Source organism: Pandoraea eparura (assembly GCF_902459725.1).
Taxonomy (GTDB): domain Bacteria; phylum Pseudomonadota; class Gammaproteobacteria; order Burkholderiales; family Burkholderiaceae; genus Pandoraea; species Pandoraea eparura.
In genome coordinates this window covers 113818-170385 of the sequence record NZ_CABPSH010000005.1, presented here as the reverse complement: position 1 = coordinate 170385, position 56568 = coordinate 113818, and the positions used below count along the sequence as shown (strand labels likewise).

The window sequence follows — 56568 nt, the reverse complement described above, 5'->3', positions numbered from 1 at the left end:
CGTGTCGGGTGGGGCGGCGGGGGCGGCGCCCGGGGCGTTGTCGTTCATGTGTCGTCTCGCGTTATTGCACGAACTGGTTGGTGAACAGGTCGGTCAGGTTCGACTTCTCGCGAATGATCTTTTCCTGCATATAGAAGTCCTGCAGCTTCGTCACGCGCGCCGGATCGAACGCACCGAGACGCTGCTGCCCCGGATACACGTTGCGGGCGTAATACGTCAGGATCTTCTCGATCTCGGCGTCCTTGCCCTTGTAGCCGGGCACGGTCGCGCAGTATTCCTTGGCTGCGGCCGCCGGGTCGCGCATGATCTCGGCCACCGACTTGATCGTGGCACGCACGAACTTGCGCACCATTTCCGGCTTCTCGGCAATGGTCTTGTCCGAGGCCAGAATCGCCTGCGCCATGCCCGGGAAGTACTTGTCGGTCGAGGTCATCGTCACCTTCACACCAGCATCTTCGATATTCTGCGCCCACTCCGGCGTGCCCACCATCGCGTCGGCCTTGCCCGTGGCGACCTGCTGCCACACGCCCGCCGGGCCGGCGCCCTGGATGCGCGCGTCGCTGCGCGTGAGACCCGCGGAAGCGAGCAGACCCAGCGTCGCGTAGAAACCGGTGTCCTGATAGGACAGCACGGTGATCGTCTTGCCCTTCAGGTCGGCGGGCGATTTGATGTTCGCATCGTCGCGCACGACCAACTGGTGCAACGTGCGCCCGCCCAGCAGCGCCACGCCCTTGATGGGAATGCCGTTCGGGCGCAGCACGATCGGCGTGTCGCCCAGACCGCCGCCCAGATCGCCGTTACCGGAGGCGAGCTGCTTGCCGACATCCGCACCGCCTTGCACGGTCAGCCAGCGCACCGACAACCCTTCTGCCGCGTAGTAGCCCTTCTTCTCGGCCAGCATCAGCGGCGCGAACGCCGGCAGGTTGGCCGGGGCCGGGAGCAGATAGGTAATCTGCTGGGTAGCCGGCTGCGCCATCACCGGCGCCGCCACGCTCGTCAGTCCCGCCACGGCGCACAGGCCAACAGCACGACGCGCGCGGCGCGCCAACGATCCACGGAAAATCGACAACATATCTCTGCCTCGCTCAAGTATCGGATGACCGCAATACCCTGTGCATTGCGGCGTGTTCTGCCACTTCCTGACGCTCAGACCTTGCCCGCCCAGGCGAGCGGACCGTCGTTGATGCCCCAATAGAGGCTCTTCTGGTTCGTATATTCCAGCAGACCCAGACGCCCCTTCTCACGCCCCATGCCGCTCTCTTTCCAGCCGCCGAATGGCGTCGAGATCGAAAACTGCTTGTAGGTGTTGATCCAGACGGTGCCGGTCTCGAGCGCACGCCCGATACGCCAGGCGCGCTTGTAGTCGCGCGTCCAGATCCCCGCCGCCAGGCCGTAGACGCTGTCGTTGGCCTCGGCCAGCAGGTCGTCTTCATTCTCGAACGGCAGCACGGCCAGCACCGGGCCGAAAATTTCTTCCTGCACCATGCGTGCCTGATTCGTCAGGCCCGCGATGATCGTCGGCGTATAGAAGTAGCCCTTCTCGCGACCGTCGCCCGCCGGACGCTCGCCCCCGCACAACAGGCGGCCGCCCTCGTCCAGCCCGATGGCGACATAGCGCTCGATCGACTCGCGATGTGACGACGTCACCAGCGGCCCCATCTGCGTGTCTTCGCGCAGCGGATCGCCCACGCGCAGTTGCTTCGCGCCGGCCACCAGCCGCTCGACGAACGTGTCGAAAATGGCCTTGTGCACGAACAGGCGCGAGCCCGCGATGCACGATTCGCCCGAGGAGCTGAAGATGCCGTAGAGCACACCGGCCACCGCATGATCGATGTCGGCGTCTTCGAACACGATGGTCGGCGACTTGCCGCCGAGTTCGAGCGAGACCGGCATGAGCTTTTCCGCCGCCAGGCGCGCAATGCCGCGACCGACTTCGGTACCGCCGGTGAAGGCGACTTTCTTGACCTTGGGATGGCGCACCAGGATGTCGCCGATGACCGAGCCCTTGCCCGGCAACACCGACAACACGCCGCGCGGCACACCGGCGGCTTCGCAGATGCGGCCCAGTTCGAGCGAGGCGAGCGGCGTGACTTCCGCCGGCTTGAGCACCACGGCATTGCCCGCGGCGAGCGCCGGGGCAAGCTTCTGCGCGTCCGAGGCGATCGGCGAATTCCACGGCGTAATGGCGGCCACGACGCCGAGCGGCTCGTGCACGCTCATCGTCAGGTAGTCGCCGCGCGACGGCGTGAGCGTTTCCTCCAGCGTCTCTAGACACGAGGCGAAGTAGCGGAACGTGCTCGATGCGCTGGCGACGAGCGCGCGCGTCTCGCTGATCGGCTTGCCGTTGTCGCGCCGTTGCAGATGTGCCAGCGCTTCGGCACGCTGCGTGATGCCGTCGGCCACGCGATGCAGCACGGCGGCGCGCTGATGCGGCTTCAAGCCCGCCCAGTCCGCGCGACGCCACGCCGCATCGGCGGCCTCGACGGCTTCGACCGCATCTTCGGCACCGGCCGCCGCGATCTCGGCATTCACGCTCTCGTCGGCCGGATACAGGCTCTGATAGCGCTTGCCGGTACCGGCGCGCCATTCGCCGCCGACCAGAATGTCGCTCGAAAACCCTTGCAGCAAATCTTGATGGCTCATGATGCTCTTCCTGCTAAATCACACAGTTCGCAACGCGATTGCGTAGCGCGCGAATGGCCGAGTACGCCGTGAGTGCCGACGTCTTGGGGTTGTCCGGCAGCGGCTTGCCGCACATCTCCAGCGACATCTCGCCGAACGCCCCGCGGGCGACGATGTGGTGCACGTTGCGCGTGCTGGTCGGGTCCGCGATCAAACGCACGCGCGTCGCGTCGAGCCCCAGACCGGCGATGGCCACCGTCGCCGCCACGTTCGCGTTCTTCGGATACAGACGCGCCGCGTCACGGGCGCTGCCCTCGAAGATCACAGTCGCGGTGGTGAGCGTTGCCAGATCGCAGACCTGCTCGGCAGGCGTGCCTTGCCAGCCCATCGGCGGCTTGCGCCCGGTGTAAAGCACTTCGTCCAGACCGCCTTCGCGCGCCGCCGCAATGGCATCGATGCCGCCGATGGCGCCCGAGAGCAGCGTGACGGTCGACGCGCCGTCCTTGGCGGCCTGTTCCAGCGCGGCGAGCAGATCGGTGTCGGACAGCGCACCGATCGACGCCACCGCGCAATCCACCCCCGACTTGAGCAGCGGCACGACGTGGCCCGACAGCGCGCTGTGACCCGCGCATTCGAGCACGAAGTCCGGACGGCTGGAGAGCGCCTGCGCCGACGACACCACTTCGGTGTCCGCACGCACGCTCTCGCGCACGCGGGCAGCAGCGTCTTCCGGCACGATCACGTGGCCCACGCGCAGATACGGATCGCTCGCGCACGCCTCGTAGACCTTCGAGCCGATCGCGCCGAAACCGATCAGCGCGACGTCAACGGGACGGTGGTTCAATTCATGCATTCGCAGGCTCCCGGACCGGCGGACCGGCAAAGTGCGACGCAAAGCTGCCGACCGACAGCATGTCCACTTCGAGCAGCACCGGACCGTCGTGCGCCACGGCGCGTGCGACCGCCGCTTCCGCCTGATCGATGGCCGTGATGCGCTCGTGCTTGAGCTGCAGGCTCGCGCAGAACGCGGCGAAATCCGGCTGGTGAAGCTGCACGTAATGACGGCGACCGCCGTACTGCGCGTCCTGGATGTTGCGGATCACGCCGTAGCATTGATCGTTCATCAGCAGGATGATGACCGGTGCCTTTTCCTGCACGGCGGTGGCGAGTTCGCCCACATTGACCATCAGACCACCGTCGCCGCACAGGGCCACGGTCTTCTTCGCGTTGCCCGCGAGCGCCGCGCCGATGCCCATCTGCATACCCTGACCGATCCCGCCGCCCAGTGCGTGCACACCGGCGCGCGGCGAGAAGATCTTCAGCAGACGGTTGCCCCACGTGCTGTTCGAGATCGTGACGTCGCGCACCCAGTTGAAGTCGCGGCCCAACGCGCCTTGCAGGGCGGCGACGAGCTGACGGTACGGGCCGAGCCCTTCCGCGACCTGCTTGACGGCCACCTCGCGAGCGGCCGCGAGATCGGCGTGGAACGCCGGATCGATCGACAGGCGCCCTTGCAGACGGTCAGCCAGTGCGTTCAGCACGCGTGCGGCGTCGCCCTGGACGAACAGATCGTTGCGGTAGCCACGGCCATCCGCCAGGCCATCGGCGTCGACGCGGTAGAGCGGGCGCGGCAGCGCGAGCTTGTACTTGAGCGTTTCGTTGCCACGCAGACGCGAACCGACCACGAGCACGGCGTCGCACGACTTGTAGAACGTCTCGACCGTCGGGTGGATGTTGAACGCGCCGAGCGTGGCGGCATGATCTTCCGGCACGATGCCGCGACCCTGCACACTGGTGACCACGCCGAAGCCCATATCGACCAGACGCTTGACGGCGGCTTCCGCCCCACGCGCCCCACCGCCCAGCCACAGCATCGGACGATGCGCGGCGGCCAGCTTGTCGGCCAGTTCGGCCACACGGGCGTCGTCGTGCGTCGGCACCGTGATGTGCGGCGCGGCCAGATCGGCGGGCCATTCGATTTCCGCCGCCTGGATGTCGATGGGAATCTCGACGCTCACCGGGCCGGCAGGCGCCGTGAGCGCGGCGCGCACGGCTTCACGCACGGTCGAGAGCGCAGTGTCGACGCAACGCACGCGGTACGCGGCCTTCGAGATCGCGTGCAGCATGCTGAGCTGATCGGGCGCTTCGTGGATATAGGCGAGATCGCGGTCGAGGAACTCGGTTTCGATCTGGCCGGTAATGTGCAGCACCGGCGTGCCGGCGGTCAGCGCTTCGACCATGGCGCCCGCCGCGTTGCCCGCCGCGGTCCCCGTGCTCGTGAAGGCCACGCCGAGGCCGCCCGAGACACGGGCGAGGCCATCGGCCATGTTCAGTGCGCCGGCTTCGCCGCGCGCGCCGACGTAACGGATCTTGTCGCGACGCGCGATCGCGTCCAGGATCGGCATGTTGTGAATCGAGATCACGCCGAATGCGGTCTTCACACCGCACTGCTCGAGAAACGCCGCGATGACTTCGCCGACGGTGGTTGTGTTAGACATGTCTTGCCAAGCCTCCGGAAACATCGATGTGGCTACCCGTCGTATAGGACGACTGCGGGCTCGCCAGGAAAAAGATCGCTGCGGCCGCCTCTTCAGGCCTGCCCAGACGTTGCAACTGGATTTGCTTCTTGCGCGCCAACTCGCCGGTCCATTCCTCCCAGGTCTTGCCTTCGCCTTGCGTGGCATGGCGCCGGCGCCACTGACCCGACTCCACCAGTCCGATCAGGATGCTGTTGACGCGCACGCCGTCCGGCGCGAATTCGCTTGCCATCGAACGCACCAGATTCTGGATGCCCGCGCGCGCCGACGACGTTGCCACCATGTGCGGCTCCGGCTGGAGCGCGAGCAACGAGTTGACGCAGACGATGGCCGCGTCCCCGGTCTCGCGTGCCGCGTCGCGCAGCATCGGCAGGCAGGCGCGCGTGGTGCGAATGACGCTGAAGTACTTCAGTTCCAGCTCTTCGCGCCAGGCGTCGTCGGTCGTGTCGGCAAACGTCGATACACGGCCTTGGCCCGCGTTGTTGACAAGCATGTCGAGACGACCGAACTCGCGACGGATCCGTTCGGCCAGCCCGGCGACATCGTTCGCATCGAGCACGTCGCACTGTGCGGCGATGAGGCGCGCCTCGGGATGGCGCTCGCGCAGGCGGGCTTCGGCTTGCGCCAGTCGCTCGGGGTTGCGCCCGCAGATGGCGACAGCGGCACCGGCGTCGAGCAGGCGCTCGGCCGTCGCGAGGCCGATGCCGGACGAGCCGCCCGTGACCAGCGCCGCGCGTGGAGTGAGGTCGATCTTGATCATTTCAATCCCAGTGACTTCATATAGGGGGTGGCACGGCCGTCGCTGCCCGGCCGGTAGTTCAGGCGGTGCGACAGGGCGTCGGCCGCCTCGCGCACCTGTCCGATCAAACCCGCGTCAAGCACCGACGCGTCGATGGTGGCGCGCGGAATGGTGACAGTGATCGCCGCGCAGATGCGTCCCGCATCGTTGCGCACCGGCGCGCTCACCACGCTGATGCCGCGCTCGAACGACGATGCCGACACGGCATAGCCACGCTCGGCGTCTTCGCGCACGCGCTCGAACAGTTCCGTGACCGTCTCCGGCGTTTGCGGCGTGTATTTGTCGAGCGTCTTTTCGGGGTACAGCGCGCGAAGCTCGGCCAGCGTCAGGTCGCCCATCAGCACATGGCCGTGCACGGTCGCGTGGGCCGGCAGACGCGTGCCGACGTTGACCTTGATCGAATTGAACACGCCCGCCACGCTCTGCGCCTTCGCTACGAACACGATGTCGCGACCGTCGCGGATCACGATGTGCGACGTGAGCTGGGTGGCGTCGCGCAACCGCTCGATGATCGGAATGCCCAGATCGGTCAGCTCCAGCGAGCTGAGATATTCAAAGCCCAGACGCAGCACGGCCACGCCCAGACGGAAATTCTTTTCGCTGCCCGCACGCTCCAGGAAGCCCATCGCTTCGAGCGTCTGCAACAAGCGGAAGACGGTCGTACGCGGAATGCCCAGTCGTTGCGACAGCTCCGGCGCGCTGAACACCGGCTCGCGCGGCGAAAATTGCGTGAGAATGCGCAGGCCGCGCTCAAGGCCCGGCACCAGGTAGCGCGTCTCGGTGGCCGCGCCGTCGACCGGATCGTCGCCGTCGCCTGGCATCGCCGGGTCGGGCAGCATGTCGTCGTCGGTGAGCGCTTCGGCCATTGCCGTGGTGCGCTTCAGAGTTGCCGGTGCCATCTCAACGCGCTCCTGCCGTGATACGTTCAAGCCACGCGGCGAGCGCGATGTTCAGAACGTCCGGCGTTTCGATATACGACGCGTGTCCCGCACCGTCGATGATTTGCAGCGGCACGCCGGCCACGTCGGCGATCGCCTGACAAGCTGCCGGGGGCGTCACGGCGTCTTGCGCACCGACCGCCACCGCGACCGGGCCCGCGTTTGCCGCAACATATTGCGCCAGCGCGCCGGCGACGTCGCCGTTCGAGAGCAGATGCGTTGCCTGACGATAGCCCGCGGGCAGCACGCGTGCCATGTTCCATTTCACCCATGCGCGCGGCAGAGCCGCAGCGTTCGGGGCAACGAGGTTGTCGCTGCGCTCGCGCGCCATGCCGGCCGGGCCGAGCTTGTCGAGCATCGCCAGACGACTGTCGCGCTTGCTCAGACGCACCTGCGCCTCGGCCTTGCCGTAACCGCCGGCCGGCGAGCAGAGAAAGAGCCCGCGCACGCGCTGCGGCGCACGACTCGCGAACTGGGTCGCCATGATCGCGCCCAGCGAATGACCGACGAGCGCGACGCTTGCCAGCCCCAGCGCATCGAGCCACGCCTCCAGCGCATCGGCGTAGGCGTCGGCGTGCGGCTCGGCGTCGGCGACATTCGTCGTCTTTCCATAGCCCGGCGCGTCCCACGCATACAGCGCGGCATGCAGGTTCGTGGCTTCGAATTGCGCAAGCCACGATGCCGCGCCCGATCCGATGCCATGCAGCATCACGACCGGCACGGCCTCCTCGGCTTGCGTTCCAGCGCTGCGATAGCCGACGGTGCCCGCGCGCGTGGCGACGGTGCAGTACGGGAAGGCGTCCAGACGCGCGCACAGCGGCGCGACGGCGGCATCTTCGGGTACTTCGGACTGAAAGGCTTCGACTTGCATGGCTTGGACTGAACGTCTCGCTTCGTGAATTTCTGCCGGTGTGGGGACTGCGACGCCCCCTCACCGGACTTTCCGGGACAACGGCCCCCGGCGGCTTACTTCAGATCGCGCTTGATCTGCGCGAGCGGCGAATCGGGCGGGTACGTCGGCGTGACCGGCTTTTGCGAGCCAAGCATCACGCACATGAGCGCGTCTTCGTCACCGATGTTGATTTCCGTGCGATACACGCCCGGCGGCACCGAGATCAGGTCGCGTTCACCGAGAATGGCTTCCCAGGTTTCGCCGTCGCGCTCGCAGATCACCTTCATCTTGCCGCGCATCACGAAGAAGATTTCTTCGACATCCATATGGATGTGGCTCGGGCCGATGTTGCCGGCCGGGATCACCATCGTCGAGAACGTGAAGTGACCGGCAGGTACCGTGTTGATGTCCTTGGCCACGCCCGTGCCGCCCGTGCCGACGTAGCGCATTTGCGCACGGCGGTACTTCGGGTCGTAGTCGGCCTGGAACTTCAGCGCGTCCCAGTCGTACTTGCGCGTCGAGAAACGGGCTACGCGCGTGTCCAGCCAGTCGCCGAATGCCTGGCCTTCGGCCTGCGTCCAGCTCTCGACAGCCTGCGGCGTCGCGGTGTTTTTAGCGTCGGCTTGCGCCATGGTCTAACTCCTTGAAGGCGTTGCGAATGAGGACGGCTCGTCAGGGCATCACGAAGCCGCCGTTGACCGGCAGTACCTGCCCGGTCACGAAACGGGAAGCATCGGAGAGCAGAAACAGCACCGGGCCGATCACGTCGTCGGGCACCTGGGCGCGCGGCAACGCACGTCCCTCCAGGTAATGACGATGGCGCTCAGCGGGCACGTAGGCCGTGGCTTCCACCTCCACGAGCCCCGGCGCGATGGCGTTGACGGTGATGCCGTCCGGGCCGAGTTCGCGGGCGAGCGAGCGCGTCATCGCCATCACGGCGCCCTTGCTGGCGGCGTAAGCGAGCAGCCGCGGCGCGCCCCACAGCGCAGTATCCGACGCGATGTTCACGACGCGCCCCTGTCCGCAAACGCGCAGGAACGGCAGCGCGGCCATCGTCATGAGCCAGGTGCCGCGCACGTTGACGTTCATGACCGCATCCCACGTCTCGATGCTCAACTCGGCGGCCAGCTTGCCGCCCGAGTTGGTGATCGCACCGTTGTTGACCAGCCCATCGATGCCGCCCATGCGCTCGGCAGCCACCTTGGCGGCCGCATCGACCGATGCCGGATCGGACAGATCGACGCGCACGAACGACACGGCATGTCCCGCACCGCTCAGCTCGGCCGCGAGGGCCTCGCCGGCCTGCGACGCGATATCGGCAATCGTGACTTGCGCACCGCGTGCCACGGCGGCACGGACGAACCCTTCGCCAAGGCCACGCGCGCCACCGGTGATCAACAGCTTCTTGCCGTCGAGCGGCGCCAGCGTGTTGGCGTCGAGCGGGAGGATGGGCAATTCGTTCACGTTGAATTTCCTCGTCGTTCAGGCGATGTTCATCGCGGCACGCGGCACGTAGTGCAACGCGCGGCGCTCCAGCCAGACCACGGCGGCGTAAGCCGCGATACCGATGACGGTCAACCCGGCGATGGAGACGAACACCATCGCGGTATTGCCCTGGCCTTCGCCATACACCAGCAGATAGCCCAGGCCGCGGTCGCCACCGACCAGCTCACCCACGGTCACGCCGATCACGGCCAGCGTCGATGCGATGCGCAAGCCCGCGAAGAGCGCCTGCATGGCCGACGGGAATTCAACGAAGCGGAAGATCTGCCAGCGGCGACCGCACAGGGCGCGCACCAGGTTGACCATGTCCGGGTCGACGGCGCGCACGGCGCCGAGCACATTGATCATCACGGGGAAGAAGACAATCAGCACGGCTACGAGGATCTTCGGGTAGATCGTGTACCCCATCCACATGACGAAGAGCGGCGCAAACGCGACCTTCGGTGCGATCTGCAGCGCGAGGATGTACGGCGAGAGCATGGCTTCGGTCGACGGCGACAGGCCAAGGATCACGCCGATCAGTACGCCCAGCGCCGAGCCGATCACGAAGCCCGCGATCACTTCGATAGCCGTCACGCCGATGTGCAGCCACAGGTTCTCGACCTGGAACATGCGGGCGCCTTCGATCACGGTCGACGACAGTTTGGGCAGCACGAACTCGGGCACGCCGAACGCCGTCGGGCCCCATTGCCAGATGGCCGCGAAGATCAGCAGCAACACGAAGCTGCCAACGGTCAGTTGCGTTTTGGAAAGGGATTTCATAGCGAGGATTCCAGTGTCTTGCAGTGTCGGGGACGAGGATCAACCGAGGTGGTCGTCGCGCCCCACCTTGAGCAGTTCCATCAGATGGGCCACGTATTCGTTCATGCCCGCCTGCTTGCGACGCTCGATCGGGTTATCACGGTGCGGCAGATCAACCGTGATCTCCTCGATGATCGTGCCCGGGCGCTCGCTCATGACGAACACGCGATCCGACAGCGCGATCGCTTCGGCGAGGTCGTGGGTGATCATCAGCGCGGTCTTGCCTTCGTCGGCGAGCATCTGCGCGAGATCCTGCTGGAGCACCATCTTGGTCTGCGCATCGAGCGCCGAGAACGGCTCGTCCATGAGCAGCACGTCCGGCTCGACGGCCAGCGTTCTCGCCAGGGCCGCGCGCTGACGCATGCCGCCCGAGAGCTGGTGCGGATAGTGATTCTCGAAACCCTTCAGGTGGCAGCGCGCAAGCAGCGCCTTGGCCACTTCCGCACGCTCGGCCTTGCTGCGCCCGCGAATCTGCATGCCCAGCTCGACGTTCTTCTGGATCGAGCGCCACGGCATGAGCAGGTCTTTCTGCAACATGAATGCGACTTGCTGCGACGGGCCGCGCACCGGCTTGCCCGCGAGCGTCACCTGCCCTTCGCTCGGCGCGTAGAGACCGGCGCCCATGTTGAGCAGCGTGCTCTTGCCGCAGCCGCTCGGGCCGATCAGCGAGACGAACTCACCGGCCTTGATGCCGATGGAGACGTCCGAGACGGCCGTCATCTCGCCCTTGCCCTGGCGATTTTTGAACCGACGCGTGACGCCGCGGTATTCGATGGCGAACGGCAGGGGGGCCGCCGCCGGCTGCGCCTGGCGTGCCTCGGCATTCGCCTCGGCTACGTTCGCGTCCTTCAATTGAATCGACCTGAGCATGGGAAACCACCGTGTTTCTGGATGTTCAACTTGCCTCGGGCAGCCTGCTGCGGCATTTTGCCTGCATGGCCTGCCAGCCTGTCTCCCCTTGCGGGGCGCGTTTCATATACGAAACGTTGATTTACTTATGGATCAATTATAGGGAGGGATTGGCGTAGTCAAAATTATTTTTTGACTAGGGGAAACCCGCACCCAAAGGCGTTGCGCGACAAACACAAGGGGCGAAACAAAAAAAGCGCCGGCGGGCAAATGCCGGCCGGCGCTCAAAGAGAGACCACTGGGTGCGTGTTGCAATGCATTGGCATTGCGCGGCGCGTCAGAACGAGTGATGCACGCCCGACAGGATGATGAACTGGTTGCCCGTCGACGAGGCGCCGATCGTATTGATGGCCGTGACCGCGCCATTGCCGCTCGCGTGTTGATACACGCCGCTCAGGTACACCTGCGTGCGCTTGGAGAAGGCATAGACATCGCCCAGGCTGACCTGCGTCCAGCGCTTGCCCGTCAGCGAGGTCGTGGCCGCGCCGAAGGTGATCGTGTTGGCGGCCCCCGTCGCGTAGTTGGCACCGCCGTCGAACGACTGGTAGGTGTCGCTGAAGCCCGGCGATTGCAGTTTTACGCGCGTGTAGAGCGCGTGCAGCAGCCACGGCCCGAAGCCATACGACACGCCTGCGCCCATGTTCTCGACGTTCGACGCTGCGTAGCTGCCGACCGCCTGGCCCTGGAAAGTCGCGCCGCCGAGCACGGCGACGTTCGGCGTGCGGTTGTTCTCGTTCGAGTAGACCGCCGACGCCTTGAAGCGGCCGTTCGTATAGTTCGCGGCCACGCTCCACTTGCGCCCGTTGGCGAAGTTCGTGTTGTTGCCGAACGAGATCATGCTGCCCGCCTTGAAGCCGGCGAAGTCGGGCGTGACGTAGCGCACGGAGTTGTCGACCTGGACGACGGACGTGTTCGCCAGCTCGTCGAGGTTACCCGGGTGGAACATGTACCAGTTCATGCCCAGATAGGCCGTGCTCATCGGCCCGAGCCAGTCGAAGTTGAACGTGGTCATGTGACCGATGGTGAGCGTACCCATCTTGTCCGACTGCAGACCGACCCACGACTGGCGGTTGAACATCGCGCCGGCCTTGACGGTGTTGCCCGAGAGCGTCGAGAAGCCGTTTTCCAGTTGGAAGATGGCGCGATTGCCACCGCCCAGATCCTCGACACCGCGAAAGCCCCAGCGATCCGGCTGCGTCGCGCCCTGTTGGGCGATCCAGTTCGCGTTGCCACCCTGGTTGTTCACATACGCCATGCCGGCATCCAGGCTGCCGTAGATCGTCACGTTGCTCTGCGCCTGCGCTGCGACCGGCACCCCCGCCGCCAGAAGCGTTGCCGCCGCCAGTGCCGTCATGCCAGGGATCCGCCCCATCGGAAACCGCTTCATCTGTGTACTCCTGTCGTTCGATGATTCGAAAACGGTGAAGACGCCGGATGCGATGCGCGGCGACTCAAGCCAATCGCCCTGTCACGCCCCATCGCCTAACGTTCCACCTATGAAACGTTGGATTACTTATGAAACCAACTGAGCGAAGCTTAGGCCAGGTGACGCGTGAGTCCCGCAGCGGAGATGCACGAATTGATTAGAACAATTTGGCGTGCTAGTGCGCGCACGTAGCGCCGCCAATTGCCGTCTCACCTGCGGTTCGGGCGGCGCCGTTCGTCCCGCGGGCGTTGCCGTGCGTCCCATCTTGCCACCGTTCGGGGTCGATCCGTTCCCTCAGGATTTACCCGAGGATGCCTTGCGTTCGATCGAATCAAAAACAATAATATTTGAACATTATGTTCATATTTGAACGTTTTATTTTTCTGGCCTGTCGTCACTTTCGTCAAAGGATGTTCCCATGCAAGCTCCTCTCATCGGCATCAACGGTGCCGGCATCGGCGGTCTGGCTGCCGCCATCGGTTTGCTGCGCGCCGGTTTCCGTGTTCGCGTGTATGAGCAGGCGGCGCAGTTTGCGCGTGTCGGCGCGGACATCAATCTGACGCCCAACGCGGTGCGCGCGCTCGATGGTCTCGGCGTCGGCGACGCCTTGCGCCAGTCGGCGGCACAGCCGAGCCATCGCATCAGCCGCATGTGGGATTCGGGCGAAGAGACGTCGCGTCTGGAAATGGCTCTTACGGCGCAAACGAAATACGGCGCGCCGCAGCTCACGATGCACCGCGCCGACCTGTTGCAGGCGCTGGAGCAGGCCGTGCCCGCCGAGTCGATTGCGCTCGGCAAAAAGCTCGTCTCGTTCGATGCGCCCGCCGACGGGCAGCCCGGCCCCATTCGACTCGCGTTCGCGGACGGCACGCACGATGATGTCGACGTGCTCATCGGTGCGGACGGTATCCACTCGGTCGTGCGCACTGGCTTGTTCGGGCCGGAGTCGCCGGAGTTCACCGGCGTGGTGGCATACCGCGCTGTCGTGCCGGCGGACAAGCTCGACGGCGTGCCGAATCTCGGCGCGTTCACCAAGTGGTGGGGACCGACCCCGTCGAGCCAGATCGTGACGTTCCCGCTCAATCTCGGGCGCGACATCTTCGTCTTCGCCACAACGCCGCAGGACACCTGGACGCTGGAGTCGTGGACAGCACCGGGCGACGTGCACGAGCTGCGCGCCATGTACGCCGACTATCATCCCGAGGCACGCGCCCTGCTCGACGCATGCGACAGCGTGCTGAAGTCGGCGCTGTATGTGCGCGATCCCTTGCCGCAATGGTCGCGCGACCGCGTGTCGCTGCTCGGCGACGCCAGCCATCCGATGATGCCGTTCATGGCGCAAGGCGCCGGCATGGCGATCGAAGATGCTGTGGTACTGTCTCGCCACTTGGCGGCCGTAGGTCCGAGCGCCGACGTCTCGACGCTCGCCGCCGCCCTCGCGCGCTACGAGGCGTCGCGACGTGAACGCACGGCACGTGTGCAGATCGGCTCGCGCGGCAACCAGTGGCTCAAGGAAGGTGGCAATGCCGATTGGGTCTACGAGTACGACGCGTGGCAAGTTCCGCTCGCGGTCTGAACGACCCTGAGGCGGTGCGAGCGCCGCACCGCCCTGCCCGGATGCCCCCGACGATTGGAATGGAACGCATGACCAAAGCTACGCAAGACGTTGCGCCCACGACCGGCGCCGCCCCCGCCGACGGGCACGACGCCGGACAAACAGGCCTCGTGACGCCGGTCATGCGTGCGCTCAAGTTGCTGCGGTACATTGCGGACGGCGGGTCCACGGCCAACGTCAGCGACGTCGGCCGCCGCATCGGGGTCAATCGCGTGACCGTCATGCGTCTGATCGAGACGCTGCAATTCGAGGGCGTGCTGGAGCCGCTGCCGCAAGGGGGCCATCGACTCGGACTCAATTTCCTGACGCTGGCGGCCACGGCACTCGCCGGCGAGGACCACCTCGCGACGGCACGACGCGTGCTCACGCGCGTGACGACCGAGACCGGACTATCGAGCTACCTCACCGTGCTCGATGGTGCTCAGGTGCGCTATCTATTGTGCGAAACGCCGGCGTTGCCGCTCGTGAGCAATATTCGCGCGGGCAGCCGCGTCACCGCCCATTTGACGGCACCAGGCCGGTCGCTGCTCGCGCATCTGAGCACCGAGCGACGCCGCGCGTTGCTCGGGCCGGAACCGCTCGCGGCCGCCACGGCACAAAGTGCGCGCACGTATGCCTCGCTCGATGCCCAGCTCACGCGCGATCGCGAGACCGGATGCGCCTGGAGCCAGGACGGCTTCGAAGCGGGCATCGACGCCTGCGCCGCTGCCGTGCTCGACGCGCACGGCAGACCGTTGGCAGCCCTGAGCGTTGCGGGTCCGCGCTCGCTGGTCGGCACCGACACTCTCACACGCGAGCGCACCGCCCGCGCCGTCAAGTCGGGCGCCGCCGATCTCGCCATCCTGCTGGCCGACGCGCCCGCATTTCTCGCGGCCGCCGAGCGGGGCTGAGCCGCCGTGATGTCACACTGATCGCCCGAAATCATACGGCGATGGTGCCGAGCGTGCGTTCCCCGAGCGGCGTGACGCGCAGCGCGCGCGGCTCACGGGTGGGTTCGAGCCACTTCGCATCGAGACAGGTACTGAGCAGCGCCGCCCCCAGCGCGCCGCCCAGATGTGGCTTGCGCTCACTCCAGTCGGGACACGTGCAGGCGAACCGGCGCCGATGGGCACGGGCGCGGGTGAGGTTGACGCCAAGGGCGGTGAGCCCTTCGACACCGGCATCGGTGAGCGCCACGTCGCTCCCGTCGATCCGAAGCCAGCGGTGGGCGTGCATCCGCGCGAAGAGATCGACGGCAATCTCCCCGGCAAGATGGTCGTAACAGGTTCGCGCGTGGCGCAGCGGCACAGGCGTGGCACGACTGACCGGGACCGGACGTGGGCGCAGGTCGCGCGTGGCGAGCACGGCGCTGGCGAGCGCTTCGATGGCAGCGGCAGTCTCAGGCGTGGCAATGCGAAAATAACGATGGCGCCCGCGCGCTTCCTGCGCGAGCACGCCGCCGTCGACCAGCCGGGCAAGGTGCCCGCTCGCGCTGGAAGGCGATAGCCCGGCTACCAGTGCCAGCTCTCCGGCGGGGCGGGCGGAACCGTCCATCAATGCCCACAGCATGGTCATGCGACCGGCATCGGCGAGCAACGCGGCGAGCGAACTGACGCCGGGGGCGTGATCTCTTGCGATGTCCACAGCAGGGCTCCCGTAAGAAATATGAAGCACGGTATCGGCTTCAGTACCGGCAGTATAGGACCGGCGATGCGCGCAACACTTCAGCACGCGATGAAACGTGCCGGACAGCCGGTGCGCCATGATGAGCACCGTCATCCCCTCATCTCCTCATCTCCGGACATCCGCCATGCTCGCCGCTACCGCCGTTCTCCCCACCGTGCCGCCGCCCGCCCATGCGCTGGCCGCCGTCGTGCACCCCAATCCTTACGCTTACTACCAATCGCTCGCCGCGCATCGTCCGTTCGACTTCGATGCCTCGCTCGGCCTGTGGGTCGCGGCGGGGCCGCAAGCACTGGCCGCCGTGCTGCGCCATCCGGCTTGCGGCGTGCGGCCGGCCGGCGCGACGGTCCCTGCCGCTCTGGCCAAGGGTGCCGCGGGCGACTGGTTCGGTGCGCTCGTGCGGATGAACGACGGCGCCACGCACGCAGCGATGAAGCCGTGGCTCAAGGCGCGACTCGCCTCGCTGCACGCCGACGGCGCCACTCTCGACCGACTGCGCGACGCCAGCCAGGCCGCTTGCGCGGATGCCTATCTCGCCCAAGGGGACACGCCCACCGCCCGCCTCGACGATTTCGTCTTCCGCCAGCCGATCTACGCCCTCGCGGCGTGGCTGGGCGTTCCGTCTTCGCAGTGGGTCGACGTGTACGACGACGTCCGCACGCTGGTCGCGGCGATGGCGGAATCCGCCAAGCCGTCGCCGCGCGCCGAGGCGATCGCACGCGGACACCGCGCAGCCACGGCACTGTGCCAGCGCGCCATGCGTTGGCTCGACAACGATGCCGCCCCGGGGACTTGGCTGCGTGACACGGCGCGAATCGCGGCACACGACGACGCCCTCGACCATGCCGCGCTTACGGCAAATGTCGCGGGCCTCTTCACGCAAACGCACGACGCCTGCGCCGGGCTTGTGGCCAACAGTCTGCGCCGGCTCGCGCGGCACGCGTCGCCCACTGTCATACCTGCCATCGATGGCCGTCAGATGCTTCGCGCCAACCTCGCCGTCGCCATCGCGACCGTCAGTGACGTGATTCGCCTCGATCCGCCCGTGCAAAACACCCGACGCTTCCTGCACGCGCCCGCCGTCATCGGCGAACGCACGCTCGCCCGCGGCGACGCCATCCTGGTGGTGCTGGCCGCTGCGCCCGCCAGTGCCGGGCCAGACGATATGGCCTGGACCTTCGGGCACGGCGCCCACACCTGCCCGGGGCGCTCGCCGGCGAGCACGATTGCCGCGCTCGGCGTTCAGACGATCCTCGACAGCGAGGTCGATCTCGCCGCCATCGCGACCGGCACGGCGTATCACCCGCTCGGCAACGTTCGCATCGCGCGTTTCCACGAGGAGGCACCGGCGGATTGAGGTCGTTTGCCGCCTCCGGCGCATTGTTTTATTTGACGGAACATTAGTTCCGTCAGTCGAAACGCGACGCACTCATCGAAAACCCTGTAAACACAAGGCTCTGCGCTAGGGCACCGCTTCATCCGGGGATTTCGGGCAGGATGACACTTTCCTCTCGCGTGTCCCCGCCATGGCTTCCCGGTACGCGTCCGTTTCGTCTTCCGCTGCTCACATGTCCGACACCTACACTGACGGCATGCCCATGCCCGCCCGGGCCTGGGCCGTTGCAACCGTCATGCTCGCCATCTCCCTCGCGGTGCTCGACGGGGCGATTGCCAACGTTGGGCTCCCCACCATCGCGCGCGACCTCAACGCCAGCCCGGCCACGTCGATCTGGATCGTCAACGCCTACCAGCTCGCCATCACCATCTCGTTGCTGCCGCTTGCCGCGCTCGGCGAGATCGTGAGCTACCGCCGCGTCTATACCGTCGGGCTCGCGCTCTTCACGGTCGCCTCGCTCGGCTGCGCCCTCTCGGATTCGCTCGTCACGCTCACGCTCGCGCGTGTGGCGCAGGGCTTCGGCGCGGCGGGCATCATGAGTGTGAACACCGCGCTGGTCAAAGCGATCTACCCGTCGCGCTGGCTCGGACGCGGCGTCTCGCTCAACGCGCTCATCGTTGCCATCTCGTCCGCCGCAGGCCCGACGATTGCCGCCGGTGTGCTGTCCATCGCGCACTGGCCGTGGCTCTTTGCCATCAATGTGCCGCTTGGCATCATCGCCTTTGTCATCGCCGTGCGCTCGCTGCCCGACACGGCCCGCGCCTCCCACCCGTTCGACTGGACCGGTGCGCTGTTGAGTGCGCTCACCTTCGGTTTGCTCATCTCCGGCATCGACGCCTTCGGGCACGGTCAAGCGCGCTGGCTCGTCGCGCTCGAAGTCGCCGCCGCCCTCGTCATCGGTACCGTTTTCGTGCGACGTCAACGCACCCAGCCAGTGCCGCTGCTGCCCCTCGACCTGTTGCGCATTCCCATTTTCGGGCTGTCGATCTGCACGTCGATGGCGTCGTTCTGCGCACAGATGCTCGCCTTCGTCGCACTACCGTTCTTCCTGCAGGATTCGCTCGGCTTCGATCGTGTCCAGACGGGCCTGCTGATGACTGCCTGGCCGCTCACCATCGTCGTCGTCGCGCCGCTGGCCGGCCGGCTGCTGGAGTATTACAAGCCGGGGCTGCTCGGCGCGATCGGGTTGGCGGCGTTCGCCCTCGGGTTGCTCGCGCTCGGCCTGCTGCCCGCGCATCCGCATCAGGCTGACATCGTCTGGCGCATGGCCCTGTGCGGTTTCGGCTTCGGCCTGTTTCAGTCGCCCAACAACTACGCGATGCTCACGGCCGCCCCCGCGCATCGCAGCGGCGGCGCGAGCGGCATGCTGGGCACCGCGCGCCTGACCGGGCAGACGACCGGCGCGGCGCTCGTGGCCCTCATCTTCAGCGTCTCCCCGTCCGGCCTCGGCACGCGCGCCTCACTTTTCGTGGCCGCCGCGTTCGCCGCGGTCGCGGCCGTGGTGAGCAGTCTGCGCACGCTGCCCGCCGCCCAGCCGGGCGCGAATTCGGCGCGCGGATGAGCGCGGTGCCCCGATGGCCCGAGTGCCTTCCTGCGGCCGGCCGCCCGGCCGTGCTACACTGCCGACCTTTTACGGCTCGCCCGTGCGGGCCGCAAATGCCATGAGTTTCTGCGCCATCGATTTCGGCACTTCGAATTCTGCCGTCGCCGTGCAAGACGGCGCCGCCATGCGTCTGGTCGAGCTGGAAGCCGGCTACGGCACGCTGCCGACCGCCGTCTTCTTCAATGCCGACGAAGGTGGCCGCGTCTCGTTCGGCCGCCAGGCCGTTGCCGATTACGTCGATGGCTACGACGGGCGCCTGATGCGCTCGCTCAAAAGCCTGCTCGGCTCCTCCCTGATCGAAAGCACCACCGACCTCGGCAACGGCTCGGCGATGCGCTACATCGACATCATCGCCACGTTCCTGCGCCATCTGCGCACGCATGCGCTGAAGTCCAGCAGCGGCGATTTGCGTCATGTGGTCATGGGACGCCCCGTGTTCTTCGTCGACGACGATCCGCGTGCCGACGCCGCCGCGCAGCGCTCGCTCGAACAAAGCGCGCGCGATGTGGGCTTCCAGGACGTGCAGTTCCAGTTCGAGCCGATCGCGGCCGCGTTCGATTACGAGTCGCGCCTGAGCCATGAGCAGCAGGTGCTCGTCATCGACATTGGCGGCGGCACCTCGGACTTCTCGCTGGTGCGTGTGGGACCGGAACGGGCACGCCATCTCGATCGCAAGGACGACGTGCTCGCCCACCACGGCGTGCACATCGCGGGCACGGACTTCGACCGCCGCATCGAGCTGGCCACGATCCTGCGCGAACTCGGTTACAAGGCGCTCGGCCCCGATGGCAAGGAAGTGCCGAACCGGATCTATTTTGATCTGGCGACGTGGCACCTGATCAACACGGTCTACACGCCGAAGCGCGTTGGCGAGTTGGCGCTCACGGCGCATCTGTACGCCGATCCGGCCCATCACCGACGCCTGATGCGCACGGTCGAGCAACGCCTCGGACACGCGCTCGTCGGCCATGCCGAAGACGCGAAGATCGACGTGGCCTCCGGCGGCGAAACACGCATCGACCTGTCGGTGATCGAGCGCGATCTGGCGGTCGCGTTCTCGGAAGCGGGATTGGTGGAAGCGGTCGGCGACGAGATCGCAAGCATCACGGCAGGCGCTGTGCATACGGCCGCGTTGGCCGGCTTGCGCGCCGAGGACGTCGATGCGCTCTACTTCACCGGCGGCTCCACGGGCCTGCGCTGCCTTTCCGATGCGATGTGTGCCGCGTTTCCGAAAGCGACGCCGGTATTCGGCGACCGTCTCGCCAGCGTGGCGCTGGGGCTCGGCATTCACGCCAGGCGCGTGTTTTCCTGAGCGGTCGCCGGCGTCCGTTACTGGAACGCGACTTCGTTGAAACTGCGCAGTTTGCGACTGTGCAGACGATCCAGACCGTTATCGCGCAGCAGCTCCATCGTCTTCACGCCGATCTTCAGATGCTGGTCGACGCGCTCGCGATAGAACCGGTCCGCCATGCCGGGCAACTTCAGCTCGCCATGCAACGGCTTGTCGCTCACGCATAGCAAGGTGCCGTACGGTACGCGGAAACGGAAGCCGTTCGCCGCAATCGTCGCACTCTCCATGTCGAGCGCAATCGCCCGGCTTTGACTCATGCGCTGCACCGGCTCGCGGTGATCACGCAACTCCCAGTTGCGATTGTCGACCGTGACGACCGTGCCCGTGCGCATCACCCGCTTGAGTTCGAAGTCGTCGAGCTGTGTGACGTCGGCCACGGCGCGCTCGAGCGCGACCTGCACCTCGGCCAGCGGCGGCACTGGCACCCACAGCGGCAGATCGTCGTCGAGCACGTGATCCTCGCGCACGTAGCCGTGTGCCAGGCAGTAATCGCCCAGACGCTGCGAGTTGCGCAGCCCGGCGCAGTGTCCCAGCATGACCCAGGCGTGCGGGCGCAGCACGGCGATGTGGTCGGTGATGGTCTTCGCGTTGGACGGACCCACGCCGATGTTGACCATCGTGATGCCGGTGTTGTCCGGGCGCACGAGGTGATACGCCGGCATCTGCGGCAGGCGCGGCGGCGGTGTGCCCCGCGCGGCGCGCGCGTCGATGTTCTGGTTCCAGTGCGTTACGTTGCCCGGCTCGACGAACGCGGTGTACTGGCTGCGGTACTCGCGCAACGCCGGATCGTCGGTCACACTCATCAACTCGCGCCCCAGTTCGACGAACTCGTCGATATAGAACTGGTAGTTCGTGAACAGCACGTAGTTCTGGAAATGCTCGGGCGACGTGGCGGTGTAGTGACGCAGGCGATGCAGCGAGTAGTCGACGCGCGGCGCCGTGAACAGGGCCAGCGGCAGGATCTCGCCGGGCAATGGATCGCGCGTGCCGTTCACGATGCTGTCGTCCATCGTCGCCAGGTCGGGCACGTCGAACACGGTGCGCATGGCGCGCAGGTGCGTTTGATCGAGATCGCCTTCGAGATAGACGCCATCCTGGTAGGCGAAATGCACGGGGATCGGCTCGTCCGAGACGCCCACTTCAAACGCGACACCATGATTGTGCGCCAGACGGCGAAGCTGCTCGGTGTAGTAGTTCTCGAACAGATCCGGTCGCGTGACCGTCGTCTGGTAACTGCCCGGCCCCGACACGAAACCATAGGACAGGCGCTTGTCCAGTTGGGTGATGTCTTCGGTGGTGATGCGAATAAACGGGTAATGCGCGCTCACACGCCGCGCCGCCTCCTTCTGTGTGGAAAACCGCTCGAAAGCGGCGCGAAGGTATGCCGTGTTGGCGTCGTAGATCGTCTTCAGGTAGGCGACGGCTTCCACCGGATCGGCAATCGATCGGGTGGCATGGACCGGTTCTTGTTCGGACATGCGCAAACCTCTTCTGTCTAAATCATGAGGGTGAGTATGCGCCCATTGTGACACGACCCGCAGGCTTCTCGGTGTCCTGTGCGCTGCCGTGACCGAGCCAGTCGAGCGCCCCCTCGCCGGCCGTCTGCGCCCCCGGCCCGGCGCGCCGAATCGCCACGCCGACGGCCAGCACGTCGATGGCCGCAAGGTGGAGAATTCGCGCGATCATCGTCACGTGAGCCCCCGTCGTCTCGACATGATCATTGGGCAGCACCAGCGTCGCCTTGCGCGCGAGCGGCGAGTTGCGGGCCGTGAGCGCAATGACCTTCGCGCCGCGCGCCACGGCAACGTCGACGGCTCGGTTCAGATCCGCCGAGCGGCCCGACGCCGAAATCGCGACCACCACGTCGCCGTCTCCGAGCAGTCCCGCCGATGCTTGCAACAGGTACGGATCGCCGTACGCGATGGTCGGCATGCCGAAGCGGAAGAACTTGTAGTGCGCGTCCTGCGCGATCACGCCGGAGTTGCCCAGCCCGTAGAACTCGATGCGGCGCGCCCCGTCGAGCAACGTCACGGCCGCCTCGAGCGTGCGCGCGTCGAGGTGCTCGCGCATTTGCAGAATCGACGACACCGTGTTGTCGAGCACCTTGGCGCTGAATTCCGCCGCGGAGTCGCCCACGTGCACCTGTCCATGGCGCACCGGCAACGTGCCGGTCAGTGCGCTCGCAAGTTTGAGCTTGAAGTCCGAGAGTCCCTGACAGCCGAGCTTGCGACAAAAGCGGATGACCGTCGGCTGGCTCACTCGGGCAAGACGCGCGATTTCCGCCACCGGCTCCGCAAGCAGCGCACGCGGTTGCTTGAGTGTGAGTTCGGCCACGCGCTGCTCGGCCGGGCTCAGCCGGTCGCGCAAACGATGCAGGCGGTCGATCAACGCGCCCGCGCCTGCCGCATGCGTGCCGAGCTGCTCGGCAAGCATGGCGGACGTGCCCAGAAACGCCGGGTGATCGGCCGTGATGATGTAGGTCGGAATCGGCTTGAGATACGCCTCGAAACGCCCCTTCGCCTCGAAGCGCTGGCGAAACGGCGAGTCCTCGAACAACTTGCCGAGCTTCGGAATCACGCCGCCCCCCAGGTACACGCCGCCCACGGCGCCCAGCGACACCGCGACATTGCCCGCAAGGGTGCCGAGCATCGCGCAGAAGCAATCGACGGTCTCTCGCGCGAGCGGATCGCCGCCCTGGGCGAGCTTCACGATCTCGGGCGTCTCCCGCGCGGGGACGGCGTGGCCATCCCGGCCAGCCAACGCTTGATAGACGAGCGCCATGCCGGGCCCGGCCACCAGACGCTCGAACGATACATGCGAAAAGTGTTTCCACGCGTAGCGCAGCACCGCGATTTCGCGCTCGTCCGCCGGTGCGAACGTCGTGTGGCCGCCTTCGCTGCCGAGCGCGATCCAGCGTTCAGCCGCCGGAATCAGGCCCGAGACGCCAACGCCGGTGCCCGGCCCCAGCAAGCCGAGCACGCCCCCCGGCTGCGGTTCGCCGCCGCCCACCTGTCGCTTCTGCGCGTCCGACAGGTAGGGCAGTGCCATCGCCAGCGCGGTGAAATCGTTGACGACCAGCAGCGTCTCGAAATGCAGCGCACGACGCGTCGCTTCGATCGAGAAGTGCCAGTCGCGATTCGTCATGCGCACCTCGTCCCCGGCAATCGGGTTCGCAATGGCGATCGCGGCGTGCCGAACCGGTTCGGCATGATCGGCCTCGTCAAGATAGGCACGGATGACTTCGGGAACCCCGGGAAAATCGTCGCAGGCGTAGTCCCGGATCTCGATGAGATCGCCGGGGGCGACTTCCAGCGCGAAGCGGGCGTTCGTGCCGCCGATGTCGGCCAGCAGTCGCGGACCACTCAGGTGCGGCGGATTATTCCTCACTCCAGAAGACATCGATATTCACTCCTTCACAATGGATCAGCCGGGAGATGGCGTTGTCCTGCGCCTCGGCCTGCGCCGCTTCGAACACGGCGCGTTTGGCGGGGCCTTGGATTTGCAACAGGAGCCGCTCGCAGGACGCGAGGGCCGCAAGCGACCACGACACGCGCAGGTGAGGCGCGTGCTGCGGCTGCATGAGCACGAACTTGTCGTGCGTGGTGATGGCATCGCGCCATTGCACCGCGTCGGCGAAGAGCGACGCCGTATGGCCGTCTTCGCCCATGCCGAGCACACACACCTGTGGCACGCCATGCGTCCACGTGGCGTTGAGCGTCCGCACGTGCAGTGAGGCGGGCGTCTTGATGTCCACCAGCGGCAGCCAGTGCCCACCATTGGCACCGGGCAGCAGTGTCTCGGCCACCAGCCGGGCATTGCTCTCGGCGTGCGCGGGCGGCAGCCAGCGGTCGTCGACGAGCGTGATGTCCACGTCGCGCCACGCCACGGGCAGCCGGGCGAGTTGTTCGAGAAATGCCCTGGGACTCGTGCCGCCCGACACGGCCAGCAACGCGCGCGGACGAACCGTCAACGCTTCATCGAGTCGCGCGACGACAGCGTTGGCGAGCGCCAGCGCCTGCGCCTGCCGCGTGGGGTAGGTGCGCCAATGAATCATGACTGTCGACCTCCGTTTTCCTCGGCGTGGGGCAGCGGCACCGGGCGGCATCACGCCCCGTCCGGCGCGCCACCTCAGTTGTCTTCTTCGACCCAGCTCGTGCCCGACTGCGCGAGTAGCGCGCTGGCGGCGGGCGGCCCCCAGGTGCCGGCGGCATAGCGCTTCGGCCCCTTGTGCTGACGCGACCAGTACGCCTGAATCGGCGCGACCCAGCGCCAGGCCGCTTCCTGCTCGTCTCGACGGACAAAGAGGGCCAGACGCCCGTTGATGACGTCGAGCAACAGCCGCTCGTACGCATCCATCCGATGTCCCCTGAAGAACTGGTCGAACGCCAGATCGAGGTGAACCGATTGCAGTGTCATGCCCTCGCCCGGCTGCTTCGCCAGACAGTAAAGGCGCATCGACTCGTTCGGCTGCAGACGGATGACGAGACGATTGGCGCCGGCTTGCGCCGTCGCCTCGCCGAGCAACGGATAGGGGGTTGGGCAGTAGTTGACGACGATCTCCGCCACGCGCTCGCCCAGCCGCTTGCCCGTGCGCAGGTAGAACGGCACGCCGGCCCAGCGCCAGTTGTCGATCTCGGCCTTCAGGGCCACGAACGTCTCCGTCTGGCTCGACGGCGGCACCCCAGGCTCGTCGACGTACGCCGGCACCGCCGACTTGCCGATCGCGCCACCGCCGTATTGCCCTCGCACCACGTGGCGCGCGACCGTGTCGTCGTCGAGCGGGCGCAACGAGCGCAGCACGCGCAGCTTCTCGTCGCGCACGGCATCGGCGTCCATCGACAGGGGCGGCTCCATCGCGACGATGGCCAGCAGTTGCAGCAGATGGTTCTGCACCATGTCGCGCAGCGCGCCGGTCTGTTCGTAGAACTCACCGCGCCCTTCGACGCCGATTTCCTCGGCAATCGTGATCTGAATGCTGTCGATCAGTTCGCGTCGCCACAACGGCTCGAAGATCGCGTTGCCGAAGCGCAGTGCCAGCAGGTTCTGCACCGCCTCTTTCCCGAGGTAGTGATCGATGCGATAGATCTGATCTTCCCGGAAGCTCGCCCCCACCGCGTCGTTGATCGCCTCTGACGAGGCCAGATCGTGGCCCAGCGGCTTTTCCAGCACGATGCGGCTGTTCTCGTTGAGCTTGGCGCTGCGCAGCCCTTCGCAGATGGGGATGAACAGCGACGGGCCGGTGGCCAGGTAGAAGATGCGCACGCCCTGCCGCGGGGCGAGGCGCTCGGCCAGCACGCTGAATTCGGCTTCACGCCCGAGATCGAGCGGCATGTAGTCGATAGTGGCGAGAAACCGCGACCAGGCACCTTCGTCCCAGACGTCGGGTTTGATATGCCCGCGTACGTGCTCCTCGCACCACTGGTGGTAAGCGGCGGCATCCATCGGCTTGCGGGCAATCGCGAGAATGCGCCCGGCATGCCCGCCGTCACCGGTGTCGGCATCCGAGCCCAATTGCCCCGTGCGGAACGCCCGGAACAGCGCAGGCAGCACCTTGCGCAACGACAAATCGCCGGTGGCGCCGAACAACACAAAGGTATAGGGTAAAGGCGTGTTCATAGACAGCGTGGACTCCGTGCAACCGGACGCCTCGGCTCGGCACCGCGCGGCGCACCAACCGGCGAGCGACCTGTCCAACGCGCCAGCAAGCGCCGAAGCGATCGGGTGAGCTGCCTGGGCCGCCGAAGATTGGCTGAGGTCCGGAAGTGGCTGAAGAAGCGCAACTTTGACACTGTATTGTAGTTTAACTACACTTTAACGCAACAAAATCGCGTGCTTTGACTACATCATGTCCCCATGATCCAGGCCAACGCATCCCCTCAAGCCCGTATGCGAGCGGTGTCGCAGGCGTGAAACGGTTCGAGCGGTTCGAGCGGTTCGAGCGGTTCGAGCGGTTCGAGCGGTTCGAGCGCTTTGAACGCTTTGAACGCTTTGAACGCTTTGAATGCTTTGAATGCGTCGGGCACGCCAAGCGGCGTCACAGGCGCCTTGCGCCTCCCTCGCGTCGGACGGCCCACAACCTCCCGGAAATCCCATGACCCAGTCTTCGCACAACGTGTCGCTGCATCCGGTGGTAGAACGCGTGACCCAACGCCTGATCGAGCGCAGCCGATCATCGCGCCAGGCGTATCTGGAGGGCGTGGCTCGCGCCACGCAGGGGCAACCCGGTCGCGAGTCGATCGGCTGCGCCAATCTCGCGCACGCCCTGGCCGCCGCCCCTGCCGACGATCGCATCAAGATCCGTACCGAACGCACACCCAACATCGGCATCGTCACCGCCTATAACGACATGTTGTCGGCACACGCGCCGTTCGTCGAGTTCCCCGACGTCATCAAATCCGCCGCGCGCGCGCACGGCGCCAGCGCGCAAGTCGCGGGCGGCGTGCCCGCCATGTGCGATGGTGTGACACAGGGTTACGCGGGCATGGAACTCTCGTTGTTCTCGCGCGACGTGATTGCGATGGCCTCGGTCGTGGCGCTCTCGCACCAGATGTTCGACGCGGCCATGTTCCTCGGCGTGTGTGACAAGATCGTGCCGGGACTGGTCATCGCGGCCCAGGCATTCGGCCATCTGCCGGCCGTTTTTGCGCCGGCGGGACCGATGCCCTCCGGGCTGCCCAACGACGAAAAGTCGCGCATCCGGCAGGAATATGCCGCGGGCCGCATCACCCGCGCGGCGCTGCTCGATTCCGAACTCGCCGCGTACCACACCGAAGGCACCTGCACGTTCTACGGCACGGCGAACAGCAACCAGATGCTCATGGAATTCATGGGGCTGCATCTGCCCGGCGCGTCGTTCGTCAATCCGCATACGCCGCTGCGTCATGCACTCACGCAGGCGGCGACGGCGCGCGCGGTGGCGTTGGCCAAGACCGGTATCAACACGTCGCACATTCTTGATGAGCGCGCGTTCATCAATGGCGTCGTTGGTCTGTTGGCCACCGGCGGCTCGACCAACCACACGTTGCATCTGGTGGCGATGGCGCATGCCGGTGGCATTCTGCTCGACTGGCAGGACTTCGCCGACCTCTCTGACGTCACGCCGCTGCTCGCCCACGTCTACCCGAACGGCAAGGCGGATGTGAACCAGTTCCATGCGGCGGGCGGCCTGAACTTCCTCATTCGCGAGTTGCTCGATGCCGGCTTCCTGCACAACGATGTCACCACGGTCATGGGCCACGGTCTGCGCGCGTACACGCAGGAAGCCGTGCTGCGCGACGATGTGCTCTCGTGGCACGACGCGCCCGCCGACAGCCTCGACGAAGGCATCGTGCGCCCGGCCTCGCGACCGTTTGCGCACGAAGGCGGATTGCGCATGCTGGCGGGCAACCTGGGACGCGCGGTGATCAAGTCGTCCGCCGTCAAGCCGGAACATCAGACCGTGCGCGCGCCGGCACGCGTGTTCTCCGATCAGGAGAGCGCACAAGCGGCGTTCAAGGCCGGCGAACTGACACGCGATGTGATCGTCGTGGTGCGCTTCCAGGGTCCGCAGGCGAATGGCATGCCCGAGTTGCACAAACTCATGCCAATGCTCGGCCTTCTCCAGGACGAAGGCCATCACGTGGCGCTCGTGACCGACGGGCGGATGTCCGGCGCGTCGGGCAAAGTGCCCGCCGCCATTCATCTGTCGCCGGAAGCGGAGCAAGGCGGCATGCTCGCGCGCGTGCAGGACGGCGACATCCTCACAATCGATTGCGAGAAGAACGTGTTGCACTGCGAAGTCGACGACGCCACGCTCGCCGCGCGCGCACCGGCCCCGGTGCCGCAACGGCCGTTTGACCCGTGGCGCAACGTGTTCGGGCTATTCCGGCGCAATGTCGGCGCCGCACCGCATGGGGCATGTGTGCTGTTCGACGACGCGGAGTATCCGAAGCACGCGTGAGACCGGCAGGCGCATCACCCCGGCCGGGGCAGGCGACGACGCGATGAAGGGACGAAGGGACGAAGGGACGAAGGGACAACGAGACAAGGGGCGCGTCCTGACGCCGGACGCGCCCCTGAGGACAGTCATGAGACGGTAGGCTTGATGTTCTGGTTGCAACGGAACAGGTTGTGCAAATCGTAGCGGGTTTTCACCGCGACGAGACGGTCGTAGTTCGGACCGTAGGCCGCGCCGATACGTTCCGTCTCGTCCTGCGTCAGAAAGTTGACATACACGCTGCCCAAGGCAAACGGCGCCGCCGCGTCGAAGAACGCGCGCGCCCACGCGATGCAACCCGCATCGTCGCTCGCGTCGGTCCAGCGGGCGTGCACATTCATGACGTATTGCGCATCGCGGCTTGAATACGCCGTGGCCTCGACCGGCACGCGTGCGGTTTGTCCCCCGATCTGACCGAAGAAGATTTCACATTGCGGCGACGGAAGATGGCTGATGGCGTCGATCAGCACGTCGAGCAAGCCATCCGGTATCTCGGCCAGATTGTGGGACTTCCAATAGTTGCGCGCACCGGGCGTCAGCAGCGGATCGAACGCCCGTTGCCACATGGCATAGGGCATGGGGCCAAGATGCTCGCCATACGGGGTGCCGAACTTTCGTACCGCGTCGACGGCTGCCGGGCCGTCGGCCACCGCCCCCTGGTAGCAGATCGCGAAGGCGACGATCGGCTTGCCATGGACATCCGCCGGCAGAAATGGCAGCGGTGGCGCGAGGCGCAGCACGGCCCAGACCGAGAGGTCATCGGGCATTGCGTCGAAGGCGGCACGATATTTCACGAGCGCCGCCTTCGCCTGATCCAACGGCAGGACGACGAGCCCGCCATATACCTGCGGCCCCACCGGATGCAACAGGAACTCGAACATCGTCACCACGCCGAAGTTGCCGCCGCCGCCTCGAATCGCCCAGAACAAATCCTCATGATGATCCGCATCGGCGTGAACCATTTCACCGTCGGCCGTGACGACATCTGCGCCGACCAGATTGTCGACCGTCATTCCGTATTTGCGACTGAGCCAGCCAAATCCGCCGCCGAGCGTCAGCCCGGCAACGCCGGTGGTGGAATTGATCCCGAGGGGTGTCGCCAACCCGAACGCCTGGGCTTCGTGGTCGAAATCACCGAGCGTCGCGCCCGGTTCAACGTACGCGCGACGCGCCCCCGGATCGACCCGTACCGAGGTCATGGGTGACAGATCGATCATCAGCCCGTCGTCGCAGACGGCACTGCCCGCGATATTGTGCGCACCGCCGCGCACGGCGAGCTGCAGAGCGTTGTCGCGCGCGAAGGCCACCGCGCGGCGCACATCGGCAACGCCCTTGCAACGCACGATCAACGCCGGGCGGCGGTCGATCATGGCGTTCCATAGACGGCGTGCGTCGTCGAAGCCGGGATCGGCTGGCAGCAGCACTTGCCCTCGCGTGCCGGCCTTGAGATCGGCGATTGCATCGCTGGACAGATTGACCATGAGACACCTCCTGGCAGGCAAACGACGCGGGATTACACTTGACGTGGCGCGTGGTGACGATTGACGCCGGGCGCAAATACGAATGACGCGAGGCGTGACTACGATCGACGCGGGGCGTGACTAAGATCGACGCGGGGCGTGACTAAGATTGACGCGGGGCGTCAACGGGCGGTGTCCCGTCGTGAAACATCGTGCGCAGTTGGGTGCGCAGTTCCGCCGAATCGGTATGTCCGTGCACGGTGATGGCGTGCTGCACGGCCGCCTCCAGCAGTTCGTTTTCGGAATCCGCGGATAGCGCTACGGAACAGTGCATTGCGCTCGGGAATTCGCGGCAATCGATGAATTTTCGGGTCATGACAGTCTCCTCACACGGTAACGTGATGTTGGGCAAATGACCGCGCCGGGTGCCGCGCGACGCCTGCAGGGCGCGATTTCACCTTCTACGCATCGCAAACAAAATCATTCTGAAAGTATAGGTCGCTGTTGGCGAACTTCATGTCACGCGACGATGGGATTAATACACTCGGCCAACGCGCACCACGACGGTATGACGATCACCGCGATGCAACGACATCGAGAAATCTTGACGCCTTTTTTATCCGTGCATCCCTAGACTGGCTCCGTCGTCACTCCTGTCGTCAATCGACACGTTGTCATGCCTGCCACCTCCCAATGCGCAAGTCTGGAACCTCCCGAGCCGGGCGCCGTCCTGGCCGACGCTTTCTCCGCTGCGCGTGAGCGCCATCGACGTCCCCCTCGCGCACGTCTCGATGCAACGCTTGACATCACGCTCAGCCGTGCAGCGGTCTCCACGCTCGCCATCACGCTGGCAATGAGCCTGCCGATGCCTTGGCGCGTCGAGACAATTCGCCCGATCCGGCACGATACGGCCGCTGTGGTGTCGATCGCGCTACCGCGCGTGGAAGCCTCACGGGCCATGCACGCCGTCATGCAATCACTGCCCCAAGCTGAATTTGGTGCGCTGCGTCTGCGCCCTGCAGCCTGAGCGTACGACATCCCGAGCGTCCCGCCCCGCAACCCTGCCCACGTTATGAACACTGCCATCTTCGAAGGTGTTTGGATTCCCCTCGTCACGCCCATGACAGGCGCGAACGGCGCGCAGATCGACCGCATCGCGTTCGCGCGTCTGGTCGACTTCTACCTCGCCGCCGGTGTCAGCGGACTCGTCGTGGCCGGCACCACGGGCGAAGGTGCACTGCTCGACCACGACGAGCGCCGTTGGCTTGTCGAGACCGCGTGCCATCTCGCCCAAGGTCATGCGCCGGTGTTGGCCGGCGTCGGTGCGGCCGACACGTCCAACGCTGCACGCCAGATTGCCAGCCTCGACGATCTGCCGCTCGCCGGCTATCTCGTGCCACCGCCGTACTATCTGCGGCCGTCGCAAGACGGCATCCTCTGGCACTACCGCACGTTGGCCGCCGTGACGCGCAAACCGCTTGTGCTCTACAACGTACCGCTGCGTACCGGCGTGACGCTCAGCGTGGAGACGATCCGCGAGTTGGCATCGCACAGCGCCTTCGCGGCGATCAAGGAGTGCGACGAGCATTCGCTCACGCACTTGCCGTCGCAGGTCGACATGCGTGTGCTGTGCGGTGACGATATGCAGTTGCTGCCTGCACTGCACGCCGGCGCGCTCGGATGCATTTCGGCGGCGGCCCATGTGCGGCCGGATCTCTATCTGAAGCTGCTGCGCTACACACGCGAGGGCGACATGGTCCACGCGACAATGCTCTTCAACGGCATGAAGCCGCTTATCCGGCGCTTGTTTGCCGAGCCCAATCCTGTGGCGATCAAAGCCGCGCTTGCGTCGTTGGGGCTGTGCCCGGAAACGGTTCGCCGTCCGCACATGCCATGCACGGCCGCGCTTCGCAAGACGATCGATGCTCAGCTGGAAGTGACAATGGCTTTCTGAGTGAGAGCGCCGGCACCAACTCGCCCCTCGCCACGACATCACACCCAACATGGATGACATCGAACAGCGTCAACGCACCATCGCCCGTCTGTTGATCAAGCTCTCTGGCACCACGTTGGCCAGACTCGCATACGCGACCGGCGTCACCGGCAACACGATTTCACGATGGGTTCACGGCGACCGCTGCGCGCTGGGTCCGCAGGGACGCGACAAACTGTTCACCGCGCTTGGCGCCCACCGTGACGGCCTCGACGTACGGCTCGCACCGCGCGCCTCGGGCGCCGCACAACCGGTATTCCAGATCAACGGCCTCGTCCAGGCCGAGCGCTTCGCCACGCTCGCGGCACTGACTTCGACGCGCTTCGTTGCGGCGCGAGAGACTTGCCAGGGAAAAACGCTCGTGAGCGTTGTCACCGACATCAGCGGGCAAACGACGGCGCTGCTCGTCGGCACGCGTGAAGCGCTCGACGCACTGTATACAGAACTGGGCATCACCGTGTCATCCAAACGCCGTTTGGAGGTTGCCCTCGGTCCTGGCGCTTCGGTTGGCGTCGCGAGGCGGCTACACTCGATCTGACCGCATTTCGACCGCCCGTCCGGGACCTGGGTCGACGACTGAGCGCCGCCGCAGCGCATGAGGTCCAGGCCAGCGGCAATCGTCTCGCCGCTGGCGTGGCGCGTCAGGCCGACGCGCTCGCGTTCACTGCCAGCCGAACCGCCGCGCGAACATGCCTTTCATCATCTGCGTGAGCACGGCGTAGGCGAGCAGGATGGCCGCCAGCATCGGGAAGTAGGCGAGCGGCAACGCCTGCATCTTGAACGTGTCGGCGAACGGCGACATCGGCAGCATGATGCCGATCAGCATCACGGCGGCCGTCATCATCAGCAGCGGCCATGCCGCGCGACTCTGCACGAACGGAATGCGACGCGTGCGGATCAGGTGCACGATGAGCGTCTGCGACAACAGCCCCTCGACGAACCAGGCGGACTGGAACAGCGTCTGGTGCTCGGCGCTGTTCGCCCCGAACCAGTGCCACATCGCCGCGAACGTCAGCACATCGAAAATCGAACTGATCGGGCCGAAGAACACCATGAAGCGCGACAGATCCGCCGGATTCCAGCGCTGCGGCTGCGTCAGTTGCTCGGCATCGACGTTGTCGAACGGAATCGTCGTCTGCGACAGATCGTAGAGCAGGTTCTGCGTGAGCAACTGCAACGGCAGCATCGGCAGGAACGGCAGGAACGCGCTCGCGATCAGCACCGAGAAAACGTTGCCAAAGTTCGAGCTGGCCGTCATCTTGATGTACTTGAGCATGTTCGCAAACGTGCGACGCCCCTCGATCACGCCCTGCTCCAGCACCATCAGGCTCTTCTCCAGCAAGATCAGGTCGGCCGCCTCCTTGGCGATGTCCACGGCGGTATCCACCGAAATGCCGATGTCGGCCGCGCGCAAGGCCGGCGCATCGTTGATGCCATCGCCCATGAAGCCAACGACATGGCCGTTCGCGCGCAGCAGGCGCACCAGTCGCTCCTTGTGCGACGGCGTGAGCTTGGCGAACACATTGGCACGCTCGACCGTCTGCGCCAGTTCGGCGTCGCTCATCGCCTCGATGTCGTCGCCCAGCACACAGCCGCTCACCGGCAGGCCCACTTCGCGGCAGACCTTCGCCGTCACGAGATCGTTGTCGCCCGTGAGCACCTTGACGTGGACCCCCGCCGCCGCGAGCGCCTTCAACGCAGGCGCCGTCGACTCCTTGGGCGGATCGAGGAACGCGATATACCCGACGAGCACGAGTTCGCGCTCGTCCGCAATGCCATAGCGCTCGCGCACCGGCGGCAGGTGGCGCGTCGCCACGGCCACCACGCGCAGCCCCTCGGTGTTCAGGTCGGCAGTCACGCGACGCAGCCGGGCCAGCACGTCGGGCGTGAGCGGCTCGACGTTCGCGCCGTGCTGTACGCGGTCGCACACCGCCATCACCTCTTCCACCGCGCCCTTGCAGATCAGTTCGTGATGATCGCCGTTCTCGCTGACCACCACCGACATGCGACGGCGCTGGAAGTCGAACGGGATCTCGTCGATCTTGCGATACCGGTTCACGATGTCCAGATGCTGATGCAGCTCCGCATGATCGAGCACCGCCACGTCGAGCAGGTTCTTCAGGCCGGTCTGGTAAAAGCTGTTGAGATAGGCGTACTCGAGCACGTCCTCCGAGGCATGGCCCCAGACATCGGTGTGACGCTCGAGACAGATCTTGTCCTGCGTGAGCGTGCCGGTCTTGTCGGTGCACAGCACATCCATCGCGCCGAAGTTCTGGATCGCATCGAGCCGCTTGACGATCACCTTCTTGCGTGAGAGCACGACCGCGCCCTTGGCGAGCGTGGCCGTCACGATCATCGGCAGCATTTCGGGCGTGAGGCCCACGGCCACCGACAGCGCGAACAGCGACGCCTCGAGCCAGTCGTGCTTGGTAAAACCGTTGATCAGGAGCACGATGGGCGTCATGACCAGCATGAAGCGAATCAACACCCACGACACGCGGTTCACGCCCTGTTGGAACGACGTCACGCTCGGCTGCTGCGCCGTGACACGCTGCGCGAGCGAGCCGAAGAAGGTGCGCGCTCCCGTAGCCACGACGACGGCCGTGGCGGAACCGCTCACGACGTTCGTCCCCATGAACGCGAGGTTGTCATAGGCGAGCGGATTGCTGCCCCCGGATTCGCACGGGTGCGCGAATTTCTCGACGGGCAGTGCCTCGCCCGTGAGTGCCGATTGCGAGACGAACAGATCCTTGGCCGCGAGAATGCGCACGTCCGCCGGAATCATGTCGCCGGCCGCAAGCAGCACGATGTCGCCCGGCACGAGTTCGGCCAACGCAATTTCACGCCCCATGCGGCCCAGACGGCGCACGTGGTCGACCTCCGCGCCCTCTTGGCCGAACACTTCGCGGCGCAGCACCGTCGCCGTCGTGCTCACCATGGCCTTGAGCTTTTCCGCGGCCTTGGTGGAACGCGCCTCCTGCACGAATCGCAACACCGTGGAAATGATCACCATCGACGCGATGATGATCGTTGCCTCGGTGTCGTCGGTGGCATAGGACACAGCGGCCAATGCCGAGAGCAGCAGGTTGAACGGATTGCGGTAGCAGTTGAACAGGTGCTGCCACCAGGGCAGCGGCTTTTCGTGCTCGACTTCGTTGGCACCGACGTGCGCCCGTACGGTGGCGGCTTCGTCGTCGGATAACCCCTCGCGCGTCGTGCGCAGACGGGCGAGCAGATCCGGGCCGGCGTCGCGGGCGGCGTCGAGTAGACCTGGTGGTGCCTCGTGGCCATGTGCGGGCGCATCGAGGGTTTCGAGCATGTCGCGGCGGCGGAAGAAGCGCAGGCCGAGGCGCGCGCCAAGCACCGCAATCAGTCGCTCGCTGAGCGTGAGAGCTTGTTGCATCGGATACATCCTGAAAATACTGTCGATATCGCTGGGCACCGGTCAGTCGCCCATGCCTGGGAGACCGTCGTCGCGCGGGCTCAGCCCGCGTGTCCGGTCGGATCGTTACGGCGCACGAGCGCCCGCAGCCACTGCCCGAGTCGCGCGCCCGGCCCCGGGCGCGCGAGACGCTCGCCTTTCATCACCGGTGCCCACGGCAAACGGCCTGAAAACGAACCCCTGCGCGCAACGGGACAGCCCGAACGGCAGATGTAAAGCAAATTAGGGAGCGTGCTACGAAAGACGGACGCTATCGGTATGGCCCAAGAAAACCCTTCGGCGCGGCGGCCAAGGGCATTGGGCAATCGAAACGTGCATCTGAGGTGCGCGCCAACCCGACTATGCGAGTTAGCGGCAGGGAAGATCCCGAGGACTAACTCGCGGTGATGGTGTCGACCTGCGCCGACCGGCAACTACCACTAGAACTACTGTCCACGGAAGGACCTCCTGAGAGCTATGACGGCGCGATTTTACCGCCGAGTGCGTCGAAAGAAAAGTGACAATTCACCGTGTTACAAAATCATGACGAATGCAACTTTCCCGCAGGGATCGGCTCAGTCAGAATCTGTCATGTTTTCGTCACAAACCGCCGGCCGGCGGCCGTCGAGGCACCGGCACCGCGCATCGCCCGGTGGCGCGCCGGGCACCTGGCCTGCCCTTTTCCACGCCTCTGAATTTCATGGATTCGATCAACCGCGCCCTATTCCTGACCATCAATGCCTCGCCCAACGTGAGCGAGGGCGAACTGGCCGTCGCCGTCCTGCTGGCCAAATACCTGATTCTCCTGCTCCCGGTGGGCCTGAGCCTCCTATGGCTCGCGGGCGGGCGCGACCGCGAGGGCGCCGTGCACGGTCTGCTGGGGGTGGGGCTCGTGCTGCTGATCAACGGCGTGATCGGCCTGGCCTGGTTCGAGCCGCGGCCGTTCGTCGTCGGCTTCGGCACGAACCTGCTCCCGCACGCGCCGACGAGCGCCTTTCCCAGCAATCACGCGTCGATCCTGTTCACGTCGGCGTTCGTTCTGATGGGCACGCTCGCGCGCTCGCCGCGCCTGCTCGGTCGAATCCTGCTGCTGAGCGCCTTGCCCGTGTGCTGGGCGCGCGTCTATCTCGGCGTGCACTGGCCGCTCGACATGCTCGGGGCGTTGGGGGTGTCAGTTGTCGTGGCGCTCATCATGCGCACGGCGGGCGCGCGCGAGACGAGCCGTATCGTCGCGGCCATTCTCGAAGGCCTCTATCGCCGTTTGCTGGCGTGGCCGATCGCGCGCGGCTGGCTGCGTCGCTAAGCCGGCGAACTTGGGAAACGACGGGAACCCCGAAAGCCGTGAAAGCGGTGAGACCTGCGGGACGCCGCAGGAAGCGGCAGGAAGGGGCAGAGAAGCGGTGGGACGGGTCTGCGAACGGGCAGGGACGGCGGGGGAGACTCGGGAGAACCGAATCTCCCAGAACGGCGTCGGAGATGGGGATCAGCGGTGGTATTCGCCAGCGGCTTCGGGCTGGTAATCGATACCGAGCAATTCCAGCGCGATGCGATGGCCGCCCGGCACTTGCCAGTGGATCGACTGGCCGACGCGCAACCCGAGCAGCGCGCTGCCCACCGGCGCGAGCACCGAAAGACCGTTCGGCGTGCCCGCCAAATGCTGGGGATACACAAGCGTCACGCGATGTTCCTGCGCTGCGGCGAGGTCACGATAGCGCACCACCGAATTCATCGTGGCGACGTCGGCCGGCATCTGCTCCGGTTCGACGACGCTCGCCCGGGCAAGCTCTGTTTCGAGTGCCTCCACATACGGCAATGCCGCACGCGGCGCCTGCGCCATGAGCGCTTCGAGGCGTTCGAGGTCGAGCGTGGAGACAGTGATCGAGGGGCGTTGCGAATGGACGATGGACATGTCGGTGGGCCTGTTTTTCCTTGATGTGGAGGGAGTGGCCTTCAATCTAACAGAACCCCCGCGCTGCGAGAAGTCCCGGACTTGAGCGCCATCCGCTAGAATCGACGCATTAGGATCACAACGCTGACGTCATGTCCGAACACACTACCAATGCCGCCCTCTTCGAGCGCGCCCAGCAGACCATTCCCGGCGGCGTGAACTCACCGGTGCGCGCCTTCCGCTCGGTTGGCGGCACCCCCCGCTTCATCGCCCGTGCCCAAGGCCCCTATATGTGGGACGCCGAAGGCACGCGCTACATCGACTACATCGGCTCGTGGGGACCGATGATCGTCGGCCACCTGCATCCGGACGTCGTGGCCGCCGTGCACACCGCGATGTCGCAGGGCTTCAGCTTCGGGGCACCTACCGAAGCCGAAGTGGTGATGGCCGAGACCATCTGCAGCCTCGTGCCGTCCATTGAGCAGGTGCGCCTGGTGTCCTCCGGCACGGAGGCGACGATGAGCGCGCTGCGCCTGGCGCGCGGCTTTACCGGCCGCAACAAGATCGTCAAGTTCGAAGGCTGCTATCACGGCCACGCCGACAGCCTGCTGGTGAAGGCTGGCTCGGGCCTGCTCACGTTCGCCGATTCGACGCGCAACGCGCCGTCGTCGGCCGGCGTGCCGGCCGAAGTCACGCGCGACACGCTCGTGCTCGAGTACAACAACGTCGAGCAGCTTCGCGAGCTGTTCGCGGGCCAGGGCGGTGAGATCGCCGCCGTGATCGTCGAGCCGGTGGCCGGCAACATGAACCTCGTGCGCGGCTCGCGTCACTTCCTGCAGACGCTGCGCGAGTTGTGCACCGCGCACGGCGCCGTGCTCATTTTCGACGAAGTGATGTGCGGCTTTCGCGTGGGGCTGGGCGGCGCACAAGCGCTCTACGGCATCACGGCCGATCTCACGTGCCTGGGCAAGGTCATCGGCGGCGGCATGCCGGCCGCCGCGTTCGGCGGGCGACGCGACATCATGTCGCACCTCGCGCCGCTGGGCGGCGTCTACCAGGCCGGCACGCTCTCGGGTAACCCGCTGGCCGTGGCCGCCGGTCTCGCGACGCTCAAGTTGATTCAGGCGCCCGGCTTCTACGAGGATCTGGCCAAGCGCACGTCGAAGCTCGTCACGGGGCTTGTCGACGCCGCTCAGGCGGCCGGCGTGCCGTTCTCGGGCGACAGCGTCGGCGGTATGTTCGGCCTGTACTTCCGCGCCAACGTGCCGCAAAGCTTCGCCGAAGTCACGACGTCCGACGTGGCCCGCTTCAACAAGTTTTTCCACGCGATGCTCGATCGCGGCGTCTACCTCGCGCCGAGCGCGTTCGAAGCCGGCTTCGTCTCGGCAACGCACGACGACACCATCATCGACGCCACGCTGGATGCCGCACGCGACGCGTTCCGGGCCGTTGCCTGATCGTTGAAGATCGCATGTCTGTCTTCGGCCGGGTTTCGCACACCTAGCGAGCCGGCCAGTCTGACCACTACAGGGAGAATGACTATGCAAGTGTCGTTGCCGACAAAGCTTCGCCAGTCCTGGATGCGCTGGCTGGCGCTGGGGCTTCTCACGTCGTTGCTGTCCGCCTGCGGATACAACCAGATCCAGGTCAAGGACGAAGCGGTCAAGGCCGCCTGGAGCGAGGTCGTCAACCAATACCAGCGGCGCGCCGACCTGGTGCCGAACCTGGTGAATACGGTCAAGGGTTATGCCACGCACGAGCAAACGACGCTCACCGACGTGATCAACGCCCGCGCGAAGGCCACGAGCATCACGGTCACGCCGGAGACGCTCAACGACCCCGAGGCGTTCAAGCGCTTCCAGCAAGCCCAGGGTGAGCTGTCTGGCGCGCTCTCGCGCCTGATGGCCGTCTCGGAGAACTATCCGAACCTGAAGGCCGACGGCCTGTTCCGCGACCTGCAATCGCAGCTCGAAGGCACGGAAAACCGCATCACCGTCGCGCGCAATCGCTACATCCAGGCCGTGCAGGACTACAACGTGTACGTGCGTCAGTTCCCGAACAACCTGACGGCGAAGATGTTCGGTTACGGGCCGAAGCCGAACTTCACGGTCGAGAACGAGAAAGCGATTTCGACCGCGCCGGCGGTCAAGTTCTGAGGAACGCATCATGGCTGCCCTCTGCGCGCACGCTACGCTGCGCAACGTTTGCACCGAAGGCCGCGGGTTGCCGTTGCGCCGTCCGGGGACGAATGACGTGTGCGGCGCCGCCGCTGCCCAAGGGCACTCCGGCCATTCCGGGCGCTCTGGGCGTGGTGGGCAGGCGCGATGGGCGCTTTGGGGGCATCGCGCGCTCTGGGCGCTTTGCGCGTTGTTTTGGATCTGTGTGGGTTTGCTGGCGTTGCCGGCGGGTGCCGAGGACCTCGTGGCCGTCCCCGCCCTGAGCGCACGCGTGACCGACCTGACCAGCACGCTCACGCCCGAGCAGCGCAACGCGCTGGAGACGCAGCTCGCGCAATACGAGCAACAGCGCGGCAGTCAGATTTTCATTCTGATGGTGCCGAGCACAGCCCCCGAGACGATTGACCAGTACAGCATTCGCGTGGCCGATGCCTGGAAGGCGGGTCGCAAGGGCGTGGACGACGGCGTCATCGTGCTCATCGCCAAGAACAATCCGAACGATCTGCGCAAGATGCGCATCGAAGTCGGACGCGGCGTGCAGGGCTCGCTCACCGACGCCATCTCCGGGCGGATCCTGCGCGACGTGATGGCGCCGCATTTCCGCTCCGGTGACTTCTTCGGTGGGCTGGCCGCGGGTGTCGCGGCGGTCGAGGCGGCGATGAACAACGAAGCGCTGCCCGCCCCGAACCTGCCGTCGACGCGCGCGCCGCACTCGGATCTGTCCGATTTCCTGCCGCTGCTGTTCATCGTCTTCATCATCGGGATGGTGGTTCTCATGGAGAGCCGCCGGCGGTTTCAAGGGCCCGGCCTGCCGGGCGCGGGCCCCACCGACCCGCGCTCTCGGGTGCTCACTGGCCGACGCGGGCGCATCGGTGCCGGCGGCTTCGGCGCCGGAGTGGGTGGCGGCTTGGGCGGTCTGGGCGGCTGGGGACGCAACGATGGCGGCGGATTCGATGGCGGCGGCGGAGGTTTCGGCGGCGGCGGCGGTGGCGGATTCGACGGCGGCGGTTCGTCGGGGAACTGGTGATGGCGATGGCAAACGAAGCAATCGCAACGCAACACAACACGCACGATGTCTCGCGCTGGCTGCGGCATTTGGGCACCTGGCGAGCGCACGCCCGGTGGCTCTTCCCGGACAAAGCGCTCGATGCGCTCGAAGCCGCCATCCGCGATTCCGAAAAGGAGCACCGCTGCGAGATCCGCCTCGTGATCGAAGCGGCCATGCCGCTTGCTGCGGTATGGCACGGGCATACCTGCCGTCAACGCGCCATTCACTTGTTTCGCCAGCTTGGCGTGGCGCATACGGGCGAGCGCACGGGTATTCTCCTGTACATCAACATCGCCGATCACGATATCGAGCTGATCGCCGACAAGGGCGTTGATGCGCTGGTATCCCCCCGCACGTGGGACACCGTCGTTGCGCAGATGAGCGCCGGCTTTCGTGACGAACGTTATGTCCAGAGCGTGCTCGACGCGCTGAACACCCTGCGCGGCATTGCGCGCGAATTCCTGCCGGCCCATGCCGGCGCGGCGCCGGACAATGCGTTGACCGACCGGCCGCTGATGCTCTGACGCCTCATGTTCTCTGAACAGGATTTCTCTTATATGCGTCGCGCGCTGGCGCTCGCCGAGCGCGCGATGTTCACCACTACGCCGAATCCTCGCGTTGGCTGCGTAATCGTGCAGGACGGACGGATCATCGGCGAAGGCTTCACGCAGCCGGCCGGCCAGGATCACGCCGAAGTGCAGGCCATGAAAGACGCGCGCACGCGTGGCGAGTCGGTGCGCGGCGCCACGGCCTATGTCACGCTCGAACCGTGCAGCCATTACGGCCGCACCCCACCGTGCGCGAAGGGACTCATCGACGCGGGCGTGAAACGCGTGATCGCCGCGATGGAAGATCCGAACCCGCTCGTGGCCGGGCGCGGCCTGAGCCTGCTGCGCGACGCAGGCATCGAAGTGCGCTGCGGACTGCTGGAGCATGAGGCGCGCGATATGAACATCGGGTTCGTCGCCCGCATGACGCGCGGCACGCCGTGGGTCCGCATGAAGGTGGCGGCCAGCCTCGACGGCAAGACTGCCCTGCACAACGGCGTGAGCCAATGGCTGACCGGCCCGGCCGCGCGCGCCGACGGCCACGCGTGGCGGGCGCGCGCGTGCGCCATTCTCACCGGCATCGGCACGGTGCGCGAGGACGATCCGTCGCTCACCGTGCGCGAGGTGGAAACGACACGCCAGCCACTGCGCATCGTCGTCGATTCGCGTCTCGAGATTTCCCCGACCGCCAAGGTACTCGCGAACGGCAACGCGCTGGTGGTCTGCGCCAACGGCGATCCGGCGCGCGCCTCGCGTCTGCGCGACCTGGGGGTCGAGGTGCTCGACCTGCCCAATCCGAACGGCAAGGTCGAGTTGTCGGCACTGCTGCGCGCCCTTAGCGAGCGTCAGCTCAACGAACTCCACGTGGAGGCGGGCTACAAGCTCAACGGCTCACTGCTGCGCGAGCACTGTGTGGACGAGTTGCTCACCTACCTCGCACCGTGCATCGTCGGTGACGCGCAAGGCATGTTCCATCTGCCCGCGCTCACGTCGCTCGACGACAAGCTCGCGCTCAAATTCACGGACGTGCGCATGATCGAAGGCGATCTGCGGGTGATGGCACGCGTCAAACGCGACTGAATCCGGGGTCGGCTGGCACGAGGAACGCAGGCGCAACAAGACGGGGCGTGCTCTCAAGTGCGCCCCGTGCCATATTGCAGGGCCGGACGTGTTCGCCTCGCCCGGCCATGTCCCCTCCTGCAAGCTCAGACGTGGAAACCCACGCGACCGAGCGTCTCCATTTCCACCGACACATACTGGCCTGGCTGGATATATTCGGCCGGTGTTGCACCGCCGGCCATCACGATCCAGCCGGCCTGCAACGGCTCGCCCGCGGCCGCCGACAGACGCGCTGCCGCGACCAGCGAACGCAACGGATGGCCGAGCAGCGCCGCCGTCGACCCCACCTGCACGGTGCGGCCGTTGATCGTCATCGTCAATCCCAGGTTCGAGAAATCGACACGCGGATCGTGCCAGCCCCCGATCACGACACCGCTCGACGACGCATTGTCGGCGATCACTTCCGGCAAGGTGAACTTGAAGTTCTTGTAGCGCGAATCGATGATCTCGATGGCCGGCGCGACCGCCTCGACCGCCGCGAGCGCCTGCGGGCCCGTGACGTTTCCTTCGAGCGGCCGCTTGAGAATGAAGGCGATTTCCGGCTCGACGCGCGGATGTACATAGCGTGTGAAGTTGATGGTCGTGCCCTCTTCGACCTGCATGCCCGACGTGAGACGTCCCCATATCACGTCGGACAGCCCCATCTGTATCATCTTCGCGCGGCTGGTGAAGCCCATCTTCACGCCGACGCGCGTCTCGCCGCGTTCGGTGCGGCGGGCGATCGAGGCGGCCTGAATGGCGTAGGCGTCATCGAGCGACAGGCGATTCTCGGTATCGAACTGCTCGATCTCGTGCGCGAAGTGCGCGGCATCGTCCAGCCGCTTTGCGTAGTCTTGAATGTGGCTCATCGTGCCGCCTCGCTGGCAGATTCGAACACGGCGCGGACCGAGCCCAGGCCGTTGATACGGGTCTCGAAAATATCGCCGGGCATCACGGAGGCCATCGGGCCAAGCGCGCCCGAAAGCACCAGATCGCCGGCCTTGAGCGGCGTGCCCACCGCCGCCATCGTGCGGGCCAGCCACACCACGGCGTTGATCGGGCTGCCCAGACAGGCCGCGCCCGCACCGACGGATACGGGCTCGCCGCGACGCTCCATGACCATGCCGCACAGCCGCACATCGAATTCGGCAAGCGTCTTCGGCGTGTTGCCGATCACGTACGCCGACGACGAGGCGTTATCGGCAATCGTGTCGGTGATGCGGATGTTCCAGTCGGTCACGCGGCTGCCGACGATCTCCAGCGCGGGCAATGCGTATTCGATGGCGTTGATGACGTCGAGCTGCCCCGGGTTGTCGACATTCAGGTCACGGCCGATGACAAAGGCGATCTCGGCTTCGATCTTCGGCTGCGTGAGGATCGAGGCGGGAATCGGCTCGCCATCGCCGTAGCCCATGTCGTCGAACAGCACGCCGAAATCCGGCTGATCGACGCCAAGCTGCTTCTGCACGGCCACCGACGTCAATCCGATCTTGCAGCCGACGATGCGGCGCCCAGCCGCCAGACGCCGCTCGGTGTTGATGCGCGCAATGGCGTAAGCGTCGTCGATGGTGAGCGGTGCATACGTATCGCGCAACGGGGCGATAAAGCGGCGCGAGCGCCCGGCCTCGTGCAGCGCGTCGGCCGCCTGCTGCAAACGCGCTTGCGTGGCGGCGTCGCGGGGTAAGGTTGCGCTCATCGGGCGTCCGCCTTGGCCGGCGCCGCCGGCTCATCCTTGGTGTGCTCGCCCACCGCCCAGTGCGCGGCCGGCACCTGCGTCGCATACACACGGATCGATTCGAGCGGTGCGCCGAGGGTCTCGTGCACGGTGCGTGCCACGGCCTTCACGCAGGCCTTCACGGTGGCGTCGTCGCGACCTTCCACCAAATGGATTTGTACGATTGGCATGAGGCTGTCCCCCTGAAAATGCCGAAAAGAGAGCTTTCGGCAGCCATCATGCGCGCGGCGCGGGATACCGTCCAATACCATTTTTCCAGATTCCGATACTATTTTGGTATTGATTCATTTCGCCGGAACGGAGCCTTTCATGGACATCAAGCAAATGCGCTACTTTCTTGCCGTCGCGCAGGAAGGTCATTTCGGGCGAGCGGCGCAGCGGCTGAACATGGCCCAGCCACCGCTCACCCGCCACATTCACGCGCTCGAAGCCCAGTTGGGCACGCCGCTTTTCGTGCGCACCCCCAAGGGCGCCACGCTGACCGCCGCCGGGCAGACGCTGCTTGCCGAGGTGCCGAACATCCTGTCGCTCGCGCGCCGTGCCGAGGAACAGACTCGCCTGGCCGGCGAAGGCTATATCGGACGGCTCGACGTCGGCATCTTCAGCTCGGGCATTCTCAACGCGATTCCGCGCTTGCTGGCGAGCTTTCATACCGAGCGACCCGAAGTGAAGATCGGGCTGCACAACCTGTCGAAGACAGACCAAATCGCGGCGCTGCGCGAGCGGCGCATCGCCATCGGCTTCAATCGGCTGATTCCCGACGAACCGGATCTCGTTGTCGACTGGATTCATCGCGAGCCGTTTCTCGTCGCGCTCTACGAGGGCCATCCACTCTGCGAACGCGCCTCGCTCACCCTGGCCGATCTCGATCACGAGCGCATGATCCTCTACCCGAATGCCCCGGTCGCGGGACTCGCCGAGGAAGTCGCCGCCGCGTTTCGGGCCGAGGGGGTGACGTTGCGCGTGGAGCAGGAAGTGGAGGATGTGGTGACGTCGATCGCGCTGGTCGCGAGCCGCTTTGGCGTCTGCGTGACGACGGAGTCGGCGGCGAACCTGCGGTTGCCCGGCGTGGTGTATCGGCCACTGAAATCGCGGCATCTGCGCGCCATCGAACTGAACTGCATGTACCGGCACGACGACGATTCCCCGATTCTCAACGCCTTTCTCGCGCTCATTCGACGCTCGCGCAATCGGCGTCACGTCTTGGCGATGTAGCGCTTCGGTCGATCCGGCCTACCCGAGATCGGAGGCAAACCGTCCGGATTGAATGTCAATGACGAGCGAATTGCCTCCAAAATGTCCTGTTCCGACATCGTCCTCCACCTTGGCCGTTGGCGCCGACCCGTCCCCGCCTTGTCGATTCACCTCCGATTTATTCATCCTGCAATCTACGTAGTACTACGCAGCATTGCTGTGACGACTCTTATTTTTATCATCCAACGCCTTCGAAACGCTTTATTCATGCAGGTTTATCGACACCATTGGATAGTTGTACCAATTTAATGATGGATTACGCTACTATGACGCATCGTTTCTGTCGCCTGCGGCAGGAGTGAGCCAAGACCGACCGGGTTTTACCGTCGATCCAGCGCACCGCACGTCCGGGTGTTCAAAAAATACAAATCAAGGAGATGTCCACGATGCAGTTCCGTCACAAATCCCTGTTCGTCGCCGCCGCCCTTGCCGTGCTCGGCACGGCTGCCAACGCCGAGACCGTCAAGATCGCCATCGCCGGACCGTTCAGCGGCTCGGTTGCCCAATATGGCGACATGGTCAAGGCCGGTGCGCTGACCGCCATCGAAGAAATCAATGCGGCCGGCGGGGTGAACGGCAACAAGCTGGAAGCCGTGATGATGGACGACGCGTGCGAGCCGAAGCAGGCCGTCGCCGTCGCCAACAAGATCGTCAGCCAGAAGATCAAGTACGTGATTGGTCACGTGTGCTCGGGCTCCACCATCCCGGCATCGGACATCTATGAAAACGAAGGCGTGGTGATGATTACGCCATCGGCGACCGCCCCTCAACTGACCGAAGGCAAGAAGCGTCACTTCATCTTCCGCACCATCGGCCGTGACGACCAGCAAGGCCCGGCGGCCGCGCAGTACATCATCAACAAGGTCAAGCCGAAGAAAGTGGCCGTGCTCCACGACAAGCAGTCGTACGGCCAGGGCATTGCCACCTCGGTGAAGAAGGACCTCGACGCCGCCAAGATCCCGGTCGTGCTGTTCGAAGGCATCAATGCCGGCGACGCCGACTACTCGGCCGTCATCACCAAGCTCAAGGCACAGGGCGTGGACTTCGTGTACTTCGGCGGCTATCACCCGGAAATGGGTCTGCTGCTGCGCCAGGCACGCGAACAAGGCCTGAAGGCCACATTCATGGGGCCGGAAGGCGTGGGTAACAAGGACGTGACGGCGATTGCCGGCCCGGCCTCGGAAGGCATGCTTGTGACGCTGCCCGCCGACTTCGCGGCGGACCCGGCCAACGCCAAGCTGGTGAAGGCGTTCGCCACCGCCAAGCGCGATCCGAACGGCCCGTTCCAAATGCCCGCCTACACGGGTGTGCAACTGATCGCCAAGAGCATTGCCGGTGCGAAGAGCACCGATTCGGAAAAGGTGGCCAAGTATCTGCACGCGAACACGTTCGATACGCCGATCGGCAAGGTGGCGTACGACGCGGCTGGCGATCTGAAGTCGTTCAAGTTCGTGGTGTACACCTGGCACAAGGACGCCACCAAGACCGCCGCCAACTGATTCCCTGACGCTTTACCGGCCAGCGAATCCCCCCTGCCGCCCGCCGTCCCCGGCGGGCGGCGTGCATTCGCGCTCGGCCCCCGCTCGTCGCGAGGCTTCCCGCATGAATGAATTTTTCCCACAGCTTGCCCAGCAACTGGTCAACGGCCTGACGCTGGGCGCGATCTACGCGTTGATTGCCATCGGCTACACGATGGTCTACGGCATCATCGGCATGATCAACTTTGCCCACGGCGAGATCTACATGATCGGCGCCTATGTCGGGCTCGTCACGCTGACGGCCATCGGCACCGCGGCGGGTTACCCGTTACCGCTCGTGCTCGGCGCAGCGCTGCTGGTCTCGGTGCTGATTACCGGCCTGTATGGCTTTGCCATCGAGCGGGTGGCGTATCGGCCGCTGCGCGGCGGCCCCCGTCTCGGACCGCTGATCTCCGCCATCGGCATGTCCATCTTCCTGCAGAACTACGTACAGATCGGTCAGGGTGCGCGTGACGTGTCCGTTCCGATGCTGATCTCCGGTGCCATCGACATCCCGATGGGCGACTTCACGGTGACCATTCCCTACGCTCGCATGCTGATCGTGGGCGTAACCATCGCGCTCATGATCCTGCTCACGCTGTTCATCGCCAACTCGCGCATGGGACGCGCCTGCCGTGCCTGCGCCGAGGACATGCGCATGGCCAACCTGCTCGGCATCGATACGAACCGCGTGATCTCGTTCACCTTCGTCCTCGGCGCCATGCTCGCGGCCGTCGGCGGCGTGCTGATCGGCTTGACCATCGGCAAGCTCAATCCGTACATCGGCTTCATCGCCGGCATCAAGGCCTTCACGGCCGCGGTGCTGGGGGGCATCGGCAGCGTGCCCGGCGCCATGCTGGGCGGGGTACTGCTCGGGTTGGCGGAAACGCTCGCCTCGGGCTATATGCCATCCGAATACAAGGACATCGTGGCGTTCTGCCTGCTGGTGCTCGTGCTGCTGTTCCGCCCGACCGGCCTGCTGGGCAAGCCCGACGTCGAGAAAGTCTGAGGTCGACCATGACACAACCACTTACGCTCCAGTCCGGTGCCGCCCAACACGCACCGGCCGGCGACACGCTCAAAGGCGCCGTCATCTCCGCGCTCGTGACCATCGTGCTCACCGCCCCCATCCTCGGCCTGCAACTGAAGCTCGACGGCTATCGCGTCGTGATCGAACAGCACTGGCGTCCGGTCTGGATCGCCGCCGCCGTCGTCTTCGTGTTCCAGATGGTCAAACCAATGCTGCTGCGCTCGACGCGCACCGTGACGCTGCCCGCCGTGCCCACCCTGGGACGCCGTCAACAACTATGCGCGATGTGGGGGTTGCTCGCCATCGGGCTCGTTTGGCCGTTCGTCGGCTCGCGCGGCGCGGTGGACGTGGCGACGCTCGCCCTCATCTACTGCGTGCTCGGCCTGGGTCTGAACATCGTCGTGGGGTTCGCCGGCCTGCTCGATCTAGGCTACGTAGGCTTCTACGCGGTGGGTGGCTATACCTACGCCCTGCTCAACCAGTACTTCGGCCTGAGCTTCTGGGAATGCCTGCCGATTGCCGCGCTGATGTCGGCGACGTTCGGCTTCCTGCTCGGGTTTCCGGTGCTGCGCCTGCGCGGCGACTACCTGGCCATCGTGACACTCGGCTTCGGGGAAATCATCCGCCTGCTGCTCAACAACCTGACGAGCCTCACCGGCGGACCGGACGGCGTGTCGGGCATTCCGAAGCCCAGCGTGTTCGGCCTCGAGATGGCGCGCTCGTCGAGCGTCGACGGTGTGAAGACGTTCCACGAGCTGATCGGCCTGCCGTACGACGGCGCGCACATGGTGATCTATCTCTACCTGCTGGCGTTTGCGCTGGTGGGCTTCACGCTGTTCGTCACGAGCCGCCTGATTCGCATGCCCATCGGCCGTGCGTGGGAAGCGCTGCGCGAAGATGAAATCGCGTGCCGCTCGCTCGGCCTGAACCCGACGCGCATCAAGCTCTCGGCATTCACGCTGGGGGCGTCGTTCGCCGGACTCGCCGGGGCGTTCTTTGCCGCGCGTCAGGGGCTGGTCACACCGGAATCCTTCACGTTCATCGAGTCGGCGCTCATCCTCGCCGTGGTGGTGCTCGGTGGCATGGGCTCGCAAATCGGCGTGATTCTCGCGGCCATCCTGCTCACCGTCCTGCCGGAAGTCGCGCGCGACTTTGCCGAATACCGCATGCTGATTTTCGGTCTGGTGATGGTACTGATGATGATGTGGCGTCCGCAGGGCCTGTTGCCCGCCACCCGCCCGCATGTGGAGTTGCCGCAATGAGCGCAGAACTGTTGAAACTCTCCGGCCTGCAGATGCGCTTCGGCGGCCTGCTGGCCGTCGATGGCGTCGATTTCGGCGTCCGCTCGCACGAAGTCTTCGCCATCATCGGCCCGAACGGCGCTGGCAAGACGACCGTCTTCAATTGCGTGGGCGGCTTCTATCGCCCCACGGGCGGCGCGATCACGCTCGATGGCGAGAATATCACCGGCCTGCCGAGCCACATGGTCGCGCGACGCGGTCTTGTGCGCACGTTCCAGAACATCCGCCTGTTCCGTCAGTTGACGGTCGTGGAGAACCTGCTCGTAGCGCAGCACCTGCGGGTGCATGGCGGCTTCCTGCAAGGGCTGTTCTCGACAGGCGCGTTCCGCCGCGCCGAACGCCAGGCGCTCGAGCGCGCCAAGGCGTGGCTCGACCGGCTGGGCCTGACGGCCGTGGCCAACCGCGAAGCCGGCACGCTGTCGTACGGCCATCAGCGGCGTCTCGAAATCGCACGCTGCATGATCACCGAGCCGCGTCTGCTCATGCTCGACGAACCGGCCGCCGGCCTCAATCCGCAAGAGAAGGTCGAGTTGCAGCAACTCGTCGACAACCTGCGTCACGAGTTCGGCATCTCGGTGCTGCTGATCGAGCACGATATGAGTCTCGTCATGGGGGTGTCGGACCGAATTCTCGTGATGGAACACGGCAAGCCGATCATGACCGGCAAGCCCGACGAGGTGCGGCGCGACCCGCGCGTCATCAAGGCCTACCTCGGGGAGGAATAATGCTGAAGCTTGAACAGATCCATACCCATTACGGGGCCGTCGAGGCGCTCTCGGGCGTGTCGATCGAGGTGAACCAGGGCGAGATCGTGACGCTCATCGGCAGTAACGGCGCCGGCAAGACCACGTTGATGATGACCGTGTGCGGCACGCCGCGCGCATCGCGCGGGCGTGTCCTGTTCGAAGGTCGCGACATCACGGGCTGTCCCACGCACGACATCATGCGCATGGGACTGGCGATTTCGCCGGAAGGCCGCCGGGTGTTTCCGAGTCTGACCGTCATCGAGAATCTGAAGATGGGTGGCTTCTTCTCGTCCAAGGACCAGATCGACGCCGGGATGGACCACGTCTTCAAGCTGTTCCCGAGACTCGCGCAGCGTGGCAAGCAACGCGCCGGCACGATGTCGGGCGGCGAACAGCAGATGCTGGCCATCGGGCGGGCGCTGATGAGCCGTCCGCGCCTGCTGCTGCTCGACGAACCGACGCTCGGCCTCGCGCCGCTCGTGATCGCGCAGATCTTCGACATCATTCGTGCGATTCGCGAAGCAGGTGTCACCGTGTTTCTGGTGGAGCAAAACGCGAACAAGGCGTTGCACGTGGCCGATCGCGGTTACGTGCTCGAGACCGGCCGCGTCGTGCTCGCCGACTCGGCCGCGAATCTGCTCGCAAACGACGACATCAAACGCGCGTATCTCGGCGCGTGACATGGCGCGCTGCGGCCAGGCGCACGGGCCTTCGGCGTCAAAATGAGACACGGGGACGCACCTTTCGGTGGCGTCCCCATGCTCTCATGCGGCAAGGCGCACCCGCGGCCCACGACGTCGTCCGGATTGGCACGTCACGCGGATCACGGGCCCCACCCGATCCGGATTCGCGCGCTTGCGAGATTCGGGCGCAGACGGGCACCGGCTTGGCGTAGAATAGAGCCTTTCCAAATTCCGCCTCGCGTTGTCCGCTATGCCGTTGGCCACTACAGAAGAAATCATTGCCGAGCTGAAGGCCGGCCGCATGGTTGTCCTCGTCGATGAGGAAGACCGTGAAAACGAAGGCGATCTGGTCATGGCGGCCGAGTTCGCGACGCCTGAAGCCATCAACTTCATGGCGAAGTACGGCCGCGGCCTGATTTGTCTCACGCTCACGCAGGCGCGCTGCAAGCAGCTCAACCTGCCGCTGATGACCTACCGCAACGGCACCCAGTACGGCACCGCGTTCACGCTGTCGATCGAAGCCGCCGAGGGCGTGACCACGGGCATCTCAGCCGCAGATCGTGCCCACACGGTGCAGACGGCCATTGGCCGCGACGCCCGTCCGGAAGACATCGTGCAGCCGGGTCACGTGTTCCCGATCATGGCGCAGCCCGGCGGCGTGCTGGTGCGCGCCGGCCACACGGAAGCCGGTTGCGACCTGACGGCGATGGCCGGTCTCACGCCCGCCGCCGTCATCTGCGAGATCATGAACGACGATGGCACGATGGCACGCCTGCCGCAGTTGCTGGAGTTCGCCGAGCAGCACAACATCAAGATCGGCACGATCGTCGATCTGATCCATTACCGCAGCCGCACCGAATCGATGATCGAGACGGTCGCCACGCGCGAAATGCAAACGGCCTGGGGCCCCTTCCAGGCCACACTCTACCGCGACAAGCCGAGCGGCAATCCGCACCTGGCGTTGGTGCGTGGCGTGCCGAGCCCAGCCGACGAAACGCTCGTGCGCGTGCACGAACCGCTCTCGGTGCTCGACCTGCTCGAGACCGGCGTGTCGACCCACTCGTGGACGCTCGCCGGCGCGATGCAAGCCATTGCCGAGGCGGGCAAGGGGGTGGTTGTGCTGCTCAACTGCGTCGAGACGCCCGAGCACCTGTTCAATCAGTTCGAAGCGCTCGACGAAACCGAGCAAGCGGCGCGCGCAAAGCGCCGCCCGGTGGACTTCCGCACGCACGGCGTTGGCGCGCAAATCCTGCGCGAGCTGGGCGTCGGTAAAATGCGGGTGCTCTCGAGCCCCCGCAAGATTCCCAACATGGCAGGTTATGGCCTGGAGGTCACCGGCTTCCAACCGATGCCCGGCGCACCGACCGCCTGAGTATGCTTGTATCGATGGCCCGCCCGCCGACGGCAGCGGGGCATCATTCTGCCGAGTCATGCCCGTCTCGGGCATGCCGGCACAACCTTGGCCGCACCGCCTGGACGGTACTTTTTTAGAGGAAGCCCATCATGGACATCGGACAATACCAGCCCGAACTCGACGGTGAAGGCCTGCGCATCGGCATCGTGCAAGCACGATTCAACGACGCCGTTTGCACGGCATTGCGTGCCGCCACCGTGGCCGAACTCGACCGCCTCGGCGTCGATGGCGACGATGTGTTGCTCGTCACGGTGCCCGGCGCGTTGGAAATTCCGCTGGCGTTGCAGAAGATGGCCGAATGCGGCCAGTTCGACGCGCTGATCGCGCTCGGCGCGGTCATCCGCGGCGAGACCTATCACTTTGAGCTGGTCTCGAACGAGAGTGGCGCCGGCATTACGCGCATCGGTCTCGATTTCGGTATCCCCATCGCCAATGCGGTGCTCACGACCGAGAACGACGAACAGGCCGAAGCGCGCGCCGCCGAAAAAGGTCGCGATGCGGCCCGCGTGGCGGTGGAAATGGCCAATCTGCTCGAAGCCATCGACATGCTCGGTGGCGACGACGGATCGGACGAAGACGAAGACGAAGACGAAGACGAAGAAGAGGAAGATCGGTAATGAAGAGTGCTCGCCGCCGCGCGCGCGAATTTGCGTTGCAAGGGTTGTATCAATGGCTGCTTTCGCGCGACCACGCGGGTGAGATCGATGCGCACCTGCGCACCACCCCAGGCTACGACAAGGCCGACCGTGCTCACCTGGATGCCCTGCTGCACGGCAGCATCCGTGAGGCGGACGCCTTGTCGCAGCAACTCCAGCCCTATCTGGACCGCCCGGCCGCCGAGCTGTCGCCGGTCGAGCATGCCGTGCTGGTCATCGGTGCCTACGAACTGATTCACCACCTGGACATTCCGTACCGCGTGGTCATCAACGAGGCCGTCGAACTCGCCAAGACCTTTGGCGGCGTGGAAGGCTTCCGCTACGTGAACGGCGTTCTCGACAAGTTTTCCGCGGAAGTGCGGCCAGACGAAGTCGCCGCGAATCGCAATGGCAGCCGCGGCAAAAGTGCGTAACGTGAGCGAAGTGCCCGGCATCGCAGGCCGTCCGGCCTGACGCTACCGCCGGCGCCGCAAGCGCATGGAACGGGGCGACCGGCCCCGTGGCACCCGCCCCGGCTCCTCTCTCTCTGCTTCCTGACTCCTTCCCGTCTCCCCCCGACATCATGGATCGCACGCCCGACCTCGCCCCCGCCGCACTGACGCTGGCGCAACGCGTCGACGACATCGCCCCGTTTCACGTGATGGAGCTGGCCAAGCAGGCCGCGCTGCGCGAGAAGGCCGGGCATCACGTGATCCACATGGGCATCGGCGAGCCGGATTTCACCGCGCCCGAGGCGGTGATCGAGGCGGCCGTGAAGGCTATGCGCGATGGACGAACCCAATATACGGGCGCGATGGGCATCCCCGCCCTGCGCGACGCCATCGCCGGCTACTACCGCAGCTTTTACGGCGTGGAAGTCGAACCATCGCGCATCGTCGTGACGGCCGGCGCGTCGGCAGCTCTCGTGTTGGCCTGTGCCGCGCTGGTCGGCGTGGGCGACGAAGTGCTCATGCCGGATCCGTGCTATCCGTGCAATCGTCATTTCGTCTCCACATTCGACGGCAAACCCGTGCTGATCCCCTCGGGCCCCGCGGAGCGCTTTCAGCTTACGGCCGAGCGCATCGCATCCCACTGGGGACCGGCGACGAAAGGCGTGCTGCTCGCCTCGCCGTCGAATCCGACAGGCACGTCCATCGAGACCGACGAACTGGCGCGCATCGTCAAGACCGTGCGGGCACGGGGCGGCTTCACACTCGTCGACGAGATCTACCAAGGCCTGTCCTACGACCGCCAACCCACCACGGCGTTGTCGTTCGGCGAAGATGTGCTGGTCGTGAGCAGCTTCTCCAAGTACTTCAACATGACAGGCTGGCGTCTCGGTTGGCTGGTCGTGCCGCCGTCGCTGGTGGCGACGTTCGAGAAGCTCGCGCAGAATCTGTTCATCTGCCCGTCCGCCGTGGCGCAACATGCGGCGACGGCCTGCTTCCAACCGGACACGCTCGCGATCTTCGAGGCACGCAAGAACGCGTTCCGCGAGCGACGCGACTATATCGTGCCCGCGCTTGAGCGCCTTGGCTTCCGGGTGCCGGTGATGCCTGACGGCGCGTTTTACGTCTATGCGGATTGCACCGGCGTCTCGCATCCGGACGCAGCCGACAGCGACCGCCTCACGCAGTCCCTCCTGCAGCAAGCCGACGTCGTGCTCGTACCGGGGCTCGACTTCGGTTTTGCCGAGCCGCGTCGCTACATCCGGTTGTCGTATGCCACCTCGCTCGCGCAGTTGCACGAGGCGATGGACCGGATCGGAAAGGTGTTCGCCACCGGCTGAGACACCCGAGCCACCGCCGCGCCCGGTATGCCGAGCGCGGGAAAAAGAAAAAACCCATCGAATCGCTTCGATGGGTTTTTTTTGGGCAGCGCGGTGCCTCTATATATAGAGGGCCATCGCGCGCCGATGATTCGACGCGGGCGATGCGCCGGCCGGGGCACACCACGCCGCCGATGGCCGATCAGGCGGCAGTGCTGTCGTCCGCTTCGAGCGACTTGGCGGCTGCCTTGCCCACCGATGCCGCCGGCGTAGCCACTGCATCCGCGGCTTCACCCGACTTGCCGGCCGAGACCGGCTTTGCCACCGGCTTGACCGCGCTGACGATGACCGGCGCTTGCGGCGCGTTCGGCGAGACCTTGTGCCCCATGGCGACGCTGCGCAGACGATCACGCTCGGCCAGCACCTTGGCGCCGTAACCGCCGTCACCCGCGCTCGTCGAGCCGACATAGCGGCGCAGCCCCCCGGCGAGCGAGCCGCCGCGGGCAATGCATTCCTTCAGGATCAACGCGCCAACCTTGATGTTGGCGATGGGATGCAGTGCCGCCTCGGGACCGCCGAAATACTCCAGCTTGTCGCGATGCACCTTGGACATCACTTGCATGAGGCCCTGCGCACCCACGGTACTTTCGGCGTACGGGTTGAAGCCCGATTCGATGGCCATCACAGCCAGCAGCAGCAGCGGATCGAGGCCGACTTCCTTGCCCGTCGAGTACGCGGCGCGCACGAGGTTGCCCGTGACGTCACCGGCCACGCGATAGCGACGTGCCAGATAGTCGGCGACGGCGATTTGCTCGCGCGAGTCCAGCGTCTTGGTAGCGCGCGCATCGGCGGCCACACGTTGGTTCGGGATATAGGCCGCGAGCACCGCTGCCGACGGCACGTGCTGCGCGGCTTGCGCCATCATCGACGCGTCCGACGGCGATTGCTGCGCGAGCGCACCACCGTTGGCGCCTGGGGCGGCCGCATTGGCCGAGCCCGTCGCTGCTTCGAGCAGCGGGCCGACTTGCGACGCCAGATCGGCGCGCCACGTCGGTCGAGCCCACAGCGCCAGCGTGCCAACCACGGCAACCAGGCCAACCGCGCTGGAGGTATAGAGTCCAACACGACCGCCGTGCCATGCGAGGCGACGCCAATCGCGTCGAGCCATGGCTACCGTAGCCGCACCTCGCGCGCCAAGCGCACGGACAGCGGCCAGTAGCCAGGGTGATAAACCAGACTTCTTCATCCTACGTACTCCGGTTACGCCGTCACCACGGGGTGGCCCCGGGGCGTAGGGAAATGAGCCGACATGCCCGCCAGGCATCCCGTGTAACGCTCATTTACGGCATAGGGAACAAGGCGGTGCATCGTGTCTGTCGTCAACGATGTCATTACCGCCGCAGCACGCCGACCTGTTCAGGTCTCTGGCGCTGACGAGCTATCGCTCGCGCTGCTTCCTAAAACACTGATTTCCCGACCTCGGTGAGAAAACCAGCGACTGAAAATCCACGTCAATGTTGTAGTTATCGCTAAGCTTGAGCGGGTCGGCCTACCCGTCTTCAAAGCCGCCTTTTTGGATTCAACGGGCGGATTGTAGCAGTCATATATAAACAGTCAATACTATTATTTGAAAAAATCATTACTAAAAGTAATTTGTAACGGTGGTTTTGCCGTGACGTCTAGATGCCTTGCCCGGTAGAATGCCCTGCCTCACCCCCGCGTTTACTGGGGTATCACTCCGACTCCCTGGAATTCAAACGATCGTTTGCACCGATCGTATGAATTTCGTAAAAATTTTTGGTAACGGTTTGTTTCATGAAATATCTCGATCTTCGTGACTTCACCGCGCAACTGGAGCGATCCGGCCAGCTTCGTCGCGTAGACGTGCCGGTCTCGCCGGTACTGGAGATGACGGCACTCGCCGACCGTGTCCTCAAAGCGGCCGGCCCGGCGCTATGGTTTTCGCGGCCGACCGGTTACGACATGCCCGTGCTGGCCAACTTGTTTGGCACCCCTGAACGTGTGGCGCTTGGCATGGGGGTCGACAAGGGCGAAAACGCCCTCGGGTCGCTGCGCGATATCGGCCGTCTTCTCTCGACACTCAAGGAACCGGAACCGCCGCGCGGGCTCAAGGATGCGGGCAAGCTGCTCGGCATGGCGAAGGCCGTCTGGGACATGGCGCCCAAGGAAGTCGGCAGCCCGGTGTGTCAGGAGATTGTCTGGGAAGGCGACGATGTCGACCTCGCGCGCCTGCCCATCCAGACCTGCTGGCCCGGCGACGCCGCCCCGCTCATTACGTGGGGCCTGGTCATCACCAAAGGGCCGCATCGCAAACGTCAGAATCTCGGCATCTACCGCCAGCAGGTCATCGGACGCAACCAGGTCATCATGCGCTGGCTCGCCCACCGAGGCGGCGCGCTCGACTTCCGTGAGTTCGCGCAGGCGAATCCCGGCAAGCCGTTTCCGATAGCGGTCGCGCTGGGTGCCGATCCGGCCACCATGCTGGGTGCCGTTACCCCGGTGCCCGATACGCTGTCCGAGTATCAGTTTGCGGGCCTGCTGCGCGGCAGTCGCACCGAGCTGGCCAAGTGTTTGACGCCGGGACTGGAGTCGCTGCGCGTGCCCGCCCGGGCCGAGATCGTGCTCGAGGGGTTCATTTACCCGTCCGATACGCCGCCGAGCGTGCCCGATGGCGCCCCGCCGCCGCCGGCGCGCGGCGCGACAGCGGGTTACGCCCATGCGCTCGAAGGCCCGTACGGCGATCATACCGGCTACTACAATGAGCAGGAGTGGTTTCCCGTGTTCACGATCGAGCGCATTACC

At 65.6% G+C, this 56568-nt stretch carries 52 protein-coding genes (2 of these 52 cut by a window edge); 26 read left to right on the top strand and 26 right to left on the bottom strand.

Annotated elements, in window-relative coordinates; translation table 11 throughout:
- From PEP31012_RS13425 to PEP31012_RS13365, 13 genes are all read right to left on the bottom strand, one after another.
- On the bottom strand, window positions 1-48 hold the 5' end (the start) of the coding sequence (locus tag PEP31012_RS13425; RefSeq protein WP_150589832.1) for a hypothetical protein. It extends 306 nt beyond the left edge of the window; 48 of the gene's 354 nt are visible here — the first part of the coding sequence; the start codon lies at window positions 46-48; its stop codon lies off the left edge, out of view.
- Between the two features lie 13 nt (window positions 49-61).
- The gene (locus tag PEP31012_RS13420) at window positions 62-1072 is read right to left on the bottom strand and encodes an ABC transporter substrate-binding protein (RefSeq protein ID WP_150589831.1); all 1011 of its coding nucleotides are present in this window, start codon (window positions 1070-1072) and stop codon (window positions 62-64) included.
- Between the two features lie 74 nt (window positions 1073-1146).
- On the bottom strand, window positions 1147-2643 hold the full coding sequence (locus PEP31012_RS13415) for an aldehyde dehydrogenase (RefSeq protein WP_150589830.1): 1497 nt from the start codon (window positions 2641-2643) through the stop codon (window positions 1147-1149).
- A gap of 13 nt (window positions 2644-2656) precedes the next feature.
- Window positions 2657-3475, bottom strand: coding sequence for an aspartate dehydrogenase (locus PEP31012_RS13410; RefSeq protein WP_150589829.1), 819 nt, complete (start codon window positions 3473-3475; stop codon window positions 2657-2659).
- Complete coding sequence (locus PEP31012_RS13405) at window positions 3468-5120, bottom strand: thiamine pyrophosphate-binding protein (protein WP_150589828.1); 1653 nt, start codon at window positions 5118-5120, stop codon at window positions 3468-3470. Before PEP31012_RS13405 ends, PEP31012_RS13410 begins: the two co-directional genes overlap by 8 nt.
- Window positions 5113-5919 (bottom strand): SDR family oxidoreductase, encoded by an 807-nt coding sequence (locus PEP31012_RS13400; RefSeq protein ID WP_150589827.1) that lies wholly within the window; start codon window positions 5917-5919, stop codon window positions 5113-5115. The genes PEP31012_RS13405 and PEP31012_RS13400 overlap by 8 nt, the downstream gene beginning before the upstream one ends.
- Window positions 5916-6779: an IclR family transcriptional regulator gene (locus PEP31012_RS13395; RefSeq protein WP_150589911.1), complete on the bottom strand. Its 864-nt coding sequence runs from the start codon at window positions 6777-6779 to the stop codon at window positions 5916-5918. The genes PEP31012_RS13400 and PEP31012_RS13395 overlap by 4 nt, the downstream gene beginning before the upstream one ends.
- 79 nt (window positions 6780-6858) lie before the next feature.
- Window positions 6859-7767 carry an alpha/beta fold hydrolase gene (locus PEP31012_RS13390; protein WP_150589826.1) on the bottom strand — a complete coding sequence of 303 codons (909 nt, stop codon included), beginning with the start codon at window positions 7765-7767 and terminating at the stop codon, window positions 6859-6861.
- A 95-nt stretch (window positions 7768-7862) separates the two neighbouring features.
- Window positions 7863-8420: a cupin domain-containing protein gene (locus PEP31012_RS13385; protein ID WP_150589825.1), complete on the bottom strand. Its 558-nt coding sequence runs from the start codon at window positions 8418-8420 to the stop codon at window positions 7863-7865.
- A 40-nt stretch (window positions 8421-8460) separates the two neighbouring features.
- Window positions 8461-9252: an SDR family oxidoreductase gene (locus tag PEP31012_RS13380; protein ID WP_150589824.1), complete on the bottom strand. Its 792-nt coding sequence runs from the start codon at window positions 9250-9252 to the stop codon at window positions 8461-8463.
- Between the two features lie 18 nt (window positions 9253-9270).
- A complete protein-coding gene (locus PEP31012_RS13375; RefSeq protein WP_150589823.1) occupies window positions 9271-10053 on the bottom strand; it encodes an ABC transporter permease in 783 nt (260 codons plus the stop codon).
- Between the two features lie 39 nt (window positions 10054-10092).
- A complete protein-coding gene (locus PEP31012_RS13370; protein WP_150589822.1) occupies window positions 10093-10962 on the bottom strand; it encodes an ABC transporter ATP-binding protein in 870 nt (289 codons plus the stop codon).
- Window positions 10963-11278: 316 nt separating this feature from the next.
- The gene (locus PEP31012_RS13365; protein ID WP_174978238.1) at window positions 11279-12355 is read right to left on the bottom strand and encodes a porin; all 1077 of its coding nucleotides are present in this window, start codon (window positions 12353-12355) and stop codon (window positions 11279-11281) included.
- A gap of 490 nt (window positions 12356-12845) precedes the next feature.
- On the opposite strand from PEP31012_RS13365, the gene PEP31012_RS13360 reads away from it, so the two are divergent.
- Both PEP31012_RS13360 and PEP31012_RS13355 read left to right on the top strand, forming a co-directional pair.
- Entirely contained in the window at window positions 12846-14003 is a 1158-nt protein-coding gene (locus PEP31012_RS13360; RefSeq protein WP_150589820.1) for an FAD-dependent monooxygenase, read from the top strand.
- A gap of 68 nt (window positions 14004-14071) precedes the next feature.
- Window positions 14072-14932, top strand: coding sequence for an IclR family transcriptional regulator (locus PEP31012_RS13355; RefSeq protein ID WP_150589819.1), 861 nt, complete (start codon window positions 14072-14074; stop codon window positions 14930-14932).
- A gap of 31 nt (window positions 14933-14963) precedes the next feature.
- On the opposite strand, the gene PEP31012_RS13350 is transcribed toward PEP31012_RS13355, so the two are convergent.
- Entirely contained in the window at window positions 14964-15596 is a 633-nt protein-coding gene (locus PEP31012_RS13350) for an ArsR/SmtB family transcription factor (RefSeq protein WP_246171289.1), read from the bottom strand.
- Window positions 15597-15831: 235 nt separating this feature from the next.
- Here PEP31012_RS13350 and PEP31012_RS13345 point away from each other — a divergent pair, with 235 nt between their 5' ends.
- The 3 genes from PEP31012_RS13345 (at window position 15832) to PEP31012_RS13335 (ending at window position 20015) form a co-directional block, all read left to right on the top strand.
- On the top strand, window positions 15832-17061 hold the full coding sequence (locus PEP31012_RS13345; protein ID WP_150589818.1) for a cytochrome P450 family protein: 1230 nt from the start codon (window positions 15832-15834) through the stop codon (window positions 17059-17061).
- A 211-nt stretch (window positions 17062-17272) separates the two neighbouring features.
- Entirely contained in the window at window positions 17273-18661 is a 1389-nt protein-coding gene (locus tag PEP31012_RS13340; protein ID WP_150589817.1) for an MFS transporter, read from the top strand.
- A 100-nt stretch (window positions 18662-18761) separates the two neighbouring features.
- Window positions 18762-20015 carry an Hsp70 family protein gene (locus PEP31012_RS13335; RefSeq protein ID WP_150589816.1) on the top strand — a complete coding sequence of 418 codons (1254 nt, stop codon included), beginning with the start codon at window positions 18762-18764 and terminating at the stop codon, window positions 20013-20015.
- 17 nt (window positions 20016-20032) lie between these two features.
- Here PEP31012_RS13335 and PEP31012_RS13330 read toward each other — a convergent pair whose 3' ends face one another.
- The 4 genes from PEP31012_RS13330 to zwf form a co-directional block, all read right to left on the bottom strand.
- Window positions 20033-21532, bottom strand: coding sequence for an AMP nucleosidase (locus PEP31012_RS13330; protein WP_150589815.1), 1500 nt, complete (start codon window positions 21530-21532; stop codon window positions 20033-20035).
- Between the two features lie 22 nt (window positions 21533-21554).
- Window positions 21555-23453: a bifunctional transcriptional regulator/glucokinase gene (locus PEP31012_RS13325; RefSeq protein WP_174978236.1), complete on the bottom strand. Its 1899-nt coding sequence runs from the start codon at window positions 23451-23453 to the stop codon at window positions 21555-21557.
- The gene (gene pgl, locus PEP31012_RS13320; protein WP_150589814.1) at window positions 23431-24108 is read right to left on the bottom strand and encodes a 6-phosphogluconolactonase; all 678 of its coding nucleotides are present in this window, start codon (window positions 24106-24108) and stop codon (window positions 23431-23433) included. Before pgl ends, PEP31012_RS13325 begins: the two co-directional genes overlap by 23 nt.
- A 74-nt stretch (window positions 24109-24182) precedes the next feature.
- Complete coding sequence (zwf, locus tag PEP31012_RS13315) at window positions 24183-25670, bottom strand: glucose-6-phosphate dehydrogenase (RefSeq protein ID WP_150589813.1); 1488 nt, start codon at window positions 25668-25670, stop codon at window positions 24183-24185.
- 475 nt (window positions 25671-26145) lie between these two features.
- Between zwf and edd the strand changes: the two genes are divergently transcribed.
- Entirely contained in the window at window positions 26146-27993 is a 1848-nt protein-coding gene (gene edd / locus PEP31012_RS13305; protein ID WP_174978235.1) for a phosphogluconate dehydratase, read from the top strand.
- A gap of 125 nt (window positions 27994-28118) precedes the next feature.
- Here the strand turns inward: edd and PEP31012_RS13300 are convergent, their stop codons facing one another.
- On the bottom strand, window positions 28119-29510 hold the full coding sequence (locus PEP31012_RS13300) for an FAD-binding oxidoreductase (RefSeq protein ID WP_150589811.1): 1392 nt from the start codon (window positions 29508-29510) through the stop codon (window positions 28119-28121).
- Window positions 29511-29652: 142 nt separating this feature from the next.
- Window positions 29653-29865, bottom strand: a complete 213-nt coding sequence (locus PEP31012_RS13295; RefSeq protein WP_150589810.1) for a DUF1059 domain-containing protein — start codon at window positions 29863-29865, stop codon at window positions 29653-29655.
- Window positions 29866-30165: 300 nt separating this feature from the next.
- Here PEP31012_RS13295 and PEP31012_RS13290 point away from each other — a divergent pair, with 300 nt between their 5' ends.
- From PEP31012_RS13290 to PEP31012_RS13280, 3 genes are read left to right on the top strand one after another with little or no spacing between them, the layout of a single operon-like run.
- Entirely contained in the window at window positions 30166-30516 is a 351-nt protein-coding gene (locus PEP31012_RS13290; protein ID WP_150589809.1) for a hypothetical protein, read from the top strand.
- Window positions 30517-30561: 45 nt separating this feature from the next.
- A complete protein-coding gene (gene dapA, locus PEP31012_RS13285) occupies window positions 30562-31443 on the top strand; it encodes a 4-hydroxy-tetrahydrodipicolinate synthase (protein ID WP_150589808.1) in 882 nt (293 codons plus the stop codon).
- 49 nt (window positions 31444-31492) lie between these two features.
- Window positions 31493-32020 carry a hypothetical protein gene (locus PEP31012_RS13280; RefSeq protein ID WP_150589807.1) on the top strand — a complete coding sequence of 176 codons (528 nt, stop codon included), beginning with the start codon at window positions 31493-31495 and terminating at the stop codon, window positions 32018-32020.
- A gap of 123 nt (window positions 32021-32143) precedes the next feature.
- On the opposite strand, the gene mgtA is transcribed toward PEP31012_RS13280, so the two are convergent.
- The gene (mgtA, locus tag PEP31012_RS13275; RefSeq protein ID WP_150589806.1) at window positions 32144-34885 is read right to left on the bottom strand and encodes a magnesium-translocating P-type ATPase; all 2742 of its coding nucleotides are present in this window, start codon (window positions 34883-34885) and stop codon (window positions 32144-32146) included.
- Between the two features lie 718 nt (window positions 34886-35603).
- On the opposite strand from mgtA, the gene PEP31012_RS13270 reads away from it, so the two are divergent.
- On the top strand, window positions 35604-36206 hold the full coding sequence (locus PEP31012_RS13270) for a phosphatase PAP2 family protein (RefSeq protein WP_174978234.1): 603 nt from the start codon (window positions 35604-35606) through the stop codon (window positions 36204-36206).
- A gap of 180 nt (window positions 36207-36386) precedes the next feature.
- Here PEP31012_RS13270 and rnk read toward each other — a convergent pair whose 3' ends face one another.
- Window positions 36387-36812 carry a nucleoside diphosphate kinase regulator gene (gene rnk, locus PEP31012_RS13265; RefSeq protein ID WP_150589804.1) on the bottom strand — a complete coding sequence of 142 codons (426 nt, stop codon included), beginning with the start codon at window positions 36810-36812 and terminating at the stop codon, window positions 36387-36389.
- 131 nt (window positions 36813-36943) lie between these two features.
- Between rnk and hemL the strand changes: the two genes are divergently transcribed.
- From hemL to ribD, 5 genes are all read left to right on the top strand, one after another.
- Window positions 36944-38248 (top strand): glutamate-1-semialdehyde 2,1-aminomutase, encoded by a 1305-nt coding sequence (hemL, locus tag PEP31012_RS13260; protein ID WP_150589803.1) that lies wholly within the window; start codon window positions 36944-36946, stop codon window positions 38246-38248.
- Between the two features lie 84 nt (window positions 38249-38332).
- On the top strand, window positions 38333-38947 hold the full coding sequence (locus tag PEP31012_RS13255; protein ID WP_150589802.1) for a LemA family protein: 615 nt from the start codon (window positions 38333-38335) through the stop codon (window positions 38945-38947).
- A 10-nt stretch (window positions 38948-38957) separates the two neighbouring features.
- Window positions 38958-39995, top strand: a complete 1038-nt coding sequence (locus PEP31012_RS13250) for a TPM domain-containing protein (RefSeq protein ID WP_150589801.1) — start codon at window positions 38958-38960, stop codon at window positions 39993-39995.
- Window positions 39996-40000: 5 nt separating this feature from the next.
- Entirely contained in the window at window positions 40001-40540 is a 540-nt protein-coding gene (locus PEP31012_RS13245; protein ID WP_174978233.1) for a TPM domain-containing protein, read from the top strand.
- Window positions 40541-40546: 6 nt separating this feature from the next.
- Window positions 40547-41644: a bifunctional diaminohydroxyphosphoribosylaminopyrimidine deaminase/5-amino-6-(5-phosphoribosylamino)uracil reductase RibD gene (gene ribD, locus PEP31012_RS13240; protein ID WP_150589799.1), complete on the top strand. Its 1098-nt coding sequence runs from the start codon at window positions 40547-40549 to the stop codon at window positions 41642-41644.
- Window positions 41645-41769: 125 nt separating this feature from the next.
- Here ribD and PEP31012_RS13235 read toward each other — a convergent pair whose 3' ends face one another.
- Genes PEP31012_RS13235 through PEP31012_RS13225 form a run of 3 tightly spaced genes read right to left on the bottom strand, consistent with a single transcriptional unit; the run spans window position 41770 to window position 43567 of the window.
- Window positions 41770-42531, bottom strand: a complete 762-nt coding sequence (locus tag PEP31012_RS13235; protein WP_150589798.1) for a 2-keto-4-pentenoate hydratase — start codon at window positions 42529-42531, stop codon at window positions 41770-41772.
- Window positions 42528-43358 carry a 2-keto-4-pentenoate hydratase gene (locus PEP31012_RS13230; protein WP_150589797.1) on the bottom strand — a complete coding sequence of 277 codons (831 nt, stop codon included), beginning with the start codon at window positions 43356-43358 and terminating at the stop codon, window positions 42528-42530. Before PEP31012_RS13230 ends, PEP31012_RS13235 begins: the two co-directional genes overlap by 4 nt.
- Window positions 43355-43567, bottom strand: coding sequence for a tautomerase family protein (locus tag PEP31012_RS13225; protein WP_150589796.1), 213 nt, complete (start codon window positions 43565-43567; stop codon window positions 43355-43357). Before PEP31012_RS13225 ends, PEP31012_RS13230 begins: the two co-directional genes overlap by 4 nt.
- Window positions 43568-43706: 139 nt before the next feature.
- On the opposite strand from PEP31012_RS13225, the gene PEP31012_RS13220 reads away from it, so the two are divergent.
- The 10 genes from PEP31012_RS13220 to PEP31012_RS13175 all read left to right on the top strand — a co-directional run bounded on the left by PEP31012_RS13220 (window position 43707) and on the right by PEP31012_RS13175 (window position 53766).
- Window positions 43707-44612 (top strand): LysR family transcriptional regulator, encoded by a 906-nt coding sequence (locus tag PEP31012_RS13220; protein ID WP_150589795.1) that lies wholly within the window; start codon window positions 43707-43709, stop codon window positions 44610-44612.
- A 425-nt stretch (window positions 44613-45037) separates the two neighbouring features.
- Window positions 45038-46150, top strand: coding sequence for a branched-chain amino acid ABC transporter substrate-binding protein (locus tag PEP31012_RS13215; protein WP_150589794.1), 1113 nt, complete (start codon window positions 45038-45040; stop codon window positions 46148-46150).
- Between the two features lie 103 nt (window positions 46151-46253).
- Window positions 46254-47177 (top strand): high-affinity branched-chain amino acid ABC transporter permease LivH, encoded by a 924-nt coding sequence (gene livH / locus PEP31012_RS13210; protein WP_150589793.1) that lies wholly within the window; start codon window positions 46254-46256, stop codon window positions 47175-47177.
- A gap of 8 nt (window positions 47178-47185) precedes the next feature.
- Window positions 47186-48460 (top strand): high-affinity branched-chain amino acid ABC transporter permease LivM, encoded by a 1275-nt coding sequence (locus PEP31012_RS13205; protein ID WP_150589792.1) that lies wholly within the window; start codon window positions 47186-47188, stop codon window positions 48458-48460.
- Window positions 48457-49224 (top strand): high-affinity branched-chain amino acid ABC transporter ATP-binding protein LivG, encoded by a 768-nt coding sequence (gene livG / locus PEP31012_RS13200; RefSeq protein ID WP_150589791.1) that lies wholly within the window; start codon window positions 48457-48459, stop codon window positions 49222-49224. Before PEP31012_RS13205 ends, livG begins: the two co-directional genes overlap by 4 nt.
- Window positions 49224-49925 (top strand): ABC transporter ATP-binding protein, encoded by a 702-nt coding sequence (locus PEP31012_RS13195; RefSeq protein WP_150589790.1) that lies wholly within the window; start codon window positions 49224-49226, stop codon window positions 49923-49925. The genes livG and PEP31012_RS13195 overlap by 1 nt, the downstream gene beginning before the upstream one ends.
- Before the next feature lie 253 nt (window positions 49926-50178).
- The gene (gene ribBA, locus PEP31012_RS13190; protein ID WP_150589789.1) at window positions 50179-51300 is read left to right on the top strand and encodes a bifunctional 3,4-dihydroxy-2-butanone-4-phosphate synthase/GTP cyclohydrolase II; all 1122 of its coding nucleotides are present in this window, start codon (window positions 50179-50181) and stop codon (window positions 51298-51300) included.
- Between the two features lie 131 nt (window positions 51301-51431).
- Complete coding sequence (gene ribH / locus PEP31012_RS13185) at window positions 51432-51959, top strand: 6,7-dimethyl-8-ribityllumazine synthase (RefSeq protein WP_150589788.1); 528 nt, start codon at window positions 51432-51434, stop codon at window positions 51957-51959.
- Entirely contained in the window at window positions 51959-52411 is a 453-nt protein-coding gene (gene nusB / locus PEP31012_RS13180) for a transcription antitermination factor NusB (protein ID WP_150589787.1), read from the top strand. The genes ribH and nusB overlap by 1 nt, the downstream gene beginning before the upstream one ends.
- Before the next feature lie 149 nt (window positions 52412-52560).
- Complete coding sequence (locus PEP31012_RS13175; RefSeq protein ID WP_150589786.1) at window positions 52561-53766, top strand: pyridoxal phosphate-dependent aminotransferase; 1206 nt, start codon at window positions 52561-52563, stop codon at window positions 53764-53766.
- Between the two features lie 181 nt (window positions 53767-53947).
- Here PEP31012_RS13175 and PEP31012_RS13170 read toward each other — a convergent pair whose 3' ends face one another.
- On the bottom strand, window positions 53948-54913 hold the full coding sequence (locus PEP31012_RS13170; RefSeq protein ID WP_150589785.1) for a lytic transglycosylase domain-containing protein: 966 nt from the start codon (window positions 54911-54913) through the stop codon (window positions 53948-53950).
- 647 nt (window positions 54914-55560) lie between these two features.
- Between PEP31012_RS13170 and PEP31012_RS13165 the strand changes: the two genes are divergently transcribed.
- Window positions 55561-56568, top strand: partial view of a UbiD family decarboxylase gene (locus tag PEP31012_RS13165; RefSeq protein ID WP_150589784.1) — the 5' portion only. The gene runs 543 nt beyond the window's last position; only the first 1008 of its 1551 coding nucleotides appear in the window; the start codon lies at window positions 55561-55563; its stop codon lies beyond the right edge, outside the window.

Bases quoted from the DNA above. Each gene is read 5' to 3' on its own strand.
- pgl (WP_150589814.1), bottom strand. From the start codon at position 24,108: ATGATTCATTGGCGCACCTACCCCACGCGGCAGGCGCAGGCGCTGGCG.
- PEP31012_RS13420 (WP_150589831.1), bottom strand. From the start codon at position 1,072: ATGTTGTCGATTTTCCGTGGATCGTTGGCGCGCCGCGCGCGTCGTGCT.
- PEP31012_RS13280 (WP_150589807.1), top strand. From the start codon at position 31,493: ATGGATGACATCGAACAGCGTCAACGCACCATCGCCCGTCTGTTGATC.
- PEP31012_RS13290 (WP_150589809.1), top strand. From the start codon at position 30,166: ATGCCTGCCACCTCCCAATGCGCAAGTCTGGAACCTCCCGAGCCGGGC.
- ribH (WP_150589788.1), top strand. From the start codon at position 51,432: ATGGACATCGGACAATACCAGCCCGAACTCGACGGTGAAGGCCTGCGC.
- PEP31012_RS13355 (WP_150589819.1), top strand. From the start codon at position 14,072: ATGACCAAAGCTACGCAAGACGTTGCGCCCACGACCGGCGCCGCCCCC.
- PEP31012_RS13205 (WP_150589792.1), top strand. From the start codon at position 47,186: ATGACACAACCACTTACGCTCCAGTCCGGTGCCGCCCAACACGCACCG.
- PEP31012_RS13330 (WP_150589815.1), bottom strand. From the start codon at position 21,532: ATGTCCGAACAAGAACCGGTCCATGCCACCCGATCGATTGCCGATCCG.
- PEP31012_RS13370 (WP_150589822.1), bottom strand. From the start codon at position 10,962: ATGCTCAGGTCGATTCAATTGAAGGACGCGAACGTAGCCGAGGCGAAT.
- PEP31012_RS13415 (WP_150589830.1), bottom strand. From the start codon at position 2,643: ATGAGCCATCAAGATTTGCTGCAAGGGTTTTCGAGCGACATTCTGGTC.
- PEP31012_RS13215 (WP_150589794.1), top strand. From the start codon at position 45,038: ATGCAGTTCCGTCACAAATCCCTGTTCGTCGCCGCCGCCCTTGCCGTG.
- PEP31012_RS13195 (WP_150589790.1), top strand. From the start codon at position 49,224: ATGCTGAAGCTTGAACAGATCCATACCCATTACGGGGCCGTCGAGGCG.
- PEP31012_RS13245 (WP_174978233.1), top strand. From the start codon at position 40,001: ATGGCAAACGAAGCAATCGCAACGCAACACAACACGCACGATGTCTCG.
- PEP31012_RS13345 (WP_150589818.1), top strand. From the start codon at position 15,832: ATGCTCGCCGCTACCGCCGTTCTCCCCACCGTGCCGCCGCCCGCCCAT.
- PEP31012_RS13335 (WP_150589816.1), top strand. From the start codon at position 18,762: ATGAGTTTCTGCGCCATCGATTTCGGCACTTCGAATTCTGCCGTCGCC.
- dapA (WP_150589808.1), top strand. From the start codon at position 30,562: ATGAACACTGCCATCTTCGAAGGTGTTTGGATTCCCCTCGTCACGCCC.
- PEP31012_RS13385 (WP_150589825.1), bottom strand. From the start codon at position 8,420: ATGGCGCAAGCCGACGCTAAAAACACCGCGACGCCGCAGGCTGTCGAG.
- PEP31012_RS13175 (WP_150589786.1), top strand. From the start codon at position 52,561: ATGGATCGCACGCCCGACCTCGCCCCCGCCGCACTGACGCTGGCGCAA.
- PEP31012_RS13375 (WP_150589823.1), bottom strand. From the start codon at position 10,053: ATGAAATCCCTTTCCAAAACGCAACTGACCGTTGGCAGCTTCGTGTTG.
- PEP31012_RS13390 (WP_150589826.1), bottom strand. From the start codon at position 7,767: ATGCAAGTCGAAGCCTTTCAGTCCGAAGTACCCGAAGATGCCGCCGTC.
- PEP31012_RS13170 (WP_150589785.1), bottom strand. From the start codon at position 54,913: ATGGCTCGACGCGATTGGCGTCGCCTCGCATGGCACGGCGGTCGTGTT.
- PEP31012_RS13405 (WP_150589828.1), bottom strand. From the start codon at position 5,120: ATGTCTAACACAACCACCGTCGGCGAAGTCATCGCGGCGTTTCTCGAG.
- livG (WP_150589791.1), top strand. From the start codon at position 48,457: ATGAGCGCAGAACTGTTGAAACTCTCCGGCCTGCAGATGCGCTTCGGC.
- PEP31012_RS13235 (WP_150589798.1), bottom strand. From the start codon at position 42,531: ATGAGCCACATTCAAGACTACGCAAAGCGGCTGGACGATGCCGCGCAC.
- hemL (WP_150589803.1), top strand. From the start codon at position 36,944: ATGTCCGAACACACTACCAATGCCGCCCTCTTCGAGCGCGCCCAGCAG.
- PEP31012_RS13400 (WP_150589827.1), bottom strand. From the start codon at position 5,919: ATGATCAAGATCGACCTCACTCCACGCGCGGCGCTGGTCACGGGCGGC.
- zwf (WP_150589813.1), bottom strand. From the start codon at position 25,670: ATGAACACGCCTTTACCCTATACCTTTGTGTTGTTCGGCGCCACCGGC.
- PEP31012_RS13300 (WP_150589811.1), bottom strand. From the start codon at position 29,510: ATGGTCAATCTGTCCAGCGATGCAATCGCCGATCTCAAGGCCGGCACG.
- PEP31012_RS13325 (WP_174978236.1), bottom strand. From the start codon at position 23,453: ATGTCTTCTGGAGTGAGGAATAATCCGCCGCACCTGAGTGGTCCGCGA.
- rnk (WP_150589804.1), bottom strand. From the start codon at position 36,812: ATGTCCATCGTCCATTCGCAACGCCCCTCGATCACTGTCTCCACGCTC.
- ribD (WP_150589799.1), top strand. From the start codon at position 40,547: ATGTTCTCTGAACAGGATTTCTCTTATATGCGTCGCGCGCTGGCGCTC.
- nusB (WP_150589787.1), top strand. From the start codon at position 51,959: ATGAAGAGTGCTCGCCGCCGCGCGCGCGAATTTGCGTTGCAAGGGTTG.
- PEP31012_RS13225 (WP_150589796.1), bottom strand. From the start codon at position 43,567: ATGCCAATCGTACAAATCCATTTGGTGGAAGGTCGCGACGACGCCACC.
- PEP31012_RS13255 (WP_150589802.1), top strand. From the start codon at position 38,333: ATGCAAGTGTCGTTGCCGACAAAGCTTCGCCAGTCCTGGATGCGCTGG.
- PEP31012_RS13230 (WP_150589797.1), bottom strand. From the start codon at position 43,358: ATGAGCGCAACCTTACCCCGCGACGCCGCCACGCAAGCGCGTTTGCAG.
- livH (WP_150589793.1), top strand. From the start codon at position 46,254: ATGAATGAATTTTTCCCACAGCTTGCCCAGCAACTGGTCAACGGCCTG.
- mgtA (WP_150589806.1), bottom strand. From the start codon at position 34,885: ATGCAACAAGCTCTCACGCTCAGCGAGCGACTGATTGCGGTGCTTGGC.
- PEP31012_RS13295 (WP_150589810.1), bottom strand. From the start codon at position 29,865: ATGACCCGAAAATTCATCGATTGCCGCGAATTCCCGAGCGCAATGCAC.
- PEP31012_RS13220 (WP_150589795.1), top strand. From the start codon at position 43,707: ATGGACATCAAGCAAATGCGCTACTTTCTTGCCGTCGCGCAGGAAGGT.
- PEP31012_RS13410 (WP_150589829.1), bottom strand. From the start codon at position 3,475: ATGCATGAATTGAACCACCGTCCCGTTGACGTCGCGCTGATCGGTTTC.
- PEP31012_RS13365 (WP_174978238.1), bottom strand. From the start codon at position 12,355: ATGACGGCACTGGCGGCGGCAACGCTTCTGGCGGCGGGGGTGCCGGTC.
- edd (WP_174978235.1), top strand. From the start codon at position 26,146: ATGACCCAGTCTTCGCACAACGTGTCGCTGCATCCGGTGGTAGAACGC.
- PEP31012_RS13360 (WP_150589820.1), top strand. From the start codon at position 12,846: ATGCAAGCTCCTCTCATCGGCATCAACGGTGCCGGCATCGGCGGTCTG.
- PEP31012_RS13250 (WP_150589801.1), top strand. From the start codon at position 38,958: ATGGCTGCCCTCTGCGCGCACGCTACGCTGCGCAACGTTTGCACCGAA.
- PEP31012_RS13350 (WP_246171289.1), bottom strand. From the start codon at position 15,596: ATGACCATGCTGTGGGCATTGATGGACGGTTCCGCCCGCCCCGCCGGA.
- PEP31012_RS13270 (WP_174978234.1), top strand. From the start codon at position 35,604: ATGGATTCGATCAACCGCGCCCTATTCCTGACCATCAATGCCTCGCCC.
- PEP31012_RS13340 (WP_150589817.1), top strand. From the start codon at position 17,273: ATGTCCGACACCTACACTGACGGCATGCCCATGCCCGCCCGGGCCTGG.
- PEP31012_RS13395 (WP_150589911.1), bottom strand. From the start codon at position 6,779: ATGCCAGGCGACGGCGACGATCCGGTCGACGGCGCGGCCACCGAGACG.
- ribBA (WP_150589789.1), top strand. From the start codon at position 50,179: ATGCCGTTGGCCACTACAGAAGAAATCATTGCCGAGCTGAAGGCCGGC.